This is a genomic window from Enterococcus sp. AZ188 (assembly GCF_050544075.1).
Taxonomy (GTDB): Bacteria; Bacillota; Bacilli; order Lactobacillales; family Enterococcaceae; genus Enterococcus_D; species Enterococcus_D entomosocium.
Genome location: NZ_CP172943.1, coordinates 1,595,001 through 1,652,671, shown reverse-complemented (window position 1 = coordinate 1,652,671; position 57,671 = coordinate 1,595,001). Strand labels below are relative to the sequence as shown.

Below are 57,671 nucleotides of genomic sequence, written 5' to 3'. Positions count from 1 at the left end.
TGCATAGTTTTAATTCTACGTATAGTGAAGTATTAGTCGAACCAAAAGCGGTTTTACCGCCAAAAGGCATGGGACGTTTAGCGGGGATCGATGGGAACGGGAAAATGAGCAAATCATTGAACAACGGCATTTACTTAGCTGATCCAGCCGATGTATTACAAAAGAAAGTGATGAGCATGTACACGGACCCAAATCACATTCATGTCAACGACCCCGGACAAGTTGAAGGCAATATGGTCTTCACTTATCTTGATGTATTTGGTACCGAAAAAGAAAAAATTGCTGAATTAAAAGAACATTACACCCGTGGTGGATTAGGCGATGTCAAAATCAAACGCTATTTGATCGATGTTCTAGAAGCCGAATTTGCACCGATTCGTGAACGCCGTGAAGCTTTTGCAAAAGATCCCGGTGAAGTGATGAACTTACTAAAACTTGGTAGTGAAAAAGCTGAACAAGTTGCCGCTCAGACGTTAGCTGAAGTCAAAAATGCAATGGGCATCAATTACTTTGCTTAAAAAAACAAGCCTTTACGGCTTGTTTTTTTGTTTACAAATCGGAATGAATTCTTTCATGCAAAACCTATGTACAAACTCTGTGTTAGATTTCACGAGAACACTTCCTCCCCAGACAGACACTTTGTGTATTTTGATTTGATGCTGTTTCTTGCGCAAAAATCGAGGAGCTGTCCTAAAAAAAAATTCATAAAACGCTGATTAGAAAATGCATTTTTTCAGCCTAGCCAGTGTTTAAAAAAGGTTGTACCAAAAAAGCTGAAATGCATTCTATAGAGAAATCTTTTAAGGCTTTCACTCAACTCCTAACATTCTTGTGTCATCTGAGCATCTATTATAATAGTAGAAAACGTTCCCCACCCAACTTCTTTGTATGGTGGAGAACGTTTTTCTACTTATTTGATTAGCGGATTTCTGCTTGAACGTTTTCTTCTAAGTTACGAGTAATTTTCGCTATTGCGTGATTGATCTCTTCATCCGTCAGGGTAGCTTCCGGATTGCTAAAGGTCAGACTGTACCCTAGAGATTTTTTACCTGCTTCAATGTTTTTCCCTTGATAAACATCGAATAAACGAATATCACTTAAGAAGCGACCTGCACTTTCACGAATGATTTCCATCACGGATTGGTTATCGATCGTTTCATCGAGCAAGAGTGCCATATCTCGGGTCACTGATGGGAACTTAGAAACTGGTTGATAGACCAATTGTTCTGTTTTAGCTGCTAACAACTGATCTAAGTTCAATTCAGCAACATAGGTTTCACTCACTTCGTAGGCTTTGGCGATCGATGGGTGGACTTGTCCCAAGAAGCCGATTTCTAGGTCATCTAGTAAGATCATTGCCGTACGCCCAGGATGCATCTCTTTGATATCTGCCGTTTTTTGATAACGAATACGGTCGGTTAATACCAACGAATCAAAAAGATTTTCTAAAATGCCTTTCAAATGGAAGAAATCAACTTTTTGAGCTTGGGTTTGCCAGTCTTTCTCATGGATATTTCCTGTCAATGCTAGCCCTAAGTGATTGACTTCTGTTGGCAGTTCGTGTTTACTGTCGCCCGTTTGATAGAAGACGCGACCAATTTCATATAAAGCAACACGATTGTTTTTACGTGCCAAATTGTACGCAACGTCGTCTAACAAACCTGAAATCAGATTCAAGCGCAAGACGGCACGCTCTTCGGTCATTGGCCAATCCAATCGAGTCACTTGGCTCGATTTATCCGTAAATTGTTGCGCCTTCTCTTCCGTTGTCAAAGCATAGCTGATGGCTTCACTGACCCCGTTGCCTTCCAAAAGAGTCCGAACTTCTCTAGTCAGACGTTGCGCTTTGGTTAAATGACCGGCAACCGTTTCTCCTTGCGGTAAAGTCGATGGCAAACGATCATAACCGTAAATACGCGCCACTTCTTCAATGATATCTGCTTCGATCGTAATATCCCAACGACGAGGTGGGACTGAAACAATATAGCTGTCTGCTTCTTGACGATGACCAAAGCCTAATGCATCAAAGATTTCTTGCACTTCTTCATCAGTGATTTCTGTGCCTAAATAGCTATTGATCCGTGCTAAAGTAATCGCAACCTCCACAGGTTCTACTGCTACTTGGGAACCTATTACTGCCTCTTTTAAGACCGTTCCGCCAGCAAGTTCCGCAATCAGTGCTGCTGCTGCATCACAAGCTTTTGCAACCGTTGCTTGGTTGATCCCTTTTTCAAAACGAGCGGATGATTCGCTTCTTAAATTGAATTTTTTCGAAGTCAAACGAATCGCTAATGGATCGAACAAGGCCGCTTCTAAAGCGACTGTGGTCGTCGTTTCCGTGATTTCAGAATCAAGACCTCCCATGACGCCTGCGAGCGCAACTGGTGTCGTTCCGTTGGTGATAACGATGTCTTCTGGGGAAAGCTGACGAGTTTCTCCATCTAAGGTAACCAGGCTTTCATTTTCTTTGCCGCGACGTACCAGTATTTCCTTGCTGTCTAGCTTTTGATAATCAAAAGCATGCAATGGTTGACCAAATAACAGTAAGATATAATTCGTCACGTCCACGACATTATTGATTGGACGAATGCCTTCATTCATCAAGCGATTTTGCAGCCATTGTGGACTTGGGGCGATCGTTACGCCATCAATGATTCGAATTTGGTAGGCGGGTGCATCCGTTACTTCAGTGACCTTCACCTGAATTTTATCGGCAGCAGCTACTTCACTTTCGGTAAGCGCAATTTCAGGAAACTTCGGTGTTTGCCGATAGATTGCACCGACTTCATAAGCAACCCCCCGCATGCTCAACGCATCCGCACGATTCGGAGTGATCGATAATTCGATAATGTGATCATCCATATCAAGATAAGGAAAAACCGGTGATCCTGGTTCTGCTTCTGCTGGTAAATAATAAATTCCTTCTGCGTATTCTTTGGGAATCACGCTATCGGCATATCCCAACTCTTGCAACGAACAAATCATGCCGTTGGAAACTTCTCCCCGCATCTTGCCCTTTTTGATTTTTACGTTGCCCGCGATTCGAGAGCCTGGTAATGCCACGATGACTTTGATGCCGCTTTTGACATTCGGCGCACCACAAACGATCTGTGAGTCTTCATCCTCGCCAATATTTACTTGGCAAATTGATAGATGATCAGAATCTGGATGTGGTCGGCAGTCGGTCACTTCTCCGACAACGATTTTTTTTAAACCCTCTTCAGGCACGTCAATACCTTCGACTTCGATCCCCGTCACTGACATTTTATCCGCCAGCTCTTTGGGTGTGATCTCAGACAGATCAAGGTATTCATTTAACCATTTGTATGATACTAACATTTATTGTTCCCCCTTGAACTGGCGAATGAAACGCACATCATTTTGATAGAATTGGCGAATGTCGTTCACGCCGTAGCGCAGCATTGCCACTCGATCAGGACCTAAACCAAAAGCAAATCCTGAATATTGGGTTGGATCGATCCCTGACATTTCTAAGACGTTAGGATGCACCATTCCAGCACCGAGGATCTCGATCCAGCCAGTTTGTTTACAAACATTACAACCGGCACCACCGCACTTGAAGCAGCTGACATCGACTTCGACCGATGGTTCTGTGAAAGGGAAATAGCTTGGTCGCAAGCGAATTTGGCGATCTTCCCCAAACATTTTTTGCATCATGACTTCTAAGGTTCCTTTTAAGTCACCCATCGTAATATTCTTATCGATTACCAAACCTTCAATTTGATGGAATTGGTGGCTATGGGTCGCATCATCTGTGTCACGACGGAAAACTTTCCCGGGTGAGATCATCCGCAGCGGCCCTTTAGAAAAATCATGAGTCTCCATTGTTCTCGCTTGCACTGGTGACGTATGGGTTCGAATCAGCACTTCCTCTGAAATATAAAAAGTATCTTGCATGTCTCTGGCTGGATGATCCTTTGGCAGATTCATCCGTTCGAAGTTGTAATGATCTTTTTCCACTTCGTAACCTTCGACTACTTGGTAGCCCATACCAACAAAGATATCTTCGATTTCTTCCATGATTTGCGTTAGCACATGGCGTGTTCCTCGGTCCATCTTTTTACCAGGCAACGTCACGTCGATGGATTCTTCAGCAAGAGCTTTTTCCAAGTTTGCTGCTTCGATAGACGTCTTGGCTTCTTCGATCGCTTCTGTCAAGATATCACGAATCTCGTTGGCATAGCTCCCCACCTTCGGCCGTTCTTCCGCAGAAAGATCTTTCATTCCCCGCAGAACTTCTGTTATGGGACCTTTTTTTCCAAGCACTTCCACTCGAATCTGATTTAAGTCATTCATGGTTGGACTTTCTTTGATTTTAAGCAATGTCGTTTCCTTCAATGCTTCTAATTTCTCTTGTAAAGACATGTATTTCCTCCTTCTATGCTGTGAATAGTGTAAGAATAAAAAGACTGGATTGACTGAATAAAGTGAGTATCATTCGTATAAAGACAAAAAAAGACATCATCCCTTAAAAAGGAACGACGTCTCGTGTTACCATCCTCATTCGCGAAAAAAACCGCGCACTCACTTCGGCTAACGACAGCAAAACTGCCGACTGACTGTAATCAGCAAGCTCCAGAAGTGAAATTCATTTTTCGAATACAGGACTTGCTTTCAGTCTGTGACAAGTCTCCCTTTTTCTGATTCAGCCAAATTACTAGTTTCTATCAACGCTTTTTATCTATTCATTTAAGCTTAGTTTACCTAATTTCCGGTGAGAAATCAACTGCATTCTTCCTCACGCACCCAGGTTTCTGCCCAACGCTTCACACTCATCATACTCTTTTCAAGAGCAATACCTCTTGGCGTCAAGCAGTAAAGATTGTTTTCTTTGCAGACAATTTCTTCCCGCTCTAATTCTTTCAAGCGTTCGACTAACACCCGATCACTCACTTGAGGAATCTTGTTTGCTAACTCAACAAATCTTTGTTTGCCGTCTTCAAGAAGGACATCAATGATCAAGCCGTTCCACTTTTTGCCTAAAATAGAAAAAGCTTTTTCAAATTTAGGACAAAGGGCGTAATCCGATTCTACTTTTATCATTCTCCATCACCTCTTTTACCTATTATAGCATATGACTTACGAATTGTAAGAAACTAGGATCGATCAGCTAGAATGCCACGATCATTTTAGGTTTTAACAGCACTAAATAGGTCTGTTTCACTGGTTTGTTCAATGCTTTCTCCAATGCTTGGCAGTAGAGTTTCAATTGACCATAATATCGTTCGCGCATTTTCTTTTCAATCTGAGCCTGACTGCCGAAAACATCATCTGTTTTAAAGTCATATAAAATGATTTCATCCGCCAATTCAATATAGCCGTCGATAATACCATGGATCAAAAGCGGCGCATCTGGTTCGTCAAACCCTTCAAAGATCGTATCAGCCTCTTTTAGCATCGAAAACGGCTGCTCCCGCTTGACCACATCAGAGGATCGGTTCAGCAGTTCACCTAGTTCAGTTTGATAAAACCACAAAATGCTCGATCGGTCAATTTTTTTGGCGATTTCTTCAGAAAAAAATTGCTTTTTCACGAGTTCAGCAATCAGGAGCTCCAAAGTATCTTGTGTTGGCGTCATTCCTAATGGAATCATTTGCAAAACCGTATGTGTTGCTGTCCCGATACTGCTGGCGAGAGGCTTCGTTTCCTGCAGAAATTTTGGTTTCGCCAATTCATCCTGTACGTAGCGATATTGCTGAGGATTCGTCTTCTCGGAAACCGACCGCCATTCCAACAAAGTGGTCTGTTGATCATCGGGATCGTTATAGAGTCTTTTCAATTCTGATACAGATTGATAACTAGTCGTTTGGGTCGCTTTTTGATAAGGATAGCGATATGCTAGGCGTTTCAAAAGATCATCGATATTGCTATCTGGCGCAAGCAATCGTTTAGACTCCTCGACTGGCACAAGGGTCTCTTGGACTTGTTGCGTGATCGTTTCTTGATTCCACCATGACAGACGAAAATGAGCAGGATGATCGATCGTCCGCTTGCGCTCTGACGCTTCAGAGAATACTGCTTCCATATCTGGATGGCGCATCAGGGTCCGTCCGACCCAATCCATCAAGCTCCCCCGGGCAACAAGCCGTAATGCAGGATCAAGAACCATCTCGGCTTGTGTCAGGCCAGATTGCCAAGTCTTAAAGGCATCCGCTTGATTTTTATAGGAGCCCACTAAGAAAAGCTTCTGCTCTGCTCGTGTCAATGCTACGTATAATTTTCGCATTTCTTCTGACAAGGCTTTTTTCAAACGAACTTGCTTGATGGCTTGAAACGGCAGTGTCTCAAATTTAAGGTTTTCTGCTGGATTCACATATTGGATCCCAGCCCCCAGCTGTTCTTCAAAGATATAGCGTTTTTGAAAATCTTGGTAGTTAAAGAATTTTGTTGTATCCAGTAAGAACACAACAGGGAATTCCAAGCCTTTACTTGCATGGACGGTCATCACTCGAACGGCATCTTCTACAGGAGTAGCCACAGGCTCCGCCAAATCTTTGTTTTTTTCTTGCATTTTTTCGATGAAGCGAATGAATTGGTACAAACCACGGAAACTGCTCTTTTCGTATTTTTCGGCTCTGTGGATCAATGCCACTAAATTTGCATAACGCTGCTGTCCTGCAGGAAGTCCCACAACATAATCCAAGTAAGCAGTATCTTCATAGATTTGCCATAATAAGGTCGGGATCGGTAATCTGCGTGCTTCTTCGCGCCATTGATTTAGTTTGGCTAAAAACCCATCCACCGTTTGCCACAAGGGTGACTCTTCTTGTTGAACATGATAATCCAATACTGCATCATAGTAGTCGCTGGAACGATTTGCTAAACGGATCTCAGCCAATTGATCTTCTGTTAGGCCGACGATTGGCGAACGCAAGACCGCCACAAGGGGGATATCTTGGTACGGATTGTCAATGATTTGCAGCAAAGAAACGACGGTTTGGATTTCCGTTGCCTGAAAATAGTTTTGAGCATCATTCACCGCCATCGGAATCCCAAACTGCTTAAAGACATCTAAAATGACAAGATTGTTTTTACGTGTAGGGGTCAATAAGACGATATCGTTGTAAGTGATTGGTCGATTTGCTTTGGCTTTTTTGTCATAGATCATGAATTTTGATTCAATCAACTCTCGAATCTTCAATGCAGTAATCTGCATTTCACCCTCTGTTTTGTCATCGATCAATTGTTCTTCGGATTCATGCTCTTTTTCATATAACAAGAGCTCTGTGGCAAAGGCGTCGCTTTCTGGAAAATGAGGAAAACCGGTAATCAAGGCTGCCGCCTCATCATAAGGGATTTGTCCAACCCGTTCATCCATCAGCTGTTGAAAAACTAGATTCGTAAAATCCAATACGTCGGAGCGAGAACGGAAATTTTCTGCTAAGACGATTCTCCGCCCACCATTCTCCGTTTCAAATGCCAAGTATTTTTCGATAAATAGCGTCGGATCTGCTAGTCGAAACGAATAGATCGACTGCTTTACATCCCCCACCATAAACATGTTGCCGGGGTTATGATCGACTTGTCTCACCCAATATAAAATTGCCTCTTGCAGCCGATTGACGTCTTGATATTCATCGACTAAAACTTCTTCAAAGCGATCACGATAATAGGTCGACGCTTCACTTCCACTACCGTCTCCTTGTAAAATCTGCAAGGTGAAATGTTCCAAATCATTAAAGTCTAAACGGCCTTTTGAAAGTTTCCTTTCTTGGAATGCTTTCATAAACGCTTCGGTCATAGCTGCCATTTTTTCAACGACAGGTGCGGACCGATGAAGCAGCTCCATCATTTCAGCCGGTGGGTATGGAAAGGCCGCTTTCAATTGCTCAACCAATTTTTTCGCATCATCTCGCAAAGGTTTAATTTCTTGAGAGAGTTCCTTTTGTTCTGGTTTGCGAAAAGCTGGGTAGCGAGCAAAACGCAACACTTGGATTTGCTCATAGAAGCCATCAACATCGTCTGAATCAAGCAGAGCCTTTAAGGTTTCCACCATTCCTAATTCGGTATCGATCAATAGTGCCGCTTTTTCCATCTCTTCATCAGAACGGGCATAGTCTTGCGCCGCCTGCAGCAAATGCGCCGCTGTCTTCAAGTTTTCTTGCAAAGTCGGCTTGATTTGCGATTGGTACAGGGTATTTTCAGCAAAGGTTTCTTTGCCGATATAGTGATCACTTAGATGAGCTAACCAGTTTACTGGATCCGGATTTGCTCGGGCAAAGTCATAAAGAGACAGGATCAGATCCCCGACGCCTTCATCGGAACGATCACTAGAAAAATTTTCCGTCAAACGAAAGAACGCTTCATCATTGGCTTCATATTGTTGATCTCTCAGCTGTGTCCAGATTTCTTCTTTCATCAATAACATTTCGGTTTCATCAGTCATCATGCGGAAATTTGGATCTAAATCGATCAAATAATAAAAACGCCGAATCACAGTTAAACAAAACGCATGCAAGGTAGAAATGTTAGCTGTCGGCAATAGCTGCAGCTGACGGACGAAGTGCTGGCGCTTTTGCTCGTCACTTTCTTGATTGATGGCCTGCTGCAATGCCGCTTGAATCCGTTCTTTCATTTCTCGAGCAGCTGCTTCGGTAAAGGTCACGATCAGTAAAGAATCGATCGTCGTTCCTGCTTTTAGCTTTTCAATCACTCGCCGAACCAAAACGGTGGTTTTACCTGAACCCGCTGAAGCGGAAACGAGGATATTATCCCCTTTATCAAAAATGGCTTGCCATTGGGTATCCGTAAAGGTTTCATTTTGCGGTTTTAAAGGGATCTTACTCATCTTCTTCCTCCCTTAAGCGATGGATAATCTCATCTTTAGATAAGTTTTCTAAACGGTGGTACTCATTTTCTTTCAATAATACATCAAAGTCACAGATGCTGCGAAACGGACAAAACTCACACGCCCTTTTTTTGTCTTTTAATTTATAAGACGGGTTTAAGGCGATTTCACCGCTCAACAGCTTCTCACCACTTTGTTGCATATTTTTCCGATTGTGTTTTCTTAATAGTTCAAGCTCTTCTTCTGTATAAAACTTGTTTTTCGCCTGTGTTGTTTTTTGATAATTGCCGTTTTTGTCTTTCCGAACAGGAAATACCGGCGAATTTTTGCTGGCTTCAACTTCCTCATCGAGTAACGGGAAAACAGCCGGTTCGTCAATAAACAACCCGTCATACTTGAAACGTTTTAAACGTTCTTCTTCACTGGCTTCTTGTCCGTCCAAAAGCGGATTATGCACATGCAGATAATATGCCCCCGCTGGTCGAACCTTTGGCGAACCAACCAGTTGGACAGCATCCGTCAATGCGACGTCGAGATACGTGATCAACTGCATCGCAAGTCCGTAGTAGGCTTCAGAAAGGTCAAAATCTCGGCTGCTAGATTTATAGTCAACAACGGAAAGCCATTGTTCTTCTTCCGTTTTCGCCGTATCGACACGATCAATCTTCCCCCGCACATGTAGTTTCCCGCCAGAACTTAATGGTAATTCGATCCCGTTAATCCCATTTGAGCCAGCGATCTGGCCGAACAGCACCTCCGTCTTTTCAGGACTAAAATGCATTTTTTGTCCTTGTTTCGCTAATGCCCACGCTACTCGCTGAATCGTCTTGCCTAATTGATACCGAATAAAATTCATCCGAGCAGAACTCGTCAGTAAGCGATAACGGCTTTCGCCAAAAATTTCCTGCAAAACGACTTCCACAAATTGCACGCGTTGGTCAGCAGTTAACTGCGTCAAGGAAATATTTTCAGCAATTAGGACTTTGACAAAGCGGTCCAACGCATCATGGAAAAACTCACCGGTCATTGCTGGATTTAAGCCATAAACTTCCCGTTCTTTTAACCGTAATCCGTAGCTGACGAAATACTTGTATTCACACTGATAGAACGTCTCCATCTGAGAAATGGAGCTGTAGATCGACGGGCCATATAGCGCCGCAGCTTGTGCTTGAGACAAAGGAATCGGAATATTTTGATGGGTTTGGCTTTCAAATACTTGGGCAGCTAAATCTGTCCATTCCGAACGTAACAGCGCTTGTTTCAGTTGCTCCCACACTCGAGGCAAATTCTCTTTGTTTTTTTGCGCTTGCTGACTGAGATTATTGATTTGGTAGATCAGGCCACGATAACTGCCAACATAGTCTCTCGGGTCACTGACTAGCGTCAAGATCCCCCGCTCTTGCAGTGGTACATCCAAATGCTTGACCACGCGGTCTAAATAAGGCGACATCTTGATGTTTTGCTGTGTATCAAAATTAACGGCATAGGACAGTGATAAGTGCTCTGTCGCTGAAAGCAAGACAGAATAAAAGGCAAATGGTTCTTTGACACTGCCTTCCACCACTGTATCTCTAAGGTATTTTTCACCATTAAATAACTGATTGAAATGCTGACGTTCTTCATTCGTCAACAATGTTTTATTTTCCATTTTTCTTGGCAAAGCCGTTTCATTCAATCCCGGTGCAAATGTGATCTTCGCTTGTTTCGGACGTGCCAAATCAAGGCGGTTGATGTTGACTTGGTCGATCGCTGTTGGGATCTTTCCGAATGTGACATTTTCTAAGCCAGTCAATAAGACATCTTCAAAGAGCGCAAAATCAAAGGGCTCATCTCCATAGATCGTGGCATACTCATCCAGCAGATCCATTAAAGCTTGCCATGCTTGTTCATGATTGCGGGCTTGATCTAATTTTCCTTGTTGGATTGCCTGGTCTCGCCAATGCCTCAGCTGTTGCTCGACACCCGCATTCAGTAAAAAGCGATACAGCAGTTCTACGGCATCTCGATTTGTTCTAGCTGCTGTCAGCCAGTCTAGAGTATCAGCAACATCTTGTTTAAAGGCCCTGCGCAACTGGTTGGTATACGCTGTCAAATCCACTTTATCCGTCTGCTCTTCTTCCGATTGTAAATACTCAATCAGTTCCCAATCTTCGTTTCTCGTCCAACTTGCTCCTTGGAAATCATGAGCCAGCGCTTTGTTCTCGGTAATATCCACCAACTTACGAAACTGGTCACGCCCAACAAGCCAATCTGCTTCGGAGCGATAGGCTGCCGGTAAGTAAAGTTCCGTTCTAAGCAACCGTAAAATATCATTTAAGCGAAAACCATACGATTGGCAAGCAAAAAAAGCATTCAAAAACTCAACCAATGGATGTTGCGCCATCATCTGCTCTTCATCGATATAAAAAGGAATCTCAAACTCAGTAAAAATTTTAGGAATATACTGATGATAGACTTCTGGTTCGGCGATCAGTAATTGGATATCACGATACCGTAATGTTGGGTACCGTTTCTTATCACTCATCCTCCCGCGGATCGACGCTGCGATTTGACGAATCTCTTCTTCGGGATTCCCAACTTTCCAGACAGCCAAGAAGTCTTTGACGGACGTCTGCTGATGATAATTGGCTTGTGATTGGGTCTGCCGCCAAAAAGTTTCTACTTCCTTGTATGCCTGCGGGATCGATCCCTCGTCTTCTTTGTCCACCTCTTGGTTGACGGAAAGTTTCTGATCTAAGTAAATGTTCACTTGATTGTCACGAGCAAAACTGATCAACTGATAATAGGTCCGTCCTGCTTCGTAAAATAAATTCAATGGCGTGGGCATCTCTTGTGGGTACCCGCGATCCAAAATAAGATCAATCACTACATGACTTCTCTTCATCAGTACTTGAATCAACTGTTGCTCTTGTGTTGAAAAAGCGGAGAAACCGCTGATAATAAATAAGGCGTGGGAAAGATCTGGCGCTTTGTTCAAAGAAACAGTGGTTGGCATTGCATGATCCACCGAGGAATCGCCCAGCAAGGAACCTTCCAGAAAGCGTGTCAGTAAGGTGATCGGTTGTTCGACTTGCAAGGCACGCTCTAGAAGTTCTTGTTCAAATCGTTGAAAAATTATCGCTAATTCACTGTATTTTTTTTCTTCGTCTTGGGTTGCGCTTGGTGCAGCACCACCTGCTAATAAATCTTCGATCCCCAATCGACTTGTATGCATTTCTTGATAGAAAGCCAACAATTGTTGGATAAAACCCGCTTTGTTGATCTCACCACGGTATAAGACGAGTTCTTCTTCTAGTTCCAAAAGCAGCTTACGCATGATCATGGAGGCACCATTTTCAGTGATGGCATTTTGAGAAAGCAAGCCGGTTTGCTGCAGATAAAACCAAGCCAAACGGTGAAAACTATACACTTGCGCGCGAATAGAAGCAAAATCTTCTACGCGATCCTCTTTCAGTAATTGAAGGATCTCGCGCTCTCGTTCAAATTTGTTGTAGTTAGGTACCAGGAAAAATACTTCTTGATGGTCTTTTTCTAACCAGCTTTTTGCATTTTCTATCACTGCTTGATCATGACGACAACGGCCATCGCCAAGAATAAATCGTAAACTCATGAAAGGACTCCTTCTCTCCATCGTCTTTTAAAAAAATCCACTAAAAAATCAGCGACACGCTTTTTCGAATGCGTCTTTATTTTTAAGAGACTCTCCTTAAAAACAAAATAACAATCGCAGAATTTCATTCTTTGCCTACCATACCAAAATCGGCAATTGGCCAGAAAACAAATTTTACATCCCCCAAAATTGTTGATTCATCGATCAGACCTAATTGACGACTATCTTTGGAAATTCGACGGTTATCCCCTAACACTAAAATTTGACCTTCAGGAATGACTTCAACACCAAATAACCCCATATCAAAATCACTAGTCAACGGAAAGCCATCTGCGACAGCTGCTTTGAATTCATCCAAGTAGGGTTCATCATATGCTTGTCCATTGATATAAAGGGTATCGTTTTGATAGGAAACCTGGTCGCCAGGTAATCCGATTACGCGTTTGATATAGTTTTTGCCTGCTTCATCCGGTGCTTCAAACGTTATGATATCGAAACGTTCGATCTCGGTATTTTTCAAAGCAATCACCCGCTCACCATCATGTAATGTGGGGTCCATCGAATCTCCTTTTACGATCACAGGGGTAAAGACATACTGTCTTAATAACAAGAGGAATAAAGTAAAGATCACGACAAATCCTACTGTTTTTAAAAGCTCTTTTACTTGTTGCACGCGTCCCTCACTCCTTGAATGTTTTAACTATATTTTCCAAGAATCGAACAAACATTCTTATTTTTCTATTCTACCATAAAATGAAAGGAGCAGGACATCTCCTCTCTGGTTCTTTATGAAAATTTGGGGAATCATTGGACTTGCGTATGAATTGTCATCTTATCTAATCCGTGCTACGGTTGAAATAGAACCCATTATTGAAAGGAAGTGCCAAAATGAACCAACAGTTACCACAAGTGCCCACGAAGTTATTGATTGACGGAAAATGGCTTGAAGGAACAAAAGAGTCGGTTTCGGTTACCAATCCTGCCACTAATGAAGAACTGGTAAAAGTCAGCCAAGGAGGCATCGATGAAACAAAGCAAGCGATCGATGCCGCCGCGAAAGTCTTCACAGATTGGTCAAAACGTTCGCCTCGAGAACGAGCCGATTTGATGAACAAGATTGCTGATTTAATGGAACAAGAAAGCGACCGTTTGGCAAAAATTATGAGCATGGAACAAGGAAAACCATTAAAGGAGGCAGAGGCAGAAATCCAATCCAACGTAGACAATTTCCGTTGGAATGCTGCCGAAGCACAACGGGTCTACGGCGAAGTGATTCCAGCTCCTGCACACAATCATTGGCTGGTGCGAAAAGAAGCCATCGGTGTTGTTGGTGCGATCACGCCTTGGAACTTTCCTTCCAATATGATTGCTCGAAAAATCGCTCCTGCCATGGCAGTTGGCTGTACCCTTGTTATGAAACCATCTAAAGAAACACCCCTATCAGCATTGGCTTTAGGTGAACTTTTTCAACAAGCGGGCCTTCCTGACGGAGTCGTCAATATCGTCTTAGGGGATTCTTCTGAAATCGGGAAAGAATTGACTGAGAACAAACAAGTCAAAAAAATCACCTTTACCGGCTCCACGAAAGTTGGGATGAAATTATACGAACAAGCTGCACCAACTCTGAAAAAAGTTTCATTGGAGTTAGGCGGCCATGCCCCGTTTCTTGTTTTTGCTGATGCTGATTTAGATTTAGCTGCTGAAAAATTAATTGCAGCAAAATTCCGCAACAACGGTCAGGTCTGTACATCCCCCAATCGAATTTTTGTCGAAGAATCCATCAAAGAAGCCTTTACTAAAAAGCTATTAGGGCAAATGGAAGCCGTAACTGTTGGTAATGGTTTAGAGAACCCCACCGTTGGTCCTTTGATCAATCAAGCAGGCGTTAAAAAAATCATCGACCAGCTGGAAGACGCGGTAAATAAAGGGGCTAAAGTCTTATTCGGTGGGAAGAAGCTTACTGAAGGTGAATACGAAAAAGGCAACTTCTTTGCACCAACGGTCATCGACGGCATCACTCCTGACATGACTATTTACTATGAAGAAACCTTTGGACCCGTGATTCCATTGATCTCATTTACGGATCGACAAGCAGTCATCGCTGCGGCAAATGATACGGAATTTGGATTAGCCTCTTACTTCTTTTCAACGAATCTGCAAACAATCTCGGATGTAGCCCAAAACCTCCAATATGGGATGGTTGGGGTCAATGACATTGCGATCTCAAACCCGGCGGCTCCCTTCGGCGGCGTCAAACATTCCGGTTTTGGTCGTGAAAACGGCAAATATGGTCCTGAAGAATACGTGACTGTCAAATTTATCGCCATTGATGCCCAGTAAGAAAAAAAGTCAGGCGCGTTTGCCTGACTTTTTTCTTACAAAGCATTTTGTTTTACTAACATTAAGTAAGAATGTATACTTCATTCTATGACAATAGAAAAGGTGGAATACTATGACAAAATTTCTTGATACGATCAAACAGCGCCGTTCAATCTATGGATTAGGCAAAGATGTTTCACTCTCAGATACAGAAATCGAAGCCATCGTGAAAGAAGCAGTAAAAAACAGTCCAACTGCTTTTAACGCACAATCGCCACGTGCCGTGATTTTATTTGGCGATGCCCACGAAAAATTATGGACGTTAACGGAGGTTGCTTTAGAACCATTGACACCACCGGAGGCGTTTGAAGCAACGAAACAAAAACTTGCTGGCTTTAAAGCAGGTTATGGAACCGTTCTATTCTTTATTCACACAGATACCGTTAAGAACTTGCAAGACCAATTTGCCCTTTATGCAGATAACTTCCCGGTCTGGGCAGAACAATCGAATGGGATTGCCCAAGCGAATGTTTGGGTAGCTTTAGAAGAAGCCGGATTAGGCGCCAACTTACAACATTATAATCCAGTAATTGATGATGCTGTTGTAGCTGAATGGTCAATTCCTGAAAATTGGCAGCTGCGGGCCCAATTAGTTTTTGGTTCAAAACAAAGCGAACCAAATGAAAAAGAATTTTTAAATGATGACGAACGTTTCCGCGTTTTCCATTAAAAACGATTCCCGATTTTAAAAAAAAGACCCTTGATTACGGCCACATACGGCAGCAATCAAGGGTCTTTTAGTCATTTTTTCCTTGATCATGATCGACCAGAATATCGATCGGTGTTCCTTCATTCAAGTGCTCCGACAAAAAAACCACCAATTCAGCTAACGGTTGTTTGAATTTCATTAATGGTCCCCGCATCCCTTTTCGAAAATAGTTCATCTTGATGGGCTGCCCTTCCTTTTCTTGAAATAATACGACCCGATCAATGTCTTGGTACAGTACCCCTTTAATACTCATTGGATGGACAATAATTCGATCTAGGGCTAACCCGCGGCTGTCTAGCACAAAGCTTAAAAAAACAAAACCTGAAACGATTCCTCGCACCTGATTATCCAATTGGTCATCCATCATCAACATGGATAGGATAATCATTACTGAAAAGATCGTAATAGCGATTTTGCTTAGTTTGCGCTCAACAGCAATAAAGTGAATCTCTTTGCGTACCACCAATAAATAGAGGTACAAAACGATCGTAAAGGCACACATCAATAGCGTTAACCCACTCATAAAACTCTCCGTTCTGTTTTCTTTTCCCTATTTTACCAAAAAATGATCTGTTACAAAAGGCTTAGCCTATTTCCTAGGTTTTTTGATATCTATTTTCACCAGAATTCGGTACAATAAGAAAAAAAGGAGGAATTATCATGAATGCATTTTTTGATAAATTACAACGCTATGACTTGCTTCGTGCCGTCGTATATATCGTCTTCGGCTTCATTATCTTGATTGCACCACGATCTGTTTTCAACACGATCGTTTATCTCGTTGCCGGATACATCGCATGTCTAGGGATTATCAGCTTGTATACGAGCTACAAAGAAAAACAAAAGGGCTATCGCAATGTGCAGTCGGTCTCTGGTATCTTACTGTTGATTGCTGCAGCTGCGATTTTAGTTTTTGCTAAAGGATTACTTGCCATCGTGCCATTTTTCTTAGGGATTATGATCACCATCAGCGGATGCACCCGCTTAATGGCAAGCTTTAACCAAAAACGCATTGGTTTACCTTACATCACGAGCTTAATCATCAGTCTTTTGATTATTGCTGCTGGACTCGTTCTCGTATTGAATCCATTCGCCACTTGGCTACTGTTCTTCCAAATTTTTGGCGGTATCTTGATTTTCATGGGGGCATCCGACGCTATTAATCATTTTCAACGAAAAAGAGCCTAATAAATGAGAATGTTTTAAAATTTTCTACGAATCTAACATCTACATGTAGACTTTTCCCGCTATTCCTTTTAAAATAGGAGATATCAAACAGTCAGTCCATTGAGAGGCGGGAGGTGCGACATGAAGAAAATTAAGCAAGAAGCAAAACATCCAAATGATGTGCCGGTAATTTTTTTGACCGATGCAACTGGCAAAGTCGTACGAAAAATCTCGATCAATGAGTGGCGTGCGTTAAAAGCGAATCCAGAACAAATCGAAGAACTCGATATCAAATTGTATCGTGAAGCGATCAGTTTCTATCTTCAAGAAGACTATGCGAAAGCAAAAGATCTCTTGCACTTCTTGATCAATAAAACGGACTATAGTCATTACGAATATGTTGAACGATTAGCCAATATCTATCGCATCGAAAATCGTCCTGCTAAAGAAAAAGTCCTATTGCTGACTGCTTATCATGCAATCAAACCGTTAGAATCCTCTGAAGGAATTCTAAGAAGGATCGAAAATCGATTACAAAAAATCGATGCCTTTGATTTTCCAACTTCGACACAATTCAGTCATTAAAAAAGCAGCTATCTTTCGATAGCCGCTTTTTTTATGCTTCTGGCAGTTTACGCAAAAGACGTAACCCGTTAAACAATACGATCAATGTACTGCCTTCATGGGCAAATACCCCCAACCCAATGTTCATCAAGCCGAATAGATTCAAGCCGACTAATAACGCGACGATAAACATGGAGAAAAAAATATTTTGCCAAATGATCCGATCCATCTTCTTCGCTAAGCGATAGGCATATGCAAAACGCGAAAGATCATTCTTCATGATCACTGCGTCTCCTACTTCAATCGCAACATCTGACCCTTCCCCCATCGCAAAGCCGATGTCTGCTTGAACAAGTGCAGGGGCATCATTGATACCATCACCCACCATGGCGGTTTGTCCGTATGCTTCTTGGAGTGCTCGTACCGCTTCCGCTTTGTTCTCAGGCAAAACATTGGCAGCCACTTGGTCAACCTTTAAGCGCTGACCGATTGCTTCACCAGCAGAAGCACTGTCTCCGGTGATCATAACAGTATGGATACCTTCATTTTTCAAATAATGAATCACAGAAGCTGCCTGTTCGTTCGGCTCATCCATCAATGCGATGATCGCCGTAACCTCTTCGTTGATGGAAAACACGACCATTGTTTTTCCTTGCGCTTCCAATTGACGGTACTGTTGCTCCATCAAACCTGTTAACTGGGTGTTTTCGGTTCTTTTTCCTAATCGATAGGTTTTTGTTCCTGCGACGGCACCTAAACCGGAACCAATCTCGTTTGTGACAGTCAACTGTTCGATTTCTCGTATTTTCTCTGTCTTCTCGAAATAAGTAACGATCGCATCTGCTAATGGGTGGTTGGCTTGCTTTTCCATCGAAACGATGACCGCTGCTGCCTCTGCTCGATCGATCGTATCAGCGAAAACGGCTTCCGTGACTGTAGGTTTTCCGACGGTCAAAGTTCCCGTTTTGTCAAAAGCCACCGCTTTGATCTGAGCGAAATTGGTCAAGTAATTGCTCCCTTTAAAAAGAATCCCTTTTTTCGCTAGATTCGAGATCGCCGATAAACTAGCAGGGACGGCGCTTGCCGCTAAAGCACAAGGAGAAGCCGCAATCATCATTACGATCCCACGATAAAAACTTGTATACCAATCCCAACCAAAGAGAAACGGTGCAGTCAAAATGAACAAAGGAACTGCAATGAAAACAACTGTTACATAGATTGGTTCGATTTTTTTGATTCGTGTTTCGGTCGGTGATTGATTTGATTGCGCCGCTTCCACCACTGAAAGAATTTTTGCGAAGACTGTTTCAGAGCTGTCTTTCGTGACTTCCATCAAAAATGTGCCGTTTCCATTAATCGTACTCCCATAGACTTCGTCTCCTGTAGTCTTTTCTCGAGGAATACTTTCCCCATTGATCGAAGCTTCATTGATGGCACTCGTTCCAGAAAGGATTACGCCATCTGTTGCTAACTGATCACCAGGTAGCACTTGCAAAATATCTCCTTTTTTTATCTCAGAAGCGGCAATTTTTTTGGTTTTCCCATCCGGACCCATCAAACGGGCTTCCGTGGGATTCAATTTGAGAAGATTGGTGATTTCTCTTCGACTTTGTCCCTCGGCGTATTCTTCTAAGAAGTGAGCGCCTGCAAAAATCAAAATCAACAAAGCTGCTTCATTAAAATTTCCTATGACCATGGAACCAATCGCTGCCAACAACATCAAAAGATGTACATTCGGTGTGAATCGCCGATTGGCTCTGGTACTCTTTATGGTATCCTCGATTCCTTCCCACGAAATGTGATAACCTGCTAATAAAACCGCAGCAAAATAAAACCCATCTTTCACCCATTGGTTCGGAACAAAAAGTGCCAGTATAAAGAGCAGTAAGCCTACAAAATAAATGTTACGTGGGAGAGTCCCATGATCGTGAGTATGAGAATGCCCCTCCGTTTTTGTGTGATCATGTTGACAAGTATGTTCAGCCATCATTAAAACCTCCTCTAGTCCATCTGTCATATGAACGATCAATCATATTTATAGACTTATTATATATGAATAAACAATCATATGTCAACCGAAAGAAGTTTTTCTTGTGAAATGTAAGCGTTTTGGGTTTTGTGATTCCTTATGGCATGCTAGAATAAACTTAGGAGAGAAAGGAGTGTTGGTTATGAGAACATTTACTGGCGGTATTTCACTAAGTCCCCCATTAAAAATGTTAAAAGAAAAATTAATGATCGAACAAGATGAAATTCTTACCTTTTCACCCACGATGGTCTTTATCCCTTTAGCACAACATATTGGTGCTCCGGTGGAACCGATTGTTTCCGTTGGTGATTACGTCAAGCAAGGGCAAGTGATCGCTGAGTCTGATGCGTTTGTATCTGCCAAAATTCATGCATCTGTTTCGGGTAAAATCGTCGACATGGTCGATTGGCCGAATCAAAACAATGAAGAAGGAAAAACCATCATCATTGAAAATGATTATGCTTATCAAAATGATTTTTTGTCAGCCCCCTTCGACTGGCAATCTGCTGCTAACGAAACCATCCTCAACAAAATCCGTCAAGGCGGCGTCGCCGGCAAAGGCGGTGCAACGTTTCCCACCCATGTCAAATTCAGTATTGATGAAACCAAAAAAATCCATACTTTGATCTTAAATGGTTCTGAATGTGAACCGTTCTTACGCAGTGATGCTTTCTTAATGCAAAAAGAAGCCCAGAAAATCATTCACGGTGCAAAGATTGCCCAAAAGTTACTGGATGGTCCAAAAATCATAATAGGCATCGAAGATGACAAACCAAGAGCCATTTCAGCCATGCAAGCCGCAAGTGCAGAGGATGACACGATAGAAGTCGTTACTGTCCCAACTGTTTATCCAACCGGTGGTGAAAAGCAGTTAGTAGAGTTATTGACCGATCAAGAGGTGCCGTTAGGTGGTTTGACTGCCGATATCGGTATCGTCTTGATCAATGTTGCCACCAGCTTTGCCATCGGCGAAGCGGTCTGTTATGACAAACCGTTGATTGAACGCTATACAACCGTTACCGGCGATGTTCAAAATCCCTGCATCGTCAAAAATCCGTTAGGAACACTCGCAGGAGAATTGATCGACTTTGCCGGCGGCTTTCAAGGAGCCCCCAGCAAATTGATTCTTGGTGGACCAATGATGGGAAAATCCGTCAAAACCTTGAAAGTTCCGGTCACCAAAGGCAGCAACGGCATCGTTGTTTTTAATGAAGAAACCGATTGGCTCTATGCCGAAAACCCCTGTATTCGCTGCAACAAATGTGTCGAAGCTTGTCCAATGCGCCTCATGCCAATGGAGATCGATCAGTTTTATCGAGCGGGGGATTATCAAAAGTGTGAAGAATTATTGGCAGAAGCATGTATCAATTGTGGTGCCTGTACCTTCGTCTGCCCAGCTAAACGTTCCTTAGCTGCCAATATCACTGCCGCAAAAGGCAAAGTTGCCCAGTTGCAAAAGGAGGCGAAGGAAAGTGCCTGATTATTACAAGGATTCCGATAGCGAACGTCTCTTTCAGCAAAGGAAAAATCAAGAAACACCCCCAAGCCCCCATATTCGCAGCAATGACGAGACCATTAAAATCATGGGGTGTGTGGTATTAGCCTTGCTGCCAGCAGTTTTATTCTCTGGCTACCTTTTTGGATTGAAAGTTTATGGCTTGTTTTTCATTGCACTAGCCACGGCGTTTGCTGCCGACGGACTTTGGTCCTATCTTGTCAAACGGCCGTTTCGCTTCGATTTAAGCATCGTCGTGACGGCCTTGCTTTTAACGATGAACCTCCCACCAACCGCACCTTGGTATTTTCCCGTGATTGGGGTGGCGTTTGCCGTAATCATCGTCAAAGAATTTTTTGGCGGTATTGGTTATAATTTTCTAAATCCAGCCCTCGGCGGTCGAGCCCTGTTGATTGGCTTGTTTTATAACCAAATGTTTCTAATCAGTTGGCCTGATCCACCTTTTGGCAGCATCGCACCTGATGTCGTTTCGCAGGCTACAGCGAACGATGTTGTTTCTGGTGCCACACCATTAGCTGTCATGAAAGCAGGAGAAACGTTGAGTGGCTCTGAACTAGTGGATGCCTTTTTAGGATTTACCGGAGGACGAATCGGTGAAACCAGTGCCTTACTTTTACTGTTGGGTGGGATTTTTCTCGTTTACAAGAAAATCATCTCCCCTCGTATCCCACTGATTATCTTTGCGACGATCGGGCTCTTTGCTTTTATCCTTGGTCCAGAAGGACTTTTTACTGGCAGTTGGCAAACGGTCATCGGTCATATCATCAGTGGTGGTGCCATGTTGGGTGCGATTTATATGGCGACTGATTATTCTTCGACACCAGGAACAAAAGCAGGAGAAAATCTTTTTGCCTTAGGCGTTGGCCTCCTCGTTGTGCTCTTCCGTTTCTTTGGTTTTACAAATGAAGGCATGAGCTATGCCATCTTGATCATGAATTGTTTCACCCCACTTATTGATCGCTTCTTACGCCTTCGCATATTAGGGGAAGGAAAAAAGACCCCGTTCAACCTTAAAATCATGAGCTAAATCGTAAAAAAGGAGGGTTCCTTATGATGATCGCCAATCGGCTAGTGGTCTTTCTAGTCATTCTACTCACAAATTACGCCTGTCAAAATTTGGCACCGACCGTCAAAGAGAAAAAACCGAACGTGACGACACGGGTGGTTTTCCTCTCAGGGATCATTGCGGTCGCTTACTTGTTCAGTGGGTTAAGCTTTTATCTTTTACTTCAAAATCGTTTCGTCTATGGCAATCAAGTGGTCACCAACTTGGTAAGTGCTGCCATCATCGCCTTGATTGCGGGGGGCTTGTGTTTACTGATCGTTCCTGCAAAAAAACGTTTCTTGACGACTGATCTAAAAAAAACGCTCCTAGTCAATGTTCTCTTGCTGACGATCGCCACCGTGACCCAATTTCCCTATACCGATTATTTAACCAATTTATTTGTTGCTGTAGGCATGTATTTCCTCTTTTCTTGTGCTTTGTCAGGGGTTCATACACGGAATCAAATTGCCACGATTCCGCCAATTCTAAAAGGTTTACCGCTGGATATCGTAACACTTTTTCTATTCTATCTAAGCTTTTCCTTTCTCAATGGTGTCTTCTTCAATTATTTATTCTAAACAAAAAGCAAGTCCCGCTTTGGCAGCGGAACTTGCTTATTTTTTGCGGAATAACTCTCTGAAGGAACCGATCAAAAAACCAGTCGAAAAAGCATTTTGTGCTTTTTGCTCTTTTTCAGCAGCGATTTTTTGTCGGGTTCGCAGCCCCTTATTGGCATTTTTGGACTTCTTCCCTTCACGGAGTTCTTTCGAAGCCTTTTGAAACTCATTTGAGAAACGATTATACCCAACCATGTCGTTTCCCTCCTTTCTTTGTGCTTGACCTATAATAACGAGGATTTATTATAGGAATTGCCTTTCTGATGCAAATCAGGTAACATAACAGACAGAAAGATGATTTATCCCAGGTTTATCAGAAAGGAAGATCCCATGAACGAAACCCACACTGGATTGTTAGTCAATAGCCGCGTTTTTCAAGAAACGCCAATGATGCTGACAGGTATCCAACTTTTAGAAGACCACAAAATCGTAAATTGCATTATTAAGGATCGCTACTTAGCCAGCTATGTCTTACGCCTTCCATTAAATAAATACCAATTAGAAGTTGAAGGAAAATGGAACAAGCGGGAACAGTTAGTGATCAAACATATGAAGATCAAGAATATCGATGAATTTATTAAAATCGTCGGTACGCCAGAATAACAGGACTCACGAAAAGCAAGTGCAGACAACTGCCCTTGCTTTTTTTCTGAAAAAATCCAGCTGATTTTTCCCGCGTGTTCCTCCGATGTTTATCGCGACATTCTGGTAAACCGATCGATCAAGGCTTTTTGCTCCTCTTTGATACCGATCGCCAACGGTTTGATCATTAATTTGACAGTGGACGAAGGTGTCTGAATCTGAACTTTTTTATTTACCACACCGCCTAGTTGTAATTTTGTGATCTCATGGATCATAATTGTCTGCATCCCTTTTTCATGAAATTGCAGATCTAACTGAATCAAGTGGATTTTTTCTTCGTCAACCACCACGATAAAATACTTTGGTGTTGGCAGGGCAATCATTTTGTCTTCCTCGGCATAACCAGCCAGTTTTCCATGGAACTTCGCACGGTAGCTTTCTAAATCATCTTTTTTCACGATCCATTTCATCAAAAGCCACATCCTTCCTTAGATACCTTAAGGATACCTGCAGAAAACGCTTTTGCACAACAATATGCCTGCTTGTTTCCTCACATAGCCCCATTCAACACGTTTGATCATCAAAGACTTTTCCTCTAGACATAGATGTTTTTGTCACCACGACTGCTGAGTCAAGCAAAAAGACAGCGAGGCGCTTAGTGCCCTTCGCTGTCTTTATTTGGATAGTAGTGTTGGAAAAGTCGCAGAAAAATCGGTGCCAGCATCAAATAAAAGATGCCATTCCCCGCTGCATGCAACGCATCAAAGCTCAATCCTTGAAAGTAATAAGCCCAAAAGCTGGGAAACCCATAAAGCTTGACACTGATCCAAGAAATCACAAAGCCATACGCAAAACCTGCAAATACACTATAAATGACTTGTAAATACAACTTTTTCATAAACAGTTTGCTTTTTGATAATAGATACATTCCAAAAATTACGACGGCATAGCTAATCAATTGGGCAATCGTCCATACCCCCATTCCCATGTAAAAATTGGTAATCAGCATCGAGAGCAGACAAACGATCAATCCACGACTAAGACCTAAATGGATGGTTACTAATAAAAAGATCACCGTCATTGGTTGAACATTGGGTAAGGGTTGAAAAAGTGTCCTGCCGACGACGGCTGCTGCTACAAGCAACCCTAAATAAGCAATTTCTTTTCTAGCAAATACAAGTGGTTTATTCGAATTTTTCATAGGTGAAAACCACTTTATCGTTGTTTCCTAAAAAGGTATCATCTGCCCCAGTCGTAATCATTTCATCATTGATCGTATATGTCCAATAATAGCCAGCTTTTTCATCTTGGGCTAAACCATCGATGCTGGTGATCATCCCTTGATTTTCTTCCAAGTCAAAGTTCTCTTTCATGATAGTCATCAAAGAAACCCCTTCTTTAAAAGTGACGGTTTTGGTTTCGATCTCCTGGTCTTGCTCTTCACTTTTATTATTGAAGCTGATTTGGGCAGTGCGCTCTTCGGCATTTTGTTGGACTGACGAAGAGTCACTAGAGGAGTTACCCGCATCCATCGATGGTTTGGCACATCCGGCAAAAACCAGACTTAGTAAAAAAATATAACTAAAAATTACTGTTTTCTTCATAATAATGGCTCCTTTGATTTTTTTACAACACCTTATTGTACTAAAAATAAATAAAAAAGGCGAAATTTTTTTGTTCCCCTCTATAGAAAGCATTGTAAATCCATGTGACTATGGGTATACTAGCTTCAATCATTCGTAAGAAGAAATGAAGGAGTGTTGGAAAGATGGATAGAAAAAAAGCGTCCTGTACCACTTTACTAGTAGGAAAAAAAGCATCGATTGACGGCTCGACCATGATTGCCCGTAATGAAGATTCGGGGAGCGGTTCGGAACCGCAAAAATTCGTCGTCATCACCCCAGAACAGCAAGGAAATGAATTTAACGCCGTTTTAAGCGGCTGTCGAATCCGTTTACCTAAGGATCCCTTACGTTATACTTCGACACCTGAAGCAGATGAATCCCAAGGAGTCTGGGCAGCTTCAGGAATCAATGAAGTAAATATCGCCATGACTGCGACAGAAACGATTACGACCAATTCACGCGTTTTGGCCATTGATCCATATGTGGAAGATGGTATCGGGGAAGCTGATTTTGTCAGCATTGTACTGCCTTACATTCATTCCGCTAAAGAAGGTGTTCTTCGCCTAGGGGAACTCTTAGAAATCTATGGGACCTACGAAGCCAACGGGATCGCGTTTTCTGATGCCGAGGAAATTTGGTATATGGAAACCATCGGTGGACATCACTGGGCAGCTGTTCGCATACCAGATGATGCCTATGTCGTGGCACCCAATCGCTTAAACATTGATCACTTCGATTTCGCCTCAGAAATGACGTTGTGTTCGCAGGATCTCGAACAGTTGATTGAAGACTATCAATTAAATCCTGATTTTGAAGGCATTAATCTACGCCATATTTTTGGCAGCTCCTCAGAAAAAGATACCCGTTACAACAACCCGCGGGCATGGTACATTCAAAAACACTTTAGCGGAACAGTTGCTGAACCGATCGATCAAGAGCTCCCGTTTGTATGCTACCCAAAACAAAAGCTATCCGTGGAAGATGTAAAATGGGCATTAAGCTCCCACTTCCAAAATACGCCTTTTGACCCTTACGGTACAGGGACCGAGACACAAAAAACACAATTTCGATCGATTGCTCTCAATCGCAACCAGCAAGTCCATATTTTGCAGATCCGCAACCACGTGCCTGCAGCAATCGCTGGCATTCATTGGCTCGCCTTTGGCCCCAATACCTTCAACGGCGTTGTGCCCTTTTATGCAGCTATCACTAAGACCCCACTTGGCTATTGTGATACGACAAAGACCTACGATCCAACAAATAGCTATTGGTTAGGACGCACCTTGGCGTTGATTGGGGACAGCGACTACGATCGCTATAGTGATCTTGCCAACCGTTTTGAAATGGAAACGATGGCGGCTTGTCGCCGCATCCAACAAGAAACTGATCGTAAAGCTTCCGCTGAAAAGGAGCCTACTCGTCTGCTTGAAGAAGCCAACGCTGAGATGGCCGAACTGTATTTAAAAAATGCAACAACGTTACTAGGAAAAATGGTGGAGTCTGGCAGTAATAAAATGGCCTTGCGTTTTTCTTTAGCCGATTAGTCAATCGTTGAAAATAAAAGGATTAACAAAAACTTTACATGGAATTGCAGCAATCTAAACATTGCTCTCCTATACTAAAGATACCAATTCGTTTTCTTTTTCCTTGCTGGTACAAATCAAGCAATTGATTTGTACTGGTCCCCCTATTGAAGACCAGTTGGGAAAAAACGTTGGGAGGAATGAGCATGACTGCAAGTATTTATCGGACTGTCACCAACGAAATTGTTAAAGGTGAAATCATCAAGAGCCAGAGTCAGCAAGATATGCTGATCATTCAAGACAAAAAAGGCTATTTCCATGTCGTTGAACCAATCCCCGCTACTACTACATCAACTCCCCACAGGACCAAAGACTAAAAAATCCACTGGCGATCAGAAAGAATACAGGATCTTTCTGATTGCTCAGTGGGTTCTTTTTTGTTATGTCAAACTCAATGTGAATCGGTTCAATCCATCAATGAGTTTTTCTCGCGAACAGCCAACGTTTAGGCGTAAAAAATTTCTCCCTTCATTCCCATAGATTTCCCCTGACATAATCGCGACTTTTCCCTTACGAATCATTCGTTGCTGCAATTCCACCATCGTTAAATCCAGTGCTGTACAATCAATCCACATAAGATACGTGGCTTCGCTTTTCGTGACCACGAGTTCTGGATGATATTCCTGTAAATAAGCAATCACATAAGCAATGTTATCATCCAGATAGTCATTGAGCTGATCCACCCACTTACTTTCATTATCGTAGGCAGCAATCGTTGCGGTCATGCCAAAAATACTGGTGGAGCTCAACCCATCGGCTTCTTTCAACTGAGTTAAGAAGCGATCACGCAACTTGGAATCAGGAATAATTCCATAAGAATAAATCAACCCTGGGAAATTAAACGTTTTGCTTCCCGAAGTAACAAGGGCTACATTTTTTTGCAACAATTCAATGATTGGTTGATGCCTTTGTCCTTTTCTTACAATATCCATATGAATCTCATCAGAGATGATAAATACATCATGGATTCTCGCCAATTCGATCATTCGTTGCAACTCATCTTTTTGCCAGACTCTCCCAGTTGGGTTATGAGGACTACATAAGAGAAGAACTTTGTTTTCAGGCTGTGCCATCAATCTTGTTAGCTCTTCAAAATCAATGCGATACGAGTTGGCATCATAGATGAGTGCATTAGGTACGATTTTTCTTTTGTTCTCTTTGATCATTTTATAAAACGCATCATACGCTGGCGTCTGAATAATGATCCCATCTCCTGGATTGCTGAGTAAGGTGACGAGTAGTTTGATGCTATACATGACGGAAGGACTGTAGACCAGCCAATCGCTGTCGATCCTGCTTTTAAAGCGTTCAGAATACCATTTGCAGACCGCTTGCTTGAATTCATTATGATTCCAACGTGTATACCCAAATACCGGGTGCTGCATCCGCTTGATAAGTGCCGCTTCAACTGCAGCTGGCACCTTGAAATCCGTATCGGAAATCGTAAATGGCAACAAGTTTTTTTCACCAAAACGGTCTTCCACATAATCCCACTGGGTACAATGGGTTCCTTTACGATTGATTGGCTCATCAAAAAACATTTTCTTCACTCCTACTACTTGACAATTTTGCTAAAGAATCGCATCAAGTTGATTTCTGACTGTTGTTACTTTCGTTCCAATGATTACTTGAACGTTCGTATCATCTAAGTGAACGACCCCAAGCGCACCTAGTTTTTTTAGCCGTTCATCATCAACCAATGTACCATCGTTTAGAACGAGGCGTAGCCGTGTAATGCAATTGTCTAAAGAATCAATATTGCTTGCTCCCCCTAAAGCTGCCAAAATACCATGGGCATCGTAGCCACTCTTTCCAGAATAGGTCATTTCCTCTTCCAACTCATTCGTTTGATCGTTGTTCTCTTCTCTACCAGGTGTCTTCAAGTTCTTGCGAAGGATCACTGTTTTAAAAACAAAGTAATACAGGGCAAACCAGCAAGCTCCTACGATCAGAACGAGCCACCATTTTGTATATGCGCCTTGCATCACGCCAAAGATAAGAAAATCAAGCACGCCCCCATCGGTATTTCCAATCGTGACACCCAATAGACTCATTACCATAAATCCAGCACCTGTCATGATGACATGAAAAATCCATAATAAAGGGCTGATGAATAAGAATAAAAATTCGATTGGTTCAGTAATTCCTGTCACAAAAGTTGCAATGACGCCTGAAATCAACAAGCCTTTTATCTTTGAACGATTCTCAGGTTTTGCTGTCTGGTACATAGCTAATGCTGCTGCCGGTAAGCCAAACATAAAGGTTGGCATTTTCCCTTGAGACAAGAACGCCGTTGCACTTGGTGAGATGCTTAAACCGTTTTGTAATTCCGCATAAAAAATATTTAACGCCCCAAAGACTTGCTGACCATCGATCAGCTGACTTCCCCCTGCTTCGGTAAAGCGAATCATGGAAACCAAAATATGGTGTAACCCAAATGGCAGTAATAAGCGCTCACCTGAACCAAATAAGAACGGACCGAAAGGACCAGCTTGTTGGATCAAATGTCCGATTCCTGTGATGATCATAGCAAACAATGGCCAAATCATCGGAATGATCACCCCGACCACAGCTAAAGTAAGCGAGGTGATGATTGGAACAAACCGGGCTCCTGAAAAGAAGGCAAAACTATCTGGCAATTGAAAATGGTAGAAGCGCGTATGCAATTTATAAACGATCAATCCTGCGATAATACCACCTAGAACACCCATTGATAATGTTTGAATGCCAAAAACGATCTCTTGTCCTGCTTCTCGAAGTTGATCTGCAGTAGCTAATTGATTCGTTTCTTGTAAATAAAAATTGATGGATAAATGCATCACGACATAGCCCACAAAGCCTGAAAATGCCGCAACTCCCTTCTCTTTTCGTGCTAGACCTAAAGGAATCGCCATCGCAAACATGACGGGTAAGTAACTAAAGGCAAACCCACCGATCGTTGACATGAAACGAAAAACCACTTGAAGCCAAGAGGCACCTAAAAATGGGAAAACGTCGATCGTTGAAGAAGATGAAAATGAACTACCAATCCCTAAAAATAAACCCATGAATGCGAGTAAAGCGACTGGCAACATAAATGTTTTCCCAAGTCCTTGAAAAATTTCCATCCAGCTTGCTTTCTTTCCTTTTTGCATATCATTTCCTCCTAACACTTTTATCTCTTAAAATGTAAACGATATCAAGAAGGCTTACAATACAGTTACCAAAACAAGAATGACCATTCACAAAATGGAATGGTCATTCCGGAGCAAGTACTTCTTCGATTTGATTGGCGTATTGAATAATTAAAATATCCAGTAACGCTGCTAAAGAGATCCGTGGGCTCAAATCGACTTCATGATGATAAATCGTTGTCATTTCAACAGAAAAAGAGAAGGTGGCAAGCTTTTCCAACGTGCTTGTTGATTGACCAATACAGGCTAAAATCGGCACACCTCTTTGTTTCAACCGGTTAGCATAATTTAGCATCCCGATTGTTTCCCCACTATGACTAATAAAAATAGCCATATCTTTTTTTGATAGTTGATTAGCGATGGTTGTCAATTCATCCCAATCCGTTGAAGCGCCAACCGTTTTTCCTAAGAACCGCAACTTTCGACTCGCAGATAATGCAACCGGCGCACTTTGCCCTAAAGCAAAAAATTCGATTCGTTGTGCTTGCTGCAACATTTCCACGGCACGCTGAAAGTCAGCCTCTTCAATCATTGATAAGGATGTCGTCAGCTGGTCAATCATTTGCTTGATCAGTGGGGATAAGCCAAGAGAAGCTTGAGTAGATGATTTTCTTTCAAGAGTTTGATAATTCTTCAGTGAAAATTTGAATTCTTGAAAACCGGTAAAGCCAAGCTTTTTTGCCATTCTGCTGATCGTCGCTTGACTGGTGTACGTTTGGGAAGCTAACTCATCGGCCGTCATTTCTGAAACTTTCTCGGGCGCCCTTAAACAATAGTTAAGGACCGTTCTTTCTACTCGGTTCAGCTCTGGAATTTTGTATTGGATTCGTTTATATAAATGATTCATCACCTGCTTCTCCTCCCTACTATTGCTTCATTCTTCCGTCTCCACTATGCTTCATTTACTCATTATACCTTCCCTCAACAAAAGTACAAACTGATGATGAATGGCTTGAAATAAAAAAAAGGACTCACCCTTTGAGGAGTGAGCCATCTTTGTTATTTTCTTTGCATCGGTCATCTGTAGACAGTCACTTCAGTAAACTCTTGCCCGTTGCCGTAATCATTTTCTTTCGTTTGACGCTTTCCATCAATTCGTTGTTTGCAACTGGCAAGTCCATTTTCGACATAGTTCACTGTATTTGCAACGATCCTTATTATAGTTGCTAGACCTTTCATCAAGGGATCATTTGATTCCATCCTCTATTCCCCCATTTCTATCACGCTTAAGCCGCTACTGGCTTTTTCTTATAACAAGTATAAAAGAAGTACCTTAAACGAAACTAAAAGAGAAGAACTTCGACAAAAAGAAAAGCAGACTAGTTTCTCTTTTTGGTAAAATATGGTAAATGTAATAGGAAAGGATGATCAGTCTCATGATAAAAACTTTAGTGGTAGCCAGCCATCCGGATTTCCACAATTCGCTTTCCCAACGATTCTTTAGTGAAAGTGCCAAGCTTCCTAACGTCACCATGCATTTCCTTGATGATCTTTCTGATTTTTCTCTCGCCAATGAACGGATGCTGTTGCAAACATGCGATCGTTTGATTCTACAATTCCCCCTATATTGGTACAGCGTTCCAGCAAAAATGAAAGCTTGGATCGATACGGTTTGGGAAAAATGTGCCCCTGCATTGGTGGGCAAGGAAATCAGTTTCGCCGTTTCTACCGGCGTTGCCGCCAAAGAATTTCAGCTAGGCGGCCGAGAAAATACGACCTTCAATGAAATTTTGCACCCACTGGTACTCATGGCAAAAAAACACCAAATGACGGTACTCCCCATCGTTGTCCTCGATCAACTGATGTATAAATCAGAACAAGAGAAACGAGCCTTTGTCATTGCCTATCAGCAACTTTTATTAATGCCGGCTCCCTTTACATTTGATCAAAAGCAACAATGGTTTAGCGAAAAGCTGGCGCGTTTGGTTTCTGAAAAACCGCAGCTTGCTCCTTTGCTATCCTTGTTGCAGGAAAACCATGAAACGTTGATCGAATTAGATGACGCTTTAACTGAATTGGAGGTGCTGTGATGGATCACGAATGGCTGAAGCCACTGATAGAGCAGTCAATAAAAGAAACAGCTGACTATCACGAAAAAGCATTTTTGCAAGAACTAGAGAAGTTGCTTCATCAGCAAGAAATTCGAATCGAATTGAAACAAGGAGAACTTGACGGAAAATTGTGGAATCCTAGTGAATGGTAAAATCTGCACTTGTATCCAAGAAAAAACTTTGTTCCACCTAGCTATAAAACATGCTGGGTGGGCCAAAGTTTTTTTGAATCGTTTCTTTTGCTTGTTAACTAGGATTCGCACATACTCTTTGTAGCAGCGATATAGGCTGCTTGCAAACGTTTCGTGATCGAACCCAATGTACCATTGCCAACTGATTTCCCATCTACTTTGACGATAGGCACAATTTCCCAGACAGAATTGGTCAAAAAACATTCTTGCGCGTTGTTTAGTGCCTCAACAGGGACAGGTTCTTCTCGATAAGGAATTTCTAATTGCTGACACAACTGTAGCACCTTCATTTTCGTGATACCTGGTAATACCAAGCGTCCATCCGGATGTGTATAGACGATACCATCAATGACAAACCAGATATTTGATGCCGAAGCTTCCGTGAAACATCCATCTCGTTGCAGGAGTGCATCATCGAACCCCGCTTCGATCGCTTGATCTAGCGCTAACAGATTTCCTAACAAGCTCAATGATTTGATATCACAATGCAACCAACGCTCATCTGGAAGAACGGTCGCAGATAGCCCTGCATGCTGCATTTCCAGAGGTCGTTCAAAGGGGATCACATTTGCGGTCACGACTCCTTTGACTGCTCCAGCAGACGGAAACTCGTGATTGCGGGGAGAGGCGATTCCTCTGGTGATTTGAAGATAGATCTCTCCTTCTGTGATTCCTTCGGTTTTAACCAGTAACTTAAGGTTTTCAGTTAATTGGGGAATTGTATAAGGCAACGTCAGTTTAATTTTTTGCGCACTACTTTCTAAGCGAGTCATATGCTCCCCTAACATAAAGCAGCGACCATTATAGATTCGAATCACTTCATAGATTCCGTCACCATACTGATAACCGCGATCTTCAATGTCAATTTTCACCGCTTCTCGATCAACGATTTGATCGTTCCATAAAACCTTCATTTCCTCACTCCTATCGTCCTTCTCGTTTCAATAAGTATAGCATTTGTCTTTAGGCCTTGCTACGTAGTGCTTAAAAACAAAAAAACCTGCTGATGGAGACCGCTCCAACAGCAAGGTAGAACATTTTCGTTATAATGAATCTTTATCAATTACAGATCGTTCTAATTTTCGTTCTTGAAAAAAACGCAACAATGTACCAGACATTGCCATCACGATCGAATACACTGGCAGTGCCACAATCATGCCTACAAATCCAAGCAAGTTGCCGGCAATCAATAATAAGAAAACCGCAATGATTGGATGGATATGCAATACTTTTTTCATCACTAATGGTGAAACAAGATATGATTCACCTAACTGAATGATCGTGATTCCGACAATCAGAAAAATAGCTGTTCGAATGTCTTGACTTAACGCAAATAAAAAGGCTGGTGCTGCTCCGATAAAGGGGCCGAAATAAGGAATAATGTCCAGAACGCCGCAAATTAATCCTAATAGTAAGGCATTTTGTAAGCCTAGCAAAGAAAAAATGAAATAGCTTGAAACCGCAACATAAGAACAAACCAGCAATTTCCCACCGATGTACGCTGACGCTGCTTGATGAAAATCACTACAAAGTTGTCGCATTAAGCCTTGATAGTTTTTCGGTGTCTTACTTGCCAAAAAATCAGGAACTTTCTCACCGTCTTTAAACATATACACTAATAACAGTGGGATCGTAAACAAGACGATCGCTGAATGAGAAACGATGGAGATCAAACTCGTCAGACTATTGGTTGCCCCGGTAATAAACTGTAAGGCAAAGTTGCTAGCTTGGGAAATATCAATCGAATCAATAAAAGGACCAAATAATTCTTCTAAATAAGAATGATCAATAGTATCGATCACCAAATTGATGATGATGGGAATTTGATTGATAAAACGCCCCATCTCATAGGCTAATGCTGGTCCAATCACCTGAACGATCAAATACGCTGCAAAAACGATCAGCAGCAATGTCGAATATAGCGCAATGCTTTTCTTTTTCGTTCTTTTTTTTACCCAATTAAAGAAAGGTAAAAAGATGTAAAAAATAAAAATTGAAATCAATACTGGTAAAAAGACACTAGAAAAGATGGCTTCCAGTGGTCGAAAGACAAACAGTATATTTGAATAGATCCAGACCGCGATCCCTAAGAGACAGACGATCACTAGACCTGCAAAAATTTTTGATTTTTTAAGAAACTCCAATAATAAATCCTCCTGATTCTAGAAAGTAATTCAACTTCTTTCAGTTTAGCATAATTTTAAAAACGAAGGATGATTTCAAGAAGAATTTTTCAAAAATCCATGTTTTTCATAGCAAACTTTCAATTAATTTAATTTTTTTCATCTCTACATCTCGAATCTAATCAATTTTGATGAGCTGAAAACGGCAACGGAATATGCAACCGTCTGACAAAGTAGACTGCTGAAGCAAACTGGATCAACCCTAGCAAAAAGAAAATCACATGCAAGACATTCCATTCTTGTAATAAGATGACCTGCACGATGATCCAGACAACTAAACTCATGCCTAAAAGCATTACCCCGTGGTACCCTTTGTTAAGCCGCAAGAGGAAAACAACAATCAGATTACCCAAACCTAAGATAGCGAACAAAAACAAGCCGGGAATTAAGAAGGTCGTGAAGGGTGTTCCTTGCAGCATGGCCGCTTCCAAACCAGCAAATGTCTCCCCTTTGCTTAACGGCTCAATGCTTTTAAACGCCAATAGACTTCCTCCACAAGCGCCAACACCAATAAAGAGACACAAAAAAAGTAACGCAAAGCGCATCTTCATTTTTCTCCACTCCTTCTTAAAACCCAACGCAACTAAAAAAATATTCTCAGTGACACATCGATTTTCTTATTCCTTATTCGCTTTTTGCTGAATAGATAAATGCGGCAATTTGCTGCTCTTCCACAGAGGAAAAGCCACACGCCTCATAAAAATGACGCGTTTTTTCTGTGTTGTCCGTAATCAAAACCTTTTGCCGTATTGATGGATGATTCGCCAGCATTTTTTTGAGTAATCGCTGACCAATTTTTTGACCTTGGAACTCGGATGCTACTAATAGATCTTGAATATAAAGAATTATTTGTCCATCGGTTATGCAACGGATAAGCCCCACTAGCTGCTCTTCAACATAGGCCGTGATCACCTCTGAGTGGGCTAACGCTTTTAAAAGACGCTCGGGATCTTTAGTATAGGCGCTCCAGCCAACTCCCTCATACAAAGCGAGTACTTGATTTGAATCAGATGGTAATTGGTCTTTAAAGACGATCTTCATACTTTTCCTCCTTGTAATAACTTAGCGACAGGGTGGAACAATAGAAATAGAGTTGACAGCTCTTTTCCAAACAAACTCTTGTTATTAAGCCGTAATGCATTGCTTGACTAAAGAGTATCCTGAGGAAAAGCGGCTGTCAACTCTAATTACGAAATACTTGAAGAACAAAATTGAACTGGTTCTGTTTCTAAGCCAGGACGTTAATCAATCAACAACTCATTTTTTAAACGTTGGCTCGTCGTCTGTTGCTCTTCAGGCGTTACTTCTTGATAGGAAATTCCATATTCTCCTCTGAAGCCATCGCCGGTGAACCCACTGCCAGCCATTTGGTAAGACTCGACAGTCCCTAATGCTGATTGATATTGGATAAATAATTGACTCATTTGCGAAAAAGTTAGATCGGTTTCGCCATTTTCTCCAATGATCGTTAGCAGATCCTGAATCCGCATCACGCTGGACAGTGAAACTAACTCTTTTGCCAGAATCTCAGTCACTTCTCTCTGACGGCGCTGACGGCCATAGTCACCTTCTGGATCATCCTTTCGCATACGAGTATACTGAAGCGCCTCCCAGCCATCTAAATCGAGGACCCCCTCTGGGTAATCGATTTTCTCAGCAGTAAAAGCAAATTCATTTTCAACCGTGATGCCACCAATTGCATCAACAAGATCTGCCATCCCATCCATGTTTAAGGAGAAATAATGATGGATCGGTATATCAAGGTATTGTTCGACGGTTTCAATCATCATTTTTGCTCCACCAAAAGAATGGGCATGATTGATTTTATCGTGGTACCCTTGTCCCACGATCTCCACATAAGCATCTCTAGGAATACTCGTGAGGGTGGTTTTTCTTGTGACAGGGTTCAACGTTGCCACCATGATGGTGTTGGCGCGAAAATCGGTTTTGCGGCGGGAGTCATTGGCGATCCCTAACAAAAGAAGGCTTAGTGGCTCGGCATTTTCGATGACTTCCGCCTCTTCTCGTCCTTCGATTGGACGATGGATCGAGTGAGCAACATCCTCTACTTGAAAATACACCCTAACCGCATAAACGGTTCCTGCTGAGATAATTCCCGTCAGCAATACCATAAAAATGATTATTAGTTTTTTTGCTGTACCCAATTTATCTCCCCCTAAGTACATGTTTTTTGATTGAAAAGACGGAAGCATAGGTGATATAACTGATCCCACTTGCCAATAAAATACTTGCTAGCAAGTCGCTGGGATAGTGAACCCCGAATAGCAACCGACTCATCATAATCAGCAACAAATAGATCAATCCTAGAAATAGTGCCATGTTTTGGATAAAGTGACGCTTGCCTCTTTTGGCAGGAACTGTTTGCCCTAAGAAAAAGAGAAGAGAAATAATCAAAGTGGTCGCTAATAGTGTATGTCCACTCGGAAAACTAGCGGATGCCCGCTCCATACTGTCAGCAAAATCCGGTCTCGGGCGATCAACTACTTTCTTGATCACTTGACCGACCCCACTGATCACAATCAGATTCCCCATCAACCAAAAACTTTCTAACCGCTGCTTGCGGATAAATAAAATACTTGCTAACAGAAAATGAATGGCCGCTATGGGAATGATCGTGGCCGTACTGGCAAGTGGGAGAAAAAGCGATTCCACAGCAGGTGTCCGCCATTGAGGCAACTGGGAAAAAAGGTTGTCGATACTTTGGAACCAGCGCGGTTCTAATGCAACGAGGAAAAACAGCCATGCAAAACAGCTGCAGAGTATTCCGCCTATCACTCCTTTTTTTGCTGTTTTACTCATGTTAAGCCCCTACTTTCTTTTAATGTATACGACCTATTTTTGGCTTTTATCGGAAATTTGTCTAACCCAAAGATAATTCCCATAGCAATGCTGATCGCAATCAGAGAGGTTCCTCCTTGACTTAAGAATGGTAAGGGGATGCCGGTTAAAGGCAGCAAACCGATCGCCGCTCCGATGTTTTCAAAAATTTGAAAAACCAAACCAAACACATAGGTAATCGCAATATAGACCGATGCTTTGTTATTTGTCTTTAAAGCAGCAAAAATGATTTGATAGATCAGATAGAAATAAAGGAAGATGACTAAAGTACTTCCTAAAAAGCCATACGTTTCTCCAATGACTGTAAAGATCATATCTGACTCACGAACCGGCACATACACCGTTGTATGGGTATCAGGTGCCCCCAATAAGCCGCCAGAACCAATCGCCCACATACTACGGACTTGTTGGAAAGCGATGGAATCTTGGTACGCGAGTGGATCTGCCCAGGCTCTCACCCGATCCAATTGATATTGTGAAAAGTGAAGGCGAAACAACACACGATTGCCCCATTCCGTGAATACGAGTAGCAACAAAATAGCACCAAGAGCGGCAATCAAACCGATCACGACGGTCAGTATTTTCCAATGAACACCGGAAATGATGAATAAGGCACCTAACATCACGATAAACACCAAACTCGTTCCAAAGTCTCGCTGCATAAACATCAATAAAAATGTGGGTAAGCTGAATAGCAGGATCTTAGTAACATAGATCAAATCGGATTTGATTGTTCGTTCTGCTTTACGTTTCTCATAGACTAAAGTGAGATAAACCATAAAGAGCATAAAGGCCACTTTCATAAACTCAGAAGGCTGAATCGTAAACGCACCAAATCTGATCCACCGTTTGGTGTGCGTTTGTTCGAACATCGTTTGATCGTAAAACCAATGAAGAGAGGCCATCAAACCAAGTGATAGTAAGTACAAAAGACCAGAAAAGCGGAGGAGTAAATTCGTAGGAATCAAACTCGTTACAAAAAGAGCAATCGCCGAAAGGATACAAAAGAGGATCTGCCGAAAAACAATCCCTGAAGGATCATTGCCATCCATCACAGAAGCCTGATGTTGTACCCAGATACTTAACAAAAACAGCAGGAAAATCGGCAGCAATAAAGCATAGTTTGCTTCATGTCGTTTGAGGAACTTCATTAAGTATACCCTCCTCTCGTTCTAGTTTCAGGCATAAACTGAAGGCAAATGAAAGAATAAAGTAACTGGAGCCACCATAACTAATGAATGGCAAAGGTACCCCCGTCATCGGCATCAACCCTAAAATACTGGCAATATTGATACTTGTTTGTAATAACAGCAACGTGCTGGTTCCCAATAATATTAAGCCAATCTGAGGATTTGCGATTGCCGCTGATCGTATAAACAGACGTAAAATAATTACGAATAATAAAGCGATGACAAAAATGCCGAAAATCAACCCTAATTCCTCTACTAAAACGGAGAAAATAAAATCAGTCTCTGCTACTGGTAAAAAGCCTTTCTTGGTGATGCTATTTCCTAAACCAAGGCCCGTAAGACCACCATTGAACAAAGCATAGTAGGAATGGATCATTTGGAATCCTTGATTATATGGGTCGGAAAATGGATCTCCCACTAATCGAATTCGGTTATACACATGCATAAACATGTGGGGCAATAAATCATTGTTTCCTAAAAAGAGGATCAACATAGCAACCAAGAACAGACTGATTAATAACCCGCCAAACAAAAGAGCCGTGAGTTTAACGGGTACCTGAACCGTGGTAATCATGATAAAAGCCAAGAAAAGTAAAATCATCACGCCGGCTACTTTTGGTTGAATGAGGATCAACACACAGCACAAAAATAAAACGAAAAGCGGACGTTTCATTTCCTGCAAGGTAGTTTTTGCTGATTGAAAATAATGAGCAAGGTATAAGACCATGCCCACATTCACGATCTCTGAGGGCTGAAATTGTATCCCTACAATCGAGACCCATCGTTGCGCTCCATTGACAGAAACACCGAAAAACGGCAAACGTGCCAATAGTAAAGTAAAGACGCCAAATGCCAACAGACCGATCGCTAAATATTTACTGAGCAGAATCTCACGCCGTGTTCGCTGAATAATGAAAAGGAGCACCCAGCTGAGTAACAGAAAGACAAGCTGACGCATAAATAAGCTTGCTGGCGGCTGATCTCTCGTTAATAAACGATAAGAACTTGCACTATAAATCATTAAAAGACCGATAAGGCTCAATAGCAAATAAGCTATGATCAGCAGCCAATCGATCTTCTTTTTTTCTATCATTGCTTCCACTCCTCTTGCCTTGGAGTAGGTGTTCAGACGGTACCAGTTATTATGCCCTTTGAGCTTAGTCATCCATCAAAGAGAAAAGCAAAAAAGTCTCACTTCTCTTAGGACGTCAGACTTTGCTAGCAATCTCATCGTCCGAGTTTTAGCACTATACAACGTAAAGAAAGTTGTTCCCTTTCTTAGCTATTTTATGAAAAGCCTTAATCCGACAATTCCTGTTTTACACATTGGCGTCTTTCGACGTTTCTGCGCAATAGCTTATGTTTGTATAGGAGCCTCACCTAACAAGGTTATATGTTATTTTCAATCCACTATGAATGGTACCCTTCCTCGTATAAAGATACAACCCATTCTTTGTTATTTTTATTTTTCTTTAACTTTTCTTAAAGAATTTAGATATTTCGAGTAATTTCCGATATTTAAAGAAAAATCAATGGAAATCATTCGACCATCACTGGATTCCCTTCGATCATACACGTTATTAAAAAACGGTCATTTTCAAAAAAAGACAGCTCTTTTTCTAAAACTCGAAAAAGAGCTGCTTTCTTGATTTTATACTCCCGCTCTAAATATATCTGTGCCGATCAATCCAATGATCGTTTGGCCTGACGCTCTTGCGCTGCTTTTCGTAACTGCTTTTGCGCTTTTTTAGACCCACGTTCAATATCTCGGGTAAATTTACGTTGGGCAAAATCGGAAAATAATTGATCTAGATCATAGCCGGCTGGATAGAGTGCTTCTCGTTTGGTGAGCAGTTGCAATCGCCGAGCAGCAACAACGAAACATTGTTTCTCAATATAAATCTTCGCTTGTCCCTGTTCCAAGTATTCATAAAAGACTCCCCGTTTTTCATGCTCTGCTGAAAAGACCTGGTCTCCCTTTTGAAAAATGTGCTCAGACTTTGTTTCCTGAGGATCGGTTCGTTTTCTGGACGTCTCAAAAGGCTGCTTCTCAAAAGAATAAGATTTATTCTTTAAATAGTCCTTTGCCGTTTGCACGACCTCAGCAGGAATCGCCATTTTTTCGGCGATCCAAAACGCATTACTTTCACCGACCGCATTGGTCAACAAGCGGTATTTCGGCGTCAGGGTCTTGGCATCAAAAGCCATCGCCGCTGTTTCAAAATCTTGGTGATCAAGAGCAAACTGCTTGATTTCACCATAATGAGTCGTGGCGATCATTAACGCCCCCGATCGATAGATCGATTCCATAATGGCGATCGCTAAAGATGCCCCTTCATTTGGTTCAGTCCCGCTGCCAATTTCATCTAACAAAACGATACTGTTCCGGCTGGCATTCGTCATGATCTGTGCAATATTCGACATGTGTCCAGAAAAGGTACTTAAAGAATTTTCTAGACTTTGCTGATCCCCGATATCCATCCAAAGACTTTTTAAAAACGGCACGCTGCTGTTGCCATTATGCGCTGGAAACAAGCCGTAATGTGCCATCGCACAAACGAGTCCGACGGTTTTTAAGACAACCGTCTTACCACCAGCATTCGGCCCTGTGATGACCATACATCGGTTCTCTTCTCCTAGTTTTAAAGATAGAGGAACAGCATCAGTGCCCAGTAAAGGATGCCGGACTTGATCAAGAAGCAAAACTTCTTCTTCAGTAATTGCTATCGGTTGACCATTGATTTCCCGACAATACTTTCCACGAGCAAAAATAATATCTAGTACCACTAAAATATCAAGACAGGCAAATACTGCATTCATTTGTTCGGCGATTGCCCCGGTCAATTCTGATAAAACTTGGTATTGGGCGGCCGTTTCTTCCGCCTGTGCCAAAATCAATCGATCATTCAGACGGGCAGCTGCCTCTGGTTCAATAAAAACAGTCGCGCGTTTATTAGAACGTTCGATGATCGTCCCTTTAATTTGCTGTTGAAATTCAGCACGTACCGGCAGCGTATAACGGTCGTTCTTTTTGATCACACGGTTTTCTTGCAGATAGCGACTTTCTTTAAAAAACTTTGCAAAAACTTTTTTTAAATCGGCCTCATATTTCTCGATTGTGCCACGAATTTTCCGTAATTCTCGGCTGGCGTTACTATCTACCTGACCATTGCGAATTTTTTGGAAAATCATTTCGGCGATTTCAGAAAAGTCGGCCAACCCCTGAGCATAGTGATGCAATCTTGGGGCAATTGATTGATTTTTTTCAAACAATTGACGGATGATTCGAAAAGACCGTAAAAAGTCTCCGTATTCAATCAATTCCTGCGGCTCCAATACAAAGCCTTTTTCAATCTTCTCCGTATGATGTAAGACATGCTGCAGCCCCATGAAAGGGACTTGACGTCCGGCGTCTAATAGCGCCATCGCTTCAGTTGTCTCAGACACTCGTTTTTGGGCGGAATGGATCGTAGCTGCTGGTTTTTCATTGGCAAAACGTGCTTTACCATAATCGCTGATTATTTTTTTACTTACTTGTTCTTTAATTTGTTCAAATTCAGTTGCTTGAGGTATCTTCATGAGTGATCCTTTCTTGTGCCTGAGGATCCCGGTAACATCCCCGTCCAAAAAAGTGTACAAAAAAAGCGATAGTCTCCCATCACCTGATTCATCAATAACGATTTTTATCGGTATCTACAGGCACAACAAATAAACAGTCTGTTTTTGCTTATTTGTTTTAATTAGCTGATTAGATACCTACGACACTCATTAATATACCTCTTTCTTTTTTGAACGAGTTTTTTTCATTGTAATATAGAAACTGTCCTTCTGTCAACTTCCTTCAAATCTCCTTCCCCTCAAAGAAAAAACGTCTCAGAAGCTGCTAGAAGCTCCTGAGACGTTTCTGATCTAGATCAAATAATAAGCTACTTACCTACTTACGAGCGAATCAGGTAATCAAACGCACCTAATGCAGCAGTGGCACCTGAACCCATTGAAGTGATGATCTGTTTGTATACACTATCGGTACAATCTCCCGCTGCAAAGACCCCTTCAATGTTGGTTGCGCCATGTTTGTCCACCACGATCTCATTGCGTTCATTTAAGACGACACGATCTTTTAACCATTCAGTATTCGGCATCAAGCCAATCAAAATGAAGACACCCTCCACAGCTAAAGTGAATTCACCATTCGTTTCACGATCAACGTAGGTCAATTGTTCGACATGATCGGATCCAACAATTTCCTTCGTTGCCGCATTCGTAATAACAGTCACATTATCTAACGTGTTCAAACGGTTTTGTAGCACAAGGTCCGCTTTTAGTTCTGGTAAAAATTCAAGAACATAGACATGTTTCGCCATGCCAGCTAAATCGATTGCTGCTTCGATCCCAGAGTTTCCGCCACCAATGACGGCAACTTCTTTCCCAGCAAATAACGGACCGTCACAATGCGGACAATAGGCAACACCTTTATTTTTGAATTCTTTTTCTCCCGGAACATTGATGTTGCGCCAGCGAGCGCCAGTTGCTAAAATGGCCGTTTTGGTTTTTAATACTGCACCATTTTCTAATTCAACTTCGATGACGTCATTGCGGCGAATATCTTTCGCACGCTGACCTTTCATCACGTCTACATTGTATTCGTTGATGTGCTCTTCTACCTGACGCATTAATTTTGGACCTTCGGTATAAGGGGTACCGATCATATTTTCGATCCCCAGGGTTTCCATTACTTGTCCACCCATTGTTTCGACAACCATCCCAGTATTGATGCCTTTACGCGCTGCATAAATCGCTGCGCTTCCGCCTGCAGGTCCGCCACCGACAACTAATACATCGAAAAGCTCTTTTTCAGCAAAGTCATCTTTACTCGTCGGACCAGCTGCTTTTTCCAACAACTGTTCGATCGTTTGTCGGCCGCTTGCAAATTCTTCACCGTCTAAAAAGACGGTTGGCACAGCCATAATTTTTTTCTTGTCAATTTCTTCTTTGAACATCCCACCTTCGATCATGGTGTGGCTGATGGAAGGATTTAGCACTGCCATGATATTTAACGCTTGAACAACATCAGGACAGTTATGGCAGGTCAAACTGACATAGGTTTCAAAATGTAATGGCTTATCGATCGCTTTGATACGCTTTTGTAGTGCTTCGTCAATTTTCGGCGGACGACCGCTTACTTGAAGCAACGCTAAAATAAATGAAGTGAACTCATGTCCTAACGGTAAACCAGCAAAAGCGATGCCGCTTTCTTCACCGGGACGATTGATCGAAAAGCTTGGTGTCCGTTCACTTGCTACAGCTTGAATCGTGATTTTTGACGACATTTCTGCGATTTCTTCTAAGAATTCACGTACTTTCGTTGAAGAATCATCCTCACCTAAAGTCGCCGCAAAAACAACCTCTGATTCTAGCATCGCTAGATATTGCGTCAGTTGGTCTTTGATTGCCTTATCTAATGCCATGAGAGCCTCCTAAATCTTGCCTACAAGGTCTAAGCTTGGCGTTAAAGTTTCTTCGCCTTCTTTCCATTTTGCAGGACATACTTCACCTGGATGGGTACGGACATATTGTGCGGCACGGATTTTATCGATCAAACCACTAGCATCACGACCGATACCATCCGCATTGATTTCAACCGTTTGTACCACACCATCCGGATCGATGATAAATGTACCACGTTGAGACAAACCTGATGCTTCGTCTAATACATCAAAGATTTCTGAGATCACATGAGAAGGATCTGCAATCATGATATATTCGATTTTATTGATGGCATCAGAATGATCATGCCACGCTTTATGTGTGTAGTGGGTATCCGTTGATACAGAATAAACTTCTGCGCCTAATTCTTTTAATGATGCATATTGGTCTTGCAAATCTTCAAGTTCTGTCGGACAAACAAATGAGAAATCTGCAGGATAAAAACAAACAACGTTCCATTTTCCTTTAAAATCTTCTGATGAAACATCGATAAATTTTCCATTGTGGTAAGCTTTCGCTTCGAATGAACCAATCTCTTTTCCAATTAATGACATATCATTTCCTCCAATTAGAATAATTATTTGAGAATAATCTCTATTAATTATTAGTATATCTAACTACAAAATGCAATAGTTTATTCAGAAATAGTCAAAAAAAATGTTATCATCCTCAGAAATGAGCATATTTATTTTTTATTGAAAGCAAATGGAGTATAATAATAAATTTGGCTAATCATTTCTAAGCAAAGTTCCTACCTGTTAGATTCTCAATTACATCTCTTATTCTCAATTAAACAAAAAAAATTGTCTCTTCCTATGATTCCTCGCAATGGAAAGTGAGTCATAGAAAAAGACAATTTTTTTATTTAGTATTGAAATAGTTGAACAATCCACCGATCGTTCGCTCCTTCAATGTAATCCGCTTGCCGTCTAGAAAAACTTCTTCGACTGGGTAATGATCTTGAAAAGGTGGAACTTCCAAGTATTGACTTGCGAGAAAGCGCTCTGGGGATTCAATTGTTGTTATTTCTTTGCTACCATTTTTCAGATAATGAATTTCTAACATATCCATTGCCTCTTTTCTTGTATTCTGAACTTTTGAAAAAGCATTGAGAGGATCTTATTTCTCGCTGTTCTTTTTGCTTGGTTCAGTTACAAGCCGTATTATAGTCTTCCTTTTTTTAAAAGTAAAGAAACCACTCTCGGTTGAAACATCTCTTATTTTTTGGCTTTTGTCTGACCGATAAAGTAGTCCTCTAAGACACCACCAATCACAAAAATGACCCAAGAGTATGCCCAGGCATGAAACATGAAGGACCAAAGCATATAAACGACCAAAATCACTGGCCAGTAGACTGTTCGAAAAAAGGTAACTCTACCAGCGGATTCGCCATATTTATGACGTGTTGCTCGATCACCAAGATTCTCTTCGTCACGAATAAAATACGTCTCAGTTGCCAGCTTCGCAAAGCCTGTACGAATAATACTTACATAAATAATAAAGAACACACCCACTGCAACTGTCAAGAAAAACAAGGAAATACCAAACTCAACAGAATAATAAAACAATTCACTTAAAAGTACAGGCGCAATTGATAAAATACAGGCACCAATTCCTAAAACAAGACCAATACGAAAACTTTTTTCATAATTTGCTAGTTGCTGAGCGGCTTCTCGTTTGGCATCCCTTTTGATTGGTCGATCATCTAACTGCTTACGAGCACCGGAAAAGTGCAAACTGCTAGAGATGATAAAACCAACCCCGATGGCGATGAAAAGAAACATCACCATTATTCCAAAGGTCTCAGCATAAACACTAACAAAGAGCATTAGGGCTGCTAGGGAGGCGATACAAAAGCCGATTCCTATCGACAACGAAAAAGCAAAGTGCCGCACAGTTCCCCAATAATCAAACGCATCGTCTTCTGTGATGGCATCGGACCAATCATCAATCGGCTCTTCTTCTTTTGAAACATCTAACTCTTGCAGCAGTTCATCCACCGAACCAAACTCGCTGATCACCGCACCGATGGCTTCATGCTCACTTTTCCCTTGGTGAATCAGTTCCAAGTAATGGTCTTCCATAATCGCTAAAAGATCTTCTTTTGCCTTCTTCGTTTCCGGTGTGATGGGTACTGATAAAAATAAGCTGTCTAGATAGTCATGAATGGTTTTCATTTGTCTCCTCCTTGTAAGAACTGGTCAACGACGATCTTCGTCTGCTGCCACTCCAATAGTTTCTCCGAAAGGCTTGCTTTTCCGTCTGCAGTTATCTGGTAATAGGTCCGCTTTTTGCCATGTGTCACTTCTCCGGGATACGAACGGATCAATCCTTGTTTTTCTAACCGAGTAAAAGCGGAATACAACGTCGTTTCTTTGATCACATATAAAGCATCTGTTCCTTCACGAATACGCTTGGATATTTCATATCCATAAGAGTCTTCTTTCGAAAGAATGGATAAAATGATTGCGTCGTTATAGCCGCGAATTCCGTCACTCGAGATCACGCAATCGCCTCCTAAATTACTTCATCTGTCGTACTAATTATAAATCAATTACTACGACAGGTAAAGTAAAGCTGGATAACTTGTCAAAAATCAGTCGCAGGTCCTAGAAACAGTTCGAATAAAAAGACACGCTTTCTCAGTAAACTGATAAGCGTGTCCCTTATTACTTAATTTTTCTCACCTATTTATTCAACGGCTGGTTTGACATCGTCCATCATTAGTTGGATCGACTCCAAGCCTGAACCTGCTAAATACCAAACCGCAGCATCCAATTCAATCACTTGATCGTTTTGCCCTGCATTTGTTTCTTGAACAATTTCATTTGCAACAAATTCACTTTCGCTTTCATTGCCACCGATCGCTTTTGTCCGATCGATCACGAAAATGACATCAGGATTTTTTTCAAGCAAGTACTCATAAGAAATACTTTGTCCATGTGTCGACGCCTCTAATTCCTCATCTACTGCTGGGAAACCAAACGTGTCATACAAGATACTGTAACGAGAACCTGGACCAAAAGCAGAAAGATTGCCTTCATTTACCATAACAACCAAGGCTTTCTCGTCAGCATTTTGCGCTTGCTCCTTCAAGGTATCAATCTGACCTTGTAACGATGCTAGTTGTTCTTGCGCTTCCTCTTCCTTACCAAAAATTTGACCAATGGTCGTAATGTTGGCTTCGATCGATGCCCAAGTATCACTATTGTCAACGCTTAAGAAAACGGTTGGCGCGATTGCAGACAATTCCTCTTGGAAATCACGTTGTCGACCAGAAATAATGATTAGGTCTGGCTGCAGTTGATTGATTTTTTCTAAATCAGGCTCTTTGATTCCCCCTGCTGATTCAACATCCGCATACGCTGATAAATAATCTGGCAAATTGCTGGTTGCGGCAGCAACGATTCGATCCCCAAGGCCAAGTGCATCCATCGTATCTAATGCACTGTTGTCAAAGACAACAACTTTTTCCGGCGCATAAGGAACAGTGACAGTCCCATTGCTGTCCGTAATCTCGACTTCTGTCGGCGTTTGTGTACTTTCTTCTACTTGGGTTTGAGCTGTACCCGTTGAATCTGTTGTCCCTGTATTATTCGAGCCGCAAGCGGTCAACCCCGCTAATACGAAAATACTCATAAAACTTACTGCTATTTTTTTCATTTTTTCCTCCTTTGAAACATATTTTTTATTGGAAGGTGTAGCAAAATTGCCGCCCATCCACTTGTACCAGTTTGATTGGAATCTCATACAATGATTCTAATAATTGTTCTTGAATCACTGCCTCTGTGTCAGCCGCTTTAAAAATCTGACCATCTTTCATCGCGACGATGTGATCGGCATACCGTGCTGCAAAATTAATGTCGTGCAAAACGATCACAACAGTTTTCTGATAGTCTTCCACCAAGGTTGTCAATAGCTTCATCAGCTGGTTGGCGTGTTTTAAATCTAAATTGTTTAACGGTTCGTCCAAGAGTAGATAATCTGTATCTTGGGCTAAAATCATCGCCAAGTAAACTCGTTGTAACTGACCACCAGAAAGTTCATGAATCGATTGATCACTATATTCGGTTAGAGATAACTTAGACAAAGCGTCATCAATGATCCCATCATCTGCTGCCGATTGTCGCCCCCGGTTATACGGATAGCGACCAAATGCCACCAGCTCTCTTACAGTCAGATTGACGGCATAGCGATTGCTTTGCTGCAAAAAAGCCATTTTTTTTGCTAGCTCTTTGGACTTCCATTGACGAATCTCCGTTCCATCCAGATAAATATCACCGGTGCGTTGATCCAACATCCGACTGACTAAAGAAAGCAAGGTACTTTTTCCGGCACCATTGGGCCCGATGAAGGCAATCATTTTCTGTTCCGGCAACGCTATAGAACATTCCGTCAAAACTTGTGTTTTTGCATAATTCTTGGATACATTTTTGGTTTCGATCATGATTTTTTCCTTTCCAGCAGCAATTTGCTTATAAAGAAGATACCGCCTAATAATTGGATCACGGTGCCGATGGTCGTTTGCCATTGAAAGACCTGTTCCACTAGGAATTGACCTCCTACCAACAGGAGAAAACCAATCAAACTCCCACCGAAAAACAACCAGCCGTGACGATAAGTTGGGAAAAGCTGATAGGTGATCGTTGCCACCACAAAGCCTAGAAAAACTGCTGGACCAACTAAAGCAGTGGCGGTGCCTGTCAGTAAAGCAATCAAAAATAAAACACCTTTATGAAGCCATTGAACAGATACACCTAAACTTTTGGCTTGCCCACTTCCTAAATGGAGCAAATTCAATTCTGGAATCAGCAGAACCAGACAAAAACTCCCTAGCAAAATGATCGCGGCAGCAATCAATAGATGCTGGGTATTGATATTGCCAAAGCTGGCAAACAAACGACCTTGTAGTAAATCATATTCATTTGGATCCATCAACACTTGCAGAAAGGTGCTGAGACTACCGAACATCGTGCCACAGACCATCCCTGCCATCAATAACAAAAACAACCCAGCGACTGCTTTTTGATAGAAAAAGCCAATTAAGAAGCTACCTAGAACGGCAGTTAAGCCGACAGAAAACAAAAACATCGTTGCTGTTTCTTGGCTCAGCATCTGAATTCCGCCGATAAAAAAGAAACAAAGGGTTTGAACAAGAACATACAGTTGGTCCAAGCCTAAAATTCCAGGGGTCAGATAGCGATTGCTTGTCAGTGTCTGTAAGGTGATGGTACTAAAGGAGATGGCGATTGCAACTAAGGCAAAAGCCAAGATTCGGCGTCCCCTTAATGCAAAAGCAAATGACCAGTTTCCATAGGTGTTATAGGTCAGATAGGCACCACATGCACAAAGGATCAGAAACAACAAAAGAAAGAGTTTTTTCTTCATCGAAATTTCCTCCCCAGAAGCAAAATCAAGAAACAGCAGCCACCCAGTACGCCGGCAACTACACTGACCGGCATTTCATAAGGTGCGATGACGATTCTCGCCAATACATCACACAATAGCAAGAACGCGCTTCCGGCAAAGCTGATCAAAAGCAGATTGTTTTTCAAATGATCCCCAAAAACCATGCCGATCATATTTGGGATAACGATCCCTAAAAAAGGAATTTGCCCCACAGTCAATAAAACGATACTGCTAGCAAACGCCACCAGCGCAAATACAGCAAAACGCAAGAACAAGTAATTGATTCCCAGACTCTTAGCCGCACTTTCTCCTAAACCGGCGATCGTGATCTCATAAGCCAAGAAATACAATAGACCGAAAACGGGAATCGTCAAATACAAAAGTTCATACTGTCCAACCATAATGGTGGCAAAATTTCCTTGCAGCCAAGAAGAAACGTTTTGAACCAATTGGAAGCGATAGGCTAAGAAGCTACTGATAGCCCCGATGATATTACCGAACATCACCCCTGTTAAAGGCAGCATCATTGGATCTTTCTTTGGTAGAAATTGGCTTAAAAATAAAAAGAACAACACACCTGCGTAGGCAAACACAAATGCTGCTGTAGTGCGAATCAAATTTGAGGCATTTGGTAGAAAGAGCATAACGAGCAAAATTCCTAAACGGGCGCTATCCGTCAGTCCAATCGACTCCGAGGCCACAAATTTATTTTGCATCATGTGTTGCATAATTTTTCCACAGATACTAATGATCCCACCTGCAATGATCAAACTGATCGTCCGTGGAAGCCTAACTTTTACCAAAACAAGCCAATGATTCGGATCACCCTGCTGTAAACCTGATAAAGACAATTCATGGGTGCCTGCCAACAAGGAGCAACCCACTAGAAGAACAAAGATCAGCAGTAATCCGATTTTTTTAAACATGCCCCGCCCTCCTTATTGAGAATGATTCTCACTCTCTTTAATAGGGTAACGTATTTCACTTAAAATCACAAGAATTTTTTTAAAAAAATCCCTTTCCTATCGCAATTTCGAAAAAATGAGTGTGTAAAGAAAAGGATTATGTGATGTTTTTCTCTTATATCCTTACGAGAAAACTTATTTTTATCTCAATATTGTCTATTTTATTGCTTTAATTATAAAATGCTCGCTCATACTATATTCATTTTATGAGGATCATTCAATAACAGATCACTTAGATTTGCAATTATTTTCATCTATTGAAACCCTTGTAAAGCCAGCACTTACTGATGCAATGGTGATGTAACTTTTCAGATAAAAGCAAATGACGCGCCGTCTCCTCCACCTAAACACCATTCGTCTATCGATAAGAATTTGTGAGTAAAAACAGTTTAGTCGTGGAACGAGTTTTATAGTTTTCGTTTTGAGTTTCTTCTTCCAAAAAATCATGATACCAGTTGAATTCAATCTCCGACAAAAGCCTACCTGTTTTCAATACGCGATACCAGTCACTGATTGTAATCGATAGTCTTTCCCGATTATCTGTAATTAAAAAAAATAAACCTACGATCATCGCAGGTTTATCAAGAGTTATTATTTTACTTTAACAAGCCATCAAGGGCTAATTGATTCAAAAAGTGCAAAGGGAAAGAAATGGTTGGATTGAAAAAGTAATCCATTGTCGCTAGTTGGTGCAAGGTCGTCTTGCTATTGATCAAGGTTGAGATCGTATTGATGATCTCCAAACTTCCACGATCACTCGTAATGATTTGTCCCCCCATAATCACTTTCGTTTGCTGATCAAAAATCAGTTTTAACGTTACTTCAAAATCCTCATCTGTCGCGAAAAATGTCCGAGAATGAAATATCTGCGTCACTGAATCTACTTCAAAGCCGTAATACGGTGCCTCGGTCTCATTAATACCTGAACTGCTGACGAAATAGCCAAACAGTTTACTAACGACGGTCCGTTGCATTTTTGGAAAAGGAATTTTCGTCGTTCCCCGTTCATTTGCCAATAAATTGGTGGCAGCTACGATCCCCGTCCGATAAGCATTAGTCACTAAAGGGATATACAAAGAGCTATCCGAATGATTGAAAGGAATCGAAACCAGGTCACCAATTGCATAAATCGCTGGGTCAGACGTTTGTAAATATTCATTTGTAAATACCGTGCCATCGAGATTTAGTTTTAAAAAGTCTTCAACCAATGTGACATTCGGTCGCGGATTTACGGCATAAACGACCACGTCAGCTTGAATCTTCGTTCCATTTGACAGCTCAATTCCTTGATATTCACCCTTCTCGTCTTTGATCGTATGGGCGACATTGCTGTTAAGATAGATTTGTAAGTTCTCTGGAAAGCGCGCCATCAAAATTTCAGCAATTTCTTGATCAAAATAACGGAACAAAAGGGTATCCATTCGATCAATCAAATGAACGGCTTTTTGCTGGCCACTTAAAGATTCCGCCAATTCAAACCCAATCAGACCCGCGCCAACGATCGCCACGGTTTGCGCACTTTCGATTTTTTCTAACGCTTGCTTTGATTGACCAATGGTTTTGTAGGTCGTTATATGTGCTTCGACATCTGAGGCAAACTCCGAACGGAAAGTACTCGATCCCATCGCCAAAATCAAGCCATCATAACTCACTTCGTCTTCTTGCTGATAAGATTCCGTTGATGTGACAAAATGAACCGTTTGTTCTTGCGGAAAGATTTTTGTGACTTCACTGTTTAACATCACATTGATTCCTTCAGAAAGAAGCTCACTCGCAGTTGCCGTTCGGGAATCTTCCAATCGTTGAATGTAGCCTTCCAGCACTAAATTCAAACTGCTAGCAACATAACCCAGAACGCTTGATTTTTCAATAATTATCACATCGACTTTTGGGTCAACTTTTTTTAAATGACGGGCAGCAGCAATTCCTGCATGAGAGCCTCCAATAATCACTATTCTCATATCTTTTCCAACTCGCTTTCAAGGTTCTCATTGCGTATTTCATCCACGATTTGATGAAGCCGCTCTTCTTCAAATGGGGTTGCCCCACCTGTTAAAATCAATCGTTTTTTATAACGATAGCCTTCCGAGATCTCAGAATGATCAACGATCAATAAATCATAATCCTTCTCCTTCGTCCCCTCAAAATGAATATTCGGATAGCCAGCCAATTCTTTGATCAAAAAACGCCGCAAAAAGCCACTGCGTAATCGTGATTGAGTCAACAAAATGCCGACCGTAAATGCTTTTTCCTGTTTTACTTGAATCCATTGACGGATCAAAAGCAATTCATTGGTCAAATGCTGCTTTTTCTCAAGAGAAAAGGACTGGTTTACGTTTTTCTCCAACTGTTCGATTGCTTGCTGTGCCACTTCAATCAAGCTCTCATTCGCAACACTTTGCGGCTGAAATTCAGCAAAGGCAATAATGCCGCCATGAATATACAACGCTTGGATCGTCACACTCGTCAAGAAGACGCATAATTCCGTAGAAGTTTCTGTAGTCTTTCTCTCACTATCACCAATTGCCTGCAGCAGCTCCCCATTTAACGCATCGATCTCTTGGAAGAAAAGTGATTTTTGCAAGGAGTCATCCAGTGAAGGGCGAATCAAGCCTTCAGCTAATAAAAATAAATAGAAATAAACCGTTTCATAATCGCTCCAGGATACGGCAAAACGACTGAGATAGCGTCCTAATATATTCCGCAAAAGCTGGAACATCGCTTCATTTTCCAATGACTTCAACAATGGATACGATGCTTCATGCTGCTGCGAGCCACGATAATCAAAACGGGCTTCCATAATACCTAACCACAGCCCGACTTTCCAGCGTTCGGATTGACTAAACGTTGTCTGTAGCTGTTTTTCGATTACTCGAATCAAATTGTTGATGGCTGGTGCATTCAAGCGAGCGATCAATTCTTCATTGGGATAACTTTGTGAAAAAAACTGATAATAGAAAAAGCGAATCTGTTTTTCATCCCCAAGCAATTTTTTATTTTTTAATTGGATGTCGAATTCTTTCAATAACTGATTGATGGCTTTGAATCGACGAAACAATGAAGCTTCACTCAACATCAGTTCTAACATCATTTTCGTCGTTGACTCATCTCGATGAAAAAACAAATACGACAATATCTGAAAATCGATTGCTTCTGAAAGATACGCATAAAAGAATTTTTTTAGTGAGAAATCAAGCGGAAGTGTTAACTGTACTTGATCATTTTCTAAATAAGTCAATGCCGCATCCTCATGGAAAGCGACTAAATTTTGATGAAGATTTTGAAGTTCTTTTTGCAAAGTGGGTGCGGAAATGGATAATGTTTTTGCAAGTTTCTTGTAAGAGATTTCTGAGCCGTTCTGAAAAAAAACAGCTAAAATTTGAAAATGAACCTGCTGATTTTTTTCAAGCAGCTGCATAACATTCATTTTTGAACCTCCTTCACCTTTCACATACTAATTTCCCAATTAATGGGTCGTTTGTCAACTATAAAAATTGCCTGAATGCCTTTGAGTTATATGGAAAAAGCGTTATTTATTGTTCCTAAAGCGCGGGAATGGTAAAATTCTTGAGAAGAAAGGTGGTGAACTATGGGAAAACGAATGTTAGCATTTTTTCGAACGGATCGATTATTTTCGATTTCCCTGTTACTAGCACTCATTGCGTGTTTTTTCGGCACCTTCCGTTTGTCATTTATTGACTTTAAAGTGATTTTATCACTGTTTGGGTTGATGTTAGTAATCAATGGGTTAGAAGAAGCTGGTCTTTTACGAGCATTTGGACAAAAATTAGTGGAAAAAAGTCGCAATCTGCGTGACTTGATCCGTTCAATCGTCTTGCTAAGCTTCTTCAGTTCGATGTTTTTAACAAACGACGTGGCTATCTTAACATTATTGCCCATCTACTTACTCTTAACGAGGAAAGAACAACAGCGCACCAGTGTCTTATTAGGCGCTGTCTATTTGATTGTGGCAGCCAATTTAGGAAGCAGCCTGTTTCCATTTGGAAATCCGCAAAATCTATTTTTATTTTCTTACTATCAGATTTCGCTGCCACAATTCATGTGGACTACCGGCACCTTTGTGGGACTTTCTTTGCTATTACTCCTTGTTTCGATCCAGCTCATCCCAAAGACTCCATTGGAAATCGCCCTGCAAGAAGAGCCCTTTGAAAAAAAGCCAGCGCTGCTCAATGCAGGATTATTTGTCCTTATGATTCTTGGTATTTTTAGTGTTCTCCCTATTTCAATCGGCGTGCTTGTCGTCGCAGCCGTGGTTTGGTTTAGTAATAAACGATTATTTGCAAAAGTTGATTATCGGTTACTACTTACCTTCCTTTGCTTCTTCTTGATCGTTGGGAATATTCAGGACCAATCTCTGGTCACCGATCACATTCGACCGTATTTTCAAGAAACGCATCGCGCTTTTTTAGGTAGTATTTTACTCTCCCAAGGAATTTCTAACGTTCCAGCAGCAATTTTGATTGCTCCTTTCACCGATTTAGAAAAAGCCGTTCTTTTGGGCGTCAATGTGGGTGGTATGGGTACATTGATTGCTTCTTTGGCGAATTTGATTGGGTACAAATTATTGAAACAAGCAAGCCCCAAAGAAGCGGGAACATTTCAAAAGCTGTTTTTTATCGTCAATGTCATTTTTTTACTGTTATTAGGCAGCATCGTCTACCTTTTATTGTAGCAATTCTCTTTAAAACGAGATTCCAGCATAAGATGTTTCCAGTCAGCAGTCAACAGAAGCTTACCTGCTGTCCTGTTTCTTGATCTTATGTCAGAATCTCGTTTTTTGATGTCCTTTGTGTGATTTCTCCTAGGCTAAGAGAAGCTCAAAGGTGATTTTCGTTTGGCTTTCGACAGTCAATGCCTCACCAAAGACATGTTGAACCATTTCTTGCCGCTGTTCCAATGAATAATCCTCCTCAAAATAAAGATGAAATAATTCTTGATCGATCTCTTCCTTCAAAATATACTCGAATTGCCGACTCTGCCAATCGATCGCTTCTTCTGAAAACCACTTCTTGTAGCAAGTATTTAGGTTCAGATCGTTCTTCGCTGAATGATTTTTTTCATAAGGCTGAAACACGTTCTCTTCTTCTGCGATCATTCTTAGAATAATTAATTGATGGGCCTTTCTTTGAAACTGAAGCAATGTTTCTTTGTCTCTGACTGCCGGATTCATTGCTATAAAAATACAAGGCCAGTGCTGTTCTGCAGACAAAAAGTCTTTTTGGCTCTGCTGAACCAGATGGAGCTTGCTCATCGGATCTTCCATCGTTTCTTCAATGATTTTTAACATTTCTTTTGAAAAATCAATTGCGTAATACTCATCTACAAAAGGATAAAAAGCTGAAATGTAGCGACCAGTGCCCGCAGCAAAGTCAACGAAGGTCGATATCGGAAACACTTTCTGCTCCACCAAAAAAGCTGCTGCCTCTTCGGCAATTTTCAATTGGGATTCTCTTTGAATTTGCGCATATTCTTGCGCAAATTCATTCCAAAACAGCATCGCTTCCTCTTCTTCCATCTAGCGGACGCCTCCCGTGATCACTGTTTTTCCTTTTGTTCCTTGCTCAACCGCTTTTGTAGCGTGCTTTAAGGTCTCGATGGTAATTCCTCCATCAAACGTTTGGACCGCAGTCGTATGGATCTTTTTGTCAGCGAGCAACGAGGCGATCCGTTGCAAAATGCCCCCTTGTGTTTCAATCATCAACTGAGCATCTGTTTTTGTGAACATATACTCCCAATAAAAATCGATGCCGAGGTTTTTAAATGGATTTAAATCTAGCGCTTCTTTCGTATTCACGATCATTCCGACTTTGCCAAATGGCAAGATTGCTTTCGTTAATTGTGGCAAATAGGCCGAGGCGTCATAAAAAAGTGCAACGGCTGAAAAAGGTTCAGTGATTTGTTCAGATAACGGCAAGCGGTGATTCAGTACCTGATCCACTTGATTGTCTTTAAGCCATTGATCGTTCTTAGGACTCGCAGTGCCATAGACTGTCAATCCTGCCCATTTTGCTAGTTGCGCCGCAATCGAGCCAACACCACCGCTGGCATTGACCAATAAAATTGATCCTTCATTCGCGTTTTCTTCAGGCACATACCCAAATTTTTCAAAAAGCAATTCCCATGCCGTAATACTCGTTAATGGCATAGCTGCAAGATCACCGTCAGAAAAGCCGGCTGGCGCCTTTGCTGCGATTCGAAAATCAACGACTTGAAACCTTTGATTCGCACCAGGTCGTTGTGTGGTTCCAGCATAAAACACCCGATCACCAACGGCAAAGCCATTAACTGCTGAGCCGATTTCATGTACTATACCTACTGCATCATATCCCTGGATATGGAATTTCTCACTTAAAGTGGTTGTTTGGCGGCGTTTCGTGTCAATTGGATTCACAGAAACAGCTTGCACTTCCACCAATAGATCGTTTGCCTGACAAGTTGGCATTGGAAATTCCTTTTCAATAAATACTTCTGGATCATCTAAAGGTCGTCCTTCATAAAAACCTAGTGCTTTATTTATCATCATACTGCTCCTTCCAAAAAAAGTGCTGAATAGTTATAAAAACCATTCTAGCACTTTTAACCAATTTAGAACATTTATACTTCACCTTGAACGACAAGCGGAACCAAAAACGGATAACTTGTGAAGAAATCCAATAAAGATCGCTTCCATTGATCCGAGTCAATCGTGAGTAACGTTGATTCTGTGTACAAATGAATCGTCAAACGCTGATTTTTATCAAGCAGAACAAGGATCTCGCCTTTGTTTTCTGTGATAAAATCATACGACTGATTTTCCATCGTGATGATGAAAATTTGGTCAAGGACTTCCGCTGCAACAGGAAAATCTGTTTCCATATCGACAGCTAAGGTTTGGGTATTGTCGATCAAACTTGGCGAGACAGTAAAATCCAATTCTTTTAAATGAGCCAGTATCAAATTTACATCGTAATTAAACAGTGAAAGTTGATTGACTGAGAAAATATTATCGGCATGCCATTGACTGATCAGATGTAAAATCTGTTCATCGTTGACCACCACCGACTGGGAATTTGAATTGATTGTCAACAGCGGCAAATAGTTTGATTGGTAACTTGAATTGATCGGATTTAACTTAAAACTAAACTCTAGTTCTTTTGTTTCTGTTAAACGAAAGCGGACATTAAAGTGCTTTGTCTTCCAGGTATCGTAATTGTCGGTAGCTGTTAAATGAATCACTTTTAATGGTTTCAAGAATTCATAGGCATAGTACTCAAGCAAGGTTTTTTTTGCAATGACAGAGATTTCTTGTTCTGTTAAGATCAAATGACGATAATGGTTGAGCAACCCGGAGAAATCCGCCTCCATGATTGATTTTCGCAATTTTAAATCAGCTAGCTCATTTTCGGCTTGTTCAATAAGAGACTCGATACGCTGATGATCTTGTGCTTTTACAGCATAGTAATCATCTTCATATTCCGCTTCCTCTTCCACTAATTTGAAAGAATCATCCTCTACATTGTCTTCTACTAAAGAGCGATCATCAACTGTGGTAGACACATTGGTTGCTGAATTTTCGTCGACCTCATTGACTTCTTCTGGTTGAACTTCTAGAGTCTCTTCCTGATCCATCAGTTGTGGTTCAAGAGGATTTTTCTGTGTTTCTTTCGTCAATTTCAATCAGCTCCTTTCCCGTATACTGAGCTAAGAAAGCCAATAATTTAGTATTGAATTCTTCAAAAGAACCAAAAAAAGTATCAATTTGTCGGAATTCTTTTTCAACGATTGCTTTCTTTAAACGCAATGTTTGATATTGCTGCTGCAGGCGTTCTTTTTCAGCAAAAACCTCTTCATTATTATTTGAATATCTTTCCCATTCTCTACGTTTGGCTTCTAGAGCTTTCCGGTCAGAAGTCAAACGCTCTAGTTCT

54 protein-coding genes and 1 riboswitch (2 of these 55 cut by a window edge) are annotated in these 57,671 nt (G+C 41.5%); of the genes, 14 read left to right on the top strand and 40 right to left on the bottom strand.

The window, feature by feature from the left end:
• Positions 1-518, top strand: partial view of a tryptophan--tRNA ligase gene (trpS, locus tag IGI86_RS07630; RefSeq protein WP_005236112.1) — the 3' portion only. Its footprint begins 490 nt before the window's first position; only the last 518 of its 1,008 coding nucleotides appear in the window; its start codon lies off the left edge, out of view; it ends in the stop codon at positions 516-518.
• A 400-nt stretch (positions 519-918) separates the two neighbouring features.
• Here the strand turns inward: trpS and pheT are convergent, their stop codons facing one another.
• From pheT to lepB, 6 genes are all read right to left on the bottom strand, one after another.
• Positions 919-3,339 carry a phenylalanine--tRNA ligase subunit beta gene (gene pheT, locus IGI86_RS07625; RefSeq protein WP_430617885.1) on the bottom strand — a complete coding sequence of 807 codons (2,421 nt, stop codon included), beginning with the start codon at positions 3,337-3,339 and terminating at the stop codon, positions 919-921.
• Positions 3,340-4,386 (bottom strand): phenylalanine--tRNA ligase subunit alpha, encoded by a 1,047-nt coding sequence (pheS, locus tag IGI86_RS07620; RefSeq protein WP_005236117.1) that lies wholly within the window; start codon positions 4,384-4,386, stop codon positions 3,340-3,342. It lies immediately after the preceding gene.
• Between the two features lie 357 nt (positions 4,387-4,743).
• Positions 4,744-5,064, bottom strand: a complete 321-nt coding sequence (locus IGI86_RS07615) for a winged helix-turn-helix transcriptional regulator (RefSeq protein WP_005226192.1) — start codon at positions 5,062-5,064, stop codon at positions 4,744-4,746.
• Positions 5,065-5,131: 67 nt separating this feature from the next.
• On the bottom strand, positions 5,132-8,809 hold the full coding sequence (gene addA, locus IGI86_RS07610) for a helicase-exonuclease AddAB subunit AddA (protein WP_430617884.1): 3,678 nt from the start codon (positions 8,807-8,809) through the stop codon (positions 5,132-5,134).
• Entirely contained in the window at positions 8,802-12,419 is a 3,618-nt protein-coding gene (locus IGI86_RS07605) for a PD-(D/E)XK nuclease family protein (RefSeq protein WP_430617883.1), read from the bottom strand. The genes addA and IGI86_RS07605 overlap by 8 nt, the downstream gene beginning before the upstream one ends.
• Before the next feature lie 124 nt (positions 12,420-12,543).
• Positions 12,544-13,092 (bottom strand): signal peptidase I, encoded by a 549-nt coding sequence (lepB, locus tag IGI86_RS07600; protein ID WP_005236123.1) that lies wholly within the window; start codon positions 13,090-13,092, stop codon positions 12,544-12,546.
• A gap of 215 nt (positions 13,093-13,307) precedes the next feature.
• Between lepB and IGI86_RS07595 the strand changes: the two genes are divergently transcribed.
• Both IGI86_RS07595 and IGI86_RS07590 read left to right on the top strand, forming a co-directional pair.
• Positions 13,308-14,759, top strand: coding sequence for an NAD-dependent succinate-semialdehyde dehydrogenase (locus IGI86_RS07595; protein ID WP_429969887.1), 1,452 nt, complete (start codon positions 13,308-13,310; stop codon positions 14,757-14,759).
• 112 nt (positions 14,760-14,871) lie between these two features.
• On the top strand, positions 14,872-15,468 hold the full coding sequence (locus IGI86_RS07590) for a nitroreductase family protein (RefSeq protein ID WP_008381927.1): 597 nt from the start codon (positions 14,872-14,874) through the stop codon (positions 15,466-15,468).
• A gap of 67 nt (positions 15,469-15,535) precedes the next feature.
• Here the strand turns inward: IGI86_RS07590 and IGI86_RS07585 are convergent, their stop codons facing one another.
• Positions 15,536-16,030 (bottom strand): hypothetical protein, encoded by a 495-nt coding sequence (locus tag IGI86_RS07585; protein ID WP_005236128.1) that lies wholly within the window; start codon positions 16,028-16,030, stop codon positions 15,536-15,538.
• A gap of 137 nt (positions 16,031-16,167) precedes the next feature.
• Between IGI86_RS07585 and IGI86_RS07580 the strand changes: the two genes are divergently transcribed.
• Positions 16,168-16,695, top strand: a complete 528-nt coding sequence (locus IGI86_RS07580) for an HdeD family acid-resistance protein (protein ID WP_008381929.1) — start codon at positions 16,168-16,170, stop codon at positions 16,693-16,695.
• 120 nt (positions 16,696-16,815) lie between these two features.
• Positions 16,816-17,259, top strand: a complete 444-nt coding sequence (locus tag IGI86_RS07575) for a hypothetical protein (RefSeq protein WP_008381931.1) — start codon at positions 16,816-16,818, stop codon at positions 17,257-17,259.
• A gap of 31 nt (positions 17,260-17,290) precedes the next feature.
• Here the strand turns inward: IGI86_RS07575 and IGI86_RS07570 are convergent, their stop codons facing one another.
• Positions 17,291-19,225: a heavy metal translocating P-type ATPase gene (locus IGI86_RS07570; protein ID WP_429969888.1), complete on the bottom strand. Its 1,935-nt coding sequence runs from the start codon at positions 19,223-19,225 to the stop codon at positions 17,291-17,293.
• A gap of 184 nt (positions 19,226-19,409) precedes the next feature.
• Here IGI86_RS07570 and rsxC point away from each other — a divergent pair, with 184 nt between their 5' ends.
• Genes rsxC through IGI86_RS07555 form a run of 3 tightly spaced genes read left to right on the top strand, consistent with a single transcriptional unit; the run spans position 19,410 to position 22,406 of the window.
• A complete protein-coding gene (rsxC, locus tag IGI86_RS07565) occupies positions 19,410-20,747 on the top strand; it encodes an electron transport complex subunit RsxC (RefSeq protein WP_008381935.1) in 1,338 nt (445 codons plus the stop codon).
• Complete coding sequence (locus IGI86_RS07560; protein WP_005236139.1) at positions 20,740-21,810, top strand: RnfABCDGE type electron transport complex subunit D; 1,071 nt, start codon at positions 20,740-20,742, stop codon at positions 21,808-21,810. Before rsxC ends, IGI86_RS07560 begins: the two co-directional genes overlap by 8 nt.
• Positions 21,811-21,833: 23 nt before the next feature.
• Positions 21,834-22,406 (top strand): hypothetical protein, encoded by a 573-nt coding sequence (locus IGI86_RS07555; RefSeq protein WP_008381938.1) that lies wholly within the window; start codon positions 21,834-21,836, stop codon positions 22,404-22,406.
• Positions 22,407-22,442: 36 nt separating this feature from the next.
• Here IGI86_RS07555 and IGI86_RS07550 read toward each other — a convergent pair whose 3' ends face one another.
• Positions 22,443-22,640, bottom strand: a complete 198-nt coding sequence (locus IGI86_RS07550; protein ID WP_005236143.1) for a hypothetical protein — start codon at positions 22,638-22,640, stop codon at positions 22,443-22,445.
• A gap of 135 nt (positions 22,641-22,775) precedes the next feature.
• On the opposite strand from IGI86_RS07550, the gene IGI86_RS07545 reads away from it, so the two are divergent.
• Positions 22,776-23,048 (top strand): hypothetical protein, encoded by a 273-nt coding sequence (locus IGI86_RS07545; RefSeq protein WP_005226206.1) that lies wholly within the window; start codon positions 22,776-22,778, stop codon positions 23,046-23,048.
• A gap of 89 nt (positions 23,049-23,137) precedes the next feature.
• Here the strand turns inward: IGI86_RS07545 and IGI86_RS07540 are convergent, their stop codons facing one another.
• The 3 genes from IGI86_RS07540 to IGI86_RS07530 all read right to left on the bottom strand — a co-directional run bounded on the left by IGI86_RS07540 (position 23,138) and on the right by IGI86_RS07530 (position 24,631).
• Complete coding sequence (locus IGI86_RS07540) at positions 23,138-23,509, bottom strand: hypothetical protein (protein ID WP_430617882.1); 372 nt, start codon at positions 23,507-23,509, stop codon at positions 23,138-23,140.
• A gap of 173 nt (positions 23,510-23,682) precedes the next feature.
• Positions 23,683-24,228, bottom strand: coding sequence for an ECF transporter S component (locus IGI86_RS07535; protein ID WP_430617881.1), 546 nt, complete (start codon positions 24,226-24,228; stop codon positions 23,683-23,685).
• Complete coding sequence (locus IGI86_RS07530) at positions 24,212-24,631, bottom strand: DUF4430 domain-containing protein (RefSeq protein ID WP_016612115.1); 420 nt, start codon at positions 24,629-24,631, stop codon at positions 24,212-24,214. The genes IGI86_RS07535 and IGI86_RS07530 overlap by 17 nt, the downstream gene beginning before the upstream one ends.
• A gap of 164 nt (positions 24,632-24,795) precedes the next feature.
• On the opposite strand from IGI86_RS07530, the gene IGI86_RS07525 reads away from it, so the two are divergent.
• A complete protein-coding gene (locus tag IGI86_RS07525) occupies positions 24,796-26,196 on the top strand; it encodes a C69 family dipeptidase (RefSeq protein WP_430617880.1) in 1,401 nt (466 codons plus the stop codon).
• A 185-nt stretch (positions 26,197-26,381) separates the two neighbouring features.
• A complete protein-coding gene (locus IGI86_RS07520; protein WP_005236154.1) occupies positions 26,382-26,552 on the top strand; it encodes a hypothetical protein in 171 nt (56 codons plus the stop codon).
• A 63-nt stretch (positions 26,553-26,615) separates the two neighbouring features.
• Here the strand turns inward: IGI86_RS07520 and IGI86_RS07515 are convergent, their stop codons facing one another.
• The 4 genes from IGI86_RS07515 to IGI86_RS07500 form a co-directional block, all read right to left on the bottom strand.
• The gene (locus IGI86_RS07515; protein WP_194188805.1) at positions 26,616-27,776 is read right to left on the bottom strand and encodes a MalY/PatB family protein; all 1,161 of its coding nucleotides are present in this window, start codon (positions 27,774-27,776) and stop codon (positions 26,616-26,618) included.
• Between the two features lie 30 nt (positions 27,777-27,806).
• Positions 27,807-29,369: a maltose/glucose-specific PTS transporter subunit IIBC gene (malX, locus tag IGI86_RS07510; protein WP_008381946.1), complete on the bottom strand. Its 1,563-nt coding sequence runs from the start codon at positions 29,367-29,369 to the stop codon at positions 27,807-27,809.
• Positions 29,370-29,472: 103 nt separating this feature from the next.
• Positions 29,473-30,255 (bottom strand): MurR/RpiR family transcriptional regulator, encoded by a 783-nt coding sequence (locus IGI86_RS07505; protein WP_144330333.1) that lies wholly within the window; start codon positions 30,253-30,255, stop codon positions 29,473-29,475.
• 170 nt (positions 30,256-30,425) lie between these two features.
• Positions 30,426-30,608: a hypothetical protein gene (locus tag IGI86_RS07500; protein ID WP_008381949.1), complete on the bottom strand. Its 183-nt coding sequence runs from the start codon at positions 30,606-30,608 to the stop codon at positions 30,426-30,428.
• 164 nt (positions 30,609-30,772) lie between these two features.
• On the opposite strand from IGI86_RS07500, the gene IGI86_RS07495 reads away from it, so the two are divergent.
• Both IGI86_RS07495 and IGI86_RS07490 read left to right on the top strand, forming a co-directional pair.
• A complete protein-coding gene (locus IGI86_RS07495) occupies positions 30,773-31,438 on the top strand; it encodes an NAD(P)H-dependent oxidoreductase (RefSeq protein ID WP_035007267.1) in 666 nt (221 codons plus the stop codon).
• Positions 31,438-31,611, top strand: coding sequence for a hypothetical protein (locus IGI86_RS07490; RefSeq protein WP_005236169.1), 174 nt, complete (start codon positions 31,438-31,440; stop codon positions 31,609-31,611). The genes IGI86_RS07495 and IGI86_RS07490 overlap by 1 nt, the downstream gene beginning before the upstream one ends.
• Before the next feature lie 98 nt (positions 31,612-31,709).
• Here the strand turns inward: IGI86_RS07490 and dat are convergent, their stop codons facing one another.
• The 20 genes from dat to IGI86_RS07390 all read right to left on the bottom strand — a co-directional run bounded on the left by dat (position 31,710) and on the right by IGI86_RS07390 (position 53,170).
• Positions 31,710-32,564, bottom strand: coding sequence for a D-amino-acid transaminase (gene dat, locus IGI86_RS07485; RefSeq protein ID WP_430617879.1), 855 nt, complete (start codon positions 32,562-32,564; stop codon positions 31,710-31,712).
• Positions 32,565-32,693: 129 nt separating this feature from the next.
• Positions 32,694-33,794, bottom strand: coding sequence for an AI-2E family transporter (locus tag IGI86_RS07480; protein ID WP_008381956.1), 1,101 nt, complete (start codon positions 33,792-33,794; stop codon positions 32,694-32,696).
• Between the two features lie 161 nt (positions 33,795-33,955).
• Positions 33,956-34,384: a hypothetical protein gene (locus IGI86_RS07475; protein ID WP_430617878.1), complete on the bottom strand. Its 429-nt coding sequence runs from the start codon at positions 34,382-34,384 to the stop codon at positions 33,956-33,958.
• Between the two features lie 73 nt (positions 34,385-34,457).
• Positions 34,458-34,874, bottom strand: a complete 417-nt coding sequence (locus IGI86_RS07470; RefSeq protein WP_430617877.1) for a GNAT family N-acetyltransferase — start codon at positions 34,872-34,874, stop codon at positions 34,458-34,460.
• Between the two features lie 200 nt (positions 34,875-35,074).
• The gene (locus IGI86_RS07465; RefSeq protein WP_430617876.1) at positions 35,075-36,019 is read right to left on the bottom strand and encodes an LCP family protein; all 945 of its coding nucleotides are present in this window, start codon (positions 36,017-36,019) and stop codon (positions 35,075-35,077) included.
• Entirely contained in the window at positions 36,000-36,653 is a 654-nt protein-coding gene (locus tag IGI86_RS07460; RefSeq protein WP_430617875.1) for a phosphatase PAP2 family protein, read from the bottom strand. The genes IGI86_RS07465 and IGI86_RS07460 overlap by 20 nt, the downstream gene beginning before the upstream one ends.
• Positions 36,650-37,843, bottom strand: coding sequence for an FtsW/RodA/SpoVE family cell cycle protein (locus IGI86_RS07455; RefSeq protein ID WP_430617874.1), 1,194 nt, complete (start codon positions 37,841-37,843; stop codon positions 36,650-36,652). The genes IGI86_RS07460 and IGI86_RS07455 overlap by 4 nt, the downstream gene beginning before the upstream one ends.
• A complete protein-coding gene (locus tag IGI86_RS07450; RefSeq protein WP_008381965.1) occupies positions 37,821-38,975 on the bottom strand; it encodes an FtsW/RodA/SpoVE family cell cycle protein in 1,155 nt (384 codons plus the stop codon). The genes IGI86_RS07455 and IGI86_RS07450 overlap by 23 nt, the downstream gene beginning before the upstream one ends.
• A 126-nt stretch (positions 38,976-39,101) precedes the next feature.
• Positions 39,102-39,277, bottom strand: a riboswitch (M-box (ykoK) riboswitch).
• A 288-nt stretch (positions 39,278-39,565) separates the two neighbouring features.
• Complete coding sequence (locus IGI86_RS07445) at positions 39,566-41,461, bottom strand: endonuclease MutS2 (RefSeq protein WP_430617873.1); 1,896 nt, start codon at positions 41,459-41,461, stop codon at positions 39,566-39,568.
• Between the two features lie 359 nt (positions 41,462-41,820).
• Positions 41,821-43,350, bottom strand: a complete 1,530-nt coding sequence (gene ahpF / locus IGI86_RS07440) for an alkyl hydroperoxide reductase subunit F (RefSeq protein WP_008381970.1) — start codon at positions 43,348-43,350, stop codon at positions 41,821-41,823.
• Positions 43,351-43,359: 9 nt separating this feature from the next.
• On the bottom strand, positions 43,360-43,923 hold the full coding sequence (ahpC, locus tag IGI86_RS07435; RefSeq protein WP_005226227.1) for an alkyl hydroperoxide reductase subunit C: 564 nt from the start codon (positions 43,921-43,923) through the stop codon (positions 43,360-43,362).
• A 307-nt stretch (positions 43,924-44,230) separates the two neighbouring features.
• Positions 44,231-44,434 carry a hypothetical protein gene (locus IGI86_RS07430; RefSeq protein ID WP_008381972.1) on the bottom strand — a complete coding sequence of 68 codons (204 nt, stop codon included), beginning with the start codon at positions 44,432-44,434 and terminating at the stop codon, positions 44,231-44,233.
• A 152-nt stretch (positions 44,435-44,586) separates the two neighbouring features.
• Complete coding sequence (locus IGI86_RS07425) at positions 44,587-45,546, bottom strand: permease prefix domain 1-containing protein (RefSeq protein ID WP_008381974.1); 960 nt, start codon at positions 45,544-45,546, stop codon at positions 44,587-44,589.
• A complete protein-coding gene (locus tag IGI86_RS07420; protein WP_016612097.1) occupies positions 45,543-45,875 on the bottom strand; it encodes a PadR family transcriptional regulator in 333 nt (110 codons plus the stop codon). The genes IGI86_RS07425 and IGI86_RS07420 overlap by 4 nt, the downstream gene beginning before the upstream one ends.
• A 185-nt stretch (positions 45,876-46,060) precedes the next feature.
• Positions 46,061-47,032, bottom strand: coding sequence for a siderophore ABC transporter substrate-binding protein (locus IGI86_RS07415; RefSeq protein ID WP_008381977.1), 972 nt, complete (start codon positions 47,030-47,032; stop codon positions 46,061-46,063).
• A gap of 25 nt (positions 47,033-47,057) precedes the next feature.
• Positions 47,058-47,816 carry an ABC transporter ATP-binding protein gene (locus IGI86_RS07410; protein ID WP_008381979.1) on the bottom strand — a complete coding sequence of 253 codons (759 nt, stop codon included), beginning with the start codon at positions 47,814-47,816 and terminating at the stop codon, positions 47,058-47,060.
• A complete protein-coding gene (locus tag IGI86_RS07405; protein ID WP_194188808.1) occupies positions 47,813-48,757 on the bottom strand; it encodes an iron chelate uptake ABC transporter family permease subunit in 945 nt (314 codons plus the stop codon). The genes IGI86_RS07410 and IGI86_RS07405 overlap by 4 nt, the downstream gene beginning before the upstream one ends.
• Positions 48,754-49,704, bottom strand: a complete 951-nt coding sequence (locus IGI86_RS07400; RefSeq protein WP_008381981.1) for an ABC transporter permease — start codon at positions 49,702-49,704, stop codon at positions 48,754-48,756. Before IGI86_RS07400 ends, IGI86_RS07405 begins: the two co-directional genes overlap by 4 nt.
• A 635-nt stretch (positions 49,705-50,339) precedes the next feature.
• Positions 50,340-51,704 carry an FAD-dependent oxidoreductase gene (locus tag IGI86_RS07395; RefSeq protein ID WP_430617872.1) on the bottom strand — a complete coding sequence of 455 codons (1,365 nt, stop codon included), beginning with the start codon at positions 51,702-51,704 and terminating at the stop codon, positions 50,340-50,342.
• On the bottom strand, positions 51,701-53,170 hold the full coding sequence (locus IGI86_RS07390; RefSeq protein ID WP_008381983.1) for a helix-turn-helix domain-containing protein: 1,470 nt from the start codon (positions 53,168-53,170) through the stop codon (positions 51,701-51,703). The genes IGI86_RS07395 and IGI86_RS07390 overlap by 4 nt, the downstream gene beginning before the upstream one ends.
• 162 nt (positions 53,171-53,332) lie before the next feature.
• Here IGI86_RS07390 and IGI86_RS07385 point away from each other — a divergent pair, with 162 nt between their 5' ends.
• Complete coding sequence (locus IGI86_RS07385; protein ID WP_430617871.1) at positions 53,333-54,436, top strand: SLC13 family permease; 1,104 nt, start codon at positions 53,333-53,335, stop codon at positions 54,434-54,436.
• 129 nt (positions 54,437-54,565) lie between these two features.
• Here IGI86_RS07385 and IGI86_RS07380 read toward each other — a convergent pair whose 3' ends face one another.
• The 4 genes from IGI86_RS07380 to IGI86_RS07365 form a co-directional block, all read right to left on the bottom strand.
• Positions 54,566-55,279 carry a methyltransferase domain-containing protein gene (locus IGI86_RS07380; protein ID WP_430617870.1) on the bottom strand — a complete coding sequence of 238 codons (714 nt, stop codon included), beginning with the start codon at positions 55,277-55,279 and terminating at the stop codon, positions 54,566-54,568.
• Positions 55,280-56,287: a zinc-binding alcohol dehydrogenase family protein gene (locus tag IGI86_RS07375; protein ID WP_430617869.1), complete on the bottom strand. Its 1,008-nt coding sequence runs from the start codon at positions 56,285-56,287 to the stop codon at positions 55,280-55,282.
• Positions 56,288-56,358: 71 nt separating this feature from the next.
• Positions 56,359-57,414 carry a hypothetical protein gene (locus IGI86_RS07370; RefSeq protein ID WP_430617868.1) on the bottom strand — a complete coding sequence of 352 codons (1,056 nt, stop codon included), beginning with the start codon at positions 57,412-57,414 and terminating at the stop codon, positions 56,359-56,361.
• Positions 57,383-57,671, bottom strand: the final stretch of a protein-coding gene (locus IGI86_RS07365) for a hypothetical protein (protein ID WP_005236214.1). The gene runs 626 nt beyond the window's last position; 289 of the gene's 915 nt are visible here — the last part of the coding sequence; the start codon falls outside the window, past its right edge; the stop codon is at positions 57,383-57,385. Before IGI86_RS07365 ends, IGI86_RS07370 begins: the two co-directional genes overlap by 32 nt.

Excerpts from the sequence above, each read along its gene's own strand:
- pheT (WP_430617885.1), bottom strand. The coding sequence starts at position 3,339 with ATGTTAGTATCATACAAATGGTTAAATGAATACCTTGATCTGTCTGAG.
- pheS (WP_005236117.1), bottom strand. The coding sequence starts at position 4,386 with ATGTCTTTACAAGAGAAATTAGAAGCATTGAAGGAAACGACATTGCTT.
- IGI86_RS07615 (WP_005226192.1), bottom strand. The coding sequence starts at position 5,064 with ATGATAAAAGTAGAATCGGATTACGCCCTTTGTCCTAAATTTGAAAAA.
- addA (WP_430617884.1), bottom strand. The coding sequence starts at position 8,809 with ATGAGTAAGATCCCTTTAAAACCGCAAAATGAAACCTTTACGGATACC.
- IGI86_RS07605 (WP_430617883.1), bottom strand. The coding sequence starts at position 12,419 with ATGAGTTTACGATTTATTCTTGGCGATGGCCGTTGTCGTCATGATCAA.
- IGI86_RS07595 (WP_429969887.1), top strand. The coding sequence starts at position 13,308 with ATGAACCAACAGTTACCACAAGTGCCCACGAAGTTATTGATTGACGGA.
- IGI86_RS07590 (WP_008381927.1), top strand. The coding sequence starts at position 14,872 with ATGACAAAATTTCTTGATACGATCAAACAGCGCCGTTCAATCTATGGA.
- IGI86_RS07585 (WP_005236128.1), bottom strand. The coding sequence starts at position 16,030 with ATGAGTGGGTTAACGCTATTGATGTGTGCCTTTACGATCGTTTTGTAC.
- IGI86_RS07580 (WP_008381929.1), top strand. The coding sequence starts at position 16,168 with ATGAATGCATTTTTTGATAAATTACAACGCTATGACTTGCTTCGTGCC.
- IGI86_RS07575 (WP_008381931.1), top strand. The coding sequence starts at position 16,816 with ATGAAGAAAATTAAGCAAGAAGCAAAACATCCAAATGATGTGCCGGTA.
- IGI86_RS07570 (WP_429969888.1), bottom strand. The coding sequence starts at position 19,225 with ATGGCTGAACATACTTGTCAACATGATCACACAAAAACGGAGGGGCAT.
- rsxC (WP_008381935.1), top strand. The coding sequence starts at position 19,410 with ATGAGAACATTTACTGGCGGTATTTCACTAAGTCCCCCATTAAAAATG.
- IGI86_RS07555 (WP_008381938.1), top strand. The coding sequence starts at position 21,834 with ATGATGATCGCCAATCGGCTAGTGGTCTTTCTAGTCATTCTACTCACA.
- IGI86_RS07550 (WP_005236143.1), bottom strand. The coding sequence starts at position 22,640 with ATGGTTGGGTATAATCGTTTCTCAAATGAGTTTCAAAAGGCTTCGAAA.
- IGI86_RS07545 (WP_005226206.1), top strand. The coding sequence starts at position 22,776 with ATGAACGAAACCCACACTGGATTGTTAGTCAATAGCCGCGTTTTTCAA.
- IGI86_RS07540 (WP_430617882.1), bottom strand. The coding sequence starts at position 23,509 with ATGTGGCTTTTGATGAAATGGATCGTGAAAAAAGATGATTTAGAAAGC.
- IGI86_RS07535 (WP_430617881.1), bottom strand. The coding sequence starts at position 24,228 with ATGAAAAATTCGAATAAACCACTTGTATTTGCTAGAAAAGAAATTGCT.
- IGI86_RS07530 (WP_016612115.1), bottom strand. The coding sequence starts at position 24,631 with ATGAAGAAAACAGTAATTTTTAGTTATATTTTTTTACTAAGTCTGGTT.
- IGI86_RS07525 (WP_430617880.1), top strand. The coding sequence starts at position 24,796 with ATGGATAGAAAAAAAGCGTCCTGTACCACTTTACTAGTAGGAAAAAAA.
- IGI86_RS07520 (WP_005236154.1), top strand. The coding sequence starts at position 26,382 with ATGACTGCAAGTATTTATCGGACTGTCACCAACGAAATTGTTAAAGGT.
- IGI86_RS07515 (WP_194188805.1), bottom strand. The coding sequence starts at position 27,776 with ATGTTTTTTGATGAGCCAATCAATCGTAAAGGAACCCATTGTACCCAG.
- malX (WP_008381946.1), bottom strand. The coding sequence starts at position 29,369 with ATGCAAAAAGGAAAGAAAGCAAGCTGGATGGAAATTTTTCAAGGACTT.
- IGI86_RS07505 (WP_144330333.1), bottom strand. The coding sequence starts at position 30,255 with ATGAATCATTTATATAAACGAATCCAATACAAAATTCCAGAGCTGAAC.
- IGI86_RS07500 (WP_008381949.1), bottom strand. The coding sequence starts at position 30,608 with ATGGAATCAAATGATCCCTTGATGAAAGGTCTAGCAACTATAATAAGG.
- IGI86_RS07495 (WP_035007267.1), top strand. The coding sequence starts at position 30,773 with ATGATCAGTCTCATGATAAAAACTTTAGTGGTAGCCAGCCATCCGGAT.
- IGI86_RS07490 (WP_005236169.1), top strand. The coding sequence starts at position 31,438 with ATGGATCACGAATGGCTGAAGCCACTGATAGAGCAGTCAATAAAAGAA.
- dat (WP_430617879.1), bottom strand. The coding sequence starts at position 32,564 with ATGAAGGTTTTATGGAACGATCAAATCGTTGATCGAGAAGCGGTGAAA.
- IGI86_RS07475 (WP_430617878.1), bottom strand. The coding sequence starts at position 34,384 with ATGAAGATGCGCTTTGCGTTACTTTTTTTGTGTCTCTTTATTGGTGTT.
- IGI86_RS07470 (WP_430617877.1), bottom strand. The coding sequence starts at position 34,874 with ATGAAGATCGTCTTTAAAGACCAATTACCATCTGATTCAAATCAAGTA.
- IGI86_RS07465 (WP_430617876.1), bottom strand. The coding sequence starts at position 36,019 with ATGTACTTAGGGGGAGATAAATTGGGTACAGCAAAAAAACTAATAATC.
- IGI86_RS07460 (WP_430617875.1), bottom strand. The coding sequence starts at position 36,653 with ATGAGTAAAACAGCAAAAAAAGGAGTGATAGGCGGAATACTCTGCAGC.
- IGI86_RS07455 (WP_430617874.1), bottom strand. The coding sequence starts at position 37,843 with ATGAAGTTCCTCAAACGACATGAAGCAAACTATGCTTTATTGCTGCCG.
- IGI86_RS07450 (WP_008381965.1), bottom strand. The coding sequence starts at position 38,975 with ATGATAGAAAAAAAGAAGATCGATTGGCTGCTGATCATAGCTTATTTG.
- IGI86_RS07445 (WP_430617873.1), bottom strand. The coding sequence starts at position 41,461 with ATGAAGATACCTCAAGCAACTGAATTTGAACAAATTAAAGAACAAGTA.
- ahpF (WP_008381970.1), bottom strand. The coding sequence starts at position 43,350 with ATGGCATTAGATAAGGCAATCAAAGACCAACTGACGCAATATCTAGCG.
- ahpC (WP_005226227.1), bottom strand. The coding sequence starts at position 43,923 with ATGTCATTAATTGGAAAAGAGATTGGTTCATTCGAAGCGAAAGCTTAC.
- IGI86_RS07430 (WP_008381972.1), bottom strand. The coding sequence starts at position 44,434 with ATGTTAGAAATTCATTATCTGAAAAATGGTAGCAAAGAAATAACAACA.
- IGI86_RS07425 (WP_008381974.1), bottom strand. The coding sequence starts at position 45,546 with ATGAAAACCATTCATGACTATCTAGACAGCTTATTTTTATCAGTACCC.
- IGI86_RS07415 (WP_008381977.1), bottom strand. The coding sequence starts at position 47,032 with ATGAAAAAAATAGCAGTAAGTTTTATGAGTATTTTCGTATTAGCGGGG.
- IGI86_RS07410 (WP_008381979.1), bottom strand. The coding sequence starts at position 47,816 with ATGATCGAAACCAAAAATGTATCCAAGAATTATGCAAAAACACAAGTT.
- IGI86_RS07405 (WP_194188808.1), bottom strand. The coding sequence starts at position 48,757 with ATGAAGAAAAAACTCTTTCTTTTGTTGTTTCTGATCCTTTGTGCATGT.
- IGI86_RS07400 (WP_008381981.1), bottom strand. The coding sequence starts at position 49,704 with ATGTTTAAAAAAATCGGATTACTGCTGATCTTTGTTCTTCTAGTGGGT.
- IGI86_RS07395 (WP_430617872.1), bottom strand. The coding sequence starts at position 51,704 with ATGAGAATAGTGATTATTGGAGGCTCTCATGCAGGAATTGCTGCTGCC.
- IGI86_RS07390 (WP_008381983.1), bottom strand. The coding sequence starts at position 53,170 with ATGAATGTTATGCAGCTGCTTGAAAAAAATCAGCAGGTTCATTTTCAA.
- IGI86_RS07385 (WP_430617871.1), top strand. The coding sequence starts at position 53,333 with ATGGGAAAACGAATGTTAGCATTTTTTCGAACGGATCGATTATTTTCG.
- IGI86_RS07380 (WP_430617870.1), bottom strand. The coding sequence starts at position 55,279 with ATGGAAGAAGAGGAAGCGATGCTGTTTTGGAATGAATTTGCGCAAGAA.
- IGI86_RS07375 (WP_430617869.1), bottom strand. The coding sequence starts at position 56,287 with ATGATGATAAATAAAGCACTAGGTTTTTATGAAGGACGACCTTTAGAT.